Source organism: Paraburkholderia sp. PREW-6R, assembly GCF_039621805.1.
Lineage (GTDB): Bacteria > Pseudomonadota > Gammaproteobacteria > Burkholderiales > Burkholderiaceae > Paraburkholderia.
On record NZ_CP155074.1, the window covers coordinates 173,014 to 229,243 of the forward strand.

Annotated in this window: 51 protein-coding genes (1 of these 51 cut by a window edge); 29 read left to right on the forward strand and 22 right to left on the reverse strand. The window is 62.8% G+C overall.

Annotation, left to right across the window (positions count from 1 at the left end; translation table 11 throughout):
• The 3 genes from AAGS40_RS16080 to AAGS40_RS16090 all read left to right on the forward strand — a co-directional run.
• Positions 1-463, forward strand: the 3' portion of a protein-coding gene (locus tag AAGS40_RS16080; RefSeq protein WP_345815773.1) for an MFS transporter. Its footprint begins 881 nt before the window's first position; 463 of the gene's 1,344 nt are visible here — the last part of the coding sequence; the start codon falls outside the window, past its left edge; the stop codon is at positions 461-463.
• A 104-nt stretch (positions 464-567) separates the two neighbouring features.
• Positions 568-1,308 carry a 3-oxoacyl-[acyl-carrier-protein] reductase gene (gene fabG / locus AAGS40_RS16085; RefSeq protein WP_345815774.1) on the forward strand — a complete coding sequence of 247 codons (741 nt, stop codon included), beginning with the start codon at positions 568-570 and terminating at the stop codon, positions 1,306-1,308.
• Positions 1,309-1,324: 16 nt separating this feature from the next.
• Positions 1,325-2,116, forward strand: coding sequence for an SDR family oxidoreductase (locus tag AAGS40_RS16090; protein ID WP_345815775.1), 792 nt, complete (start codon positions 1,325-1,327; stop codon positions 2,114-2,116).
• 54 nt (positions 2,117-2,170) lie between these two features.
• Here AAGS40_RS16090 and trpS read toward each other — a convergent pair whose 3' ends face one another.
• The 3 genes from trpS to AAGS40_RS16105 form a co-directional block, all read right to left on the reverse strand.
• Positions 2,171-3,184, reverse strand: a complete 1,014-nt coding sequence (gene trpS, locus AAGS40_RS16095; RefSeq protein WP_345815776.1) for a tryptophan--tRNA ligase — start codon at positions 3,182-3,184, stop codon at positions 2,171-2,173.
• 268 nt (positions 3,185-3,452) lie between these two features.
• Positions 3,453-4,133, reverse strand: a complete 681-nt coding sequence (locus AAGS40_RS16100) for an alpha/beta hydrolase (protein WP_345815777.1) — start codon at positions 4,131-4,133, stop codon at positions 3,453-3,455.
• A 28-nt stretch (positions 4,134-4,161) separates the two neighbouring features.
• The gene (locus tag AAGS40_RS16105) at positions 4,162-4,551 is read right to left on the reverse strand and encodes an MAPEG family protein (RefSeq protein WP_345815778.1); all 390 of its coding nucleotides are present in this window, start codon (positions 4,549-4,551) and stop codon (positions 4,162-4,164) included.
• A 452-nt stretch (positions 4,552-5,003) separates the two neighbouring features.
• On the opposite strand from AAGS40_RS16105, the gene AAGS40_RS16110 reads away from it, so the two are divergent.
• The 3 genes from AAGS40_RS16110 to AAGS40_RS16120 all read left to right on the forward strand — a co-directional run bounded on the left by AAGS40_RS16110 (position 5,004) and on the right by AAGS40_RS16120 (position 11,521).
• Positions 5,004-7,187, forward strand: coding sequence for a filamentous hemagglutinin N-terminal domain-containing protein (locus AAGS40_RS16110; protein ID WP_345816581.1), 2,184 nt, complete (start codon positions 5,004-5,006; stop codon positions 7,185-7,187).
• A gap of 196 nt (positions 7,188-7,383) precedes the next feature.
• Positions 7,384-9,732 carry a filamentous hemagglutinin N-terminal domain-containing protein gene (locus AAGS40_RS16115; protein WP_345815779.1) on the forward strand — a complete coding sequence of 783 codons (2,349 nt, stop codon included), beginning with the start codon at positions 7,384-7,386 and terminating at the stop codon, positions 9,730-9,732.
• Between the two features lie 88 nt (positions 9,733-9,820).
• On the forward strand, positions 9,821-11,521 hold the full coding sequence (locus AAGS40_RS16120) for a ShlB/FhaC/HecB family hemolysin secretion/activation protein (RefSeq protein ID WP_345816583.1): 1,701 nt from the start codon (positions 9,821-9,823) through the stop codon (positions 11,519-11,521).
• 9 nt (positions 11,522-11,530) lie between these two features.
• Here the strand turns inward: AAGS40_RS16120 and AAGS40_RS16125 are convergent, their stop codons facing one another.
• Together AAGS40_RS16125 and AAGS40_RS16130 are read right to left on the reverse strand one after the other, a co-directional pair.
• Positions 11,531-11,851: a pyrimidine/purine nucleoside phosphorylase gene (locus tag AAGS40_RS16125; protein WP_345815780.1), complete on the reverse strand. Its 321-nt coding sequence runs from the start codon at positions 11,849-11,851 to the stop codon at positions 11,531-11,533.
• Positions 11,852-11,921: 70 nt separating this feature from the next.
• On the reverse strand, positions 11,922-12,659 hold the full coding sequence (locus tag AAGS40_RS16130) for a hypothetical protein (RefSeq protein WP_345815781.1): 738 nt from the start codon (positions 12,657-12,659) through the stop codon (positions 11,922-11,924).
• Between the two features lie 267 nt (positions 12,660-12,926).
• Between AAGS40_RS16130 and AAGS40_RS16135 the strand changes: the two genes are divergently transcribed.
• The 6 genes from AAGS40_RS16135 to AAGS40_RS16160 all read left to right on the forward strand — a co-directional run bounded on the left by AAGS40_RS16135 (position 12,927) and on the right by AAGS40_RS16160 (position 19,421).
• Entirely contained in the window at positions 12,927-13,748 is an 822-nt protein-coding gene (locus AAGS40_RS16135) for a Sir2 family NAD-dependent protein deacetylase (protein ID WP_345815782.1), read from the forward strand.
• Between the two features lie 141 nt (positions 13,749-13,889).
• Positions 13,890-14,909, forward strand: coding sequence for an ABC transporter substrate-binding protein (locus tag AAGS40_RS16140; protein WP_345815783.1), 1,020 nt, complete (start codon positions 13,890-13,892; stop codon positions 14,907-14,909).
• Between the two features lie 62 nt (positions 14,910-14,971).
• Positions 14,972-15,961, forward strand: coding sequence for a quinone oxidoreductase (locus AAGS40_RS16145; RefSeq protein ID WP_345815784.1), 990 nt, complete (start codon positions 14,972-14,974; stop codon positions 15,959-15,961).
• A gap of 88 nt (positions 15,962-16,049) precedes the next feature.
• On the forward strand, positions 16,050-17,372 hold the full coding sequence (locus AAGS40_RS16150; RefSeq protein ID WP_345815785.1) for an MFS transporter: 1,323 nt from the start codon (positions 16,050-16,052) through the stop codon (positions 17,370-17,372).
• A gap of 20 nt (positions 17,373-17,392) precedes the next feature.
• Positions 17,393-18,070 carry a response regulator transcription factor gene (locus AAGS40_RS16155; RefSeq protein ID WP_345816584.1) on the forward strand — a complete coding sequence of 226 codons (678 nt, stop codon included), beginning with the start codon at positions 17,393-17,395 and terminating at the stop codon, positions 18,068-18,070.
• Positions 18,060-19,421: a sensor histidine kinase gene (locus AAGS40_RS16160; protein ID WP_345815786.1), complete on the forward strand. Its 1,362-nt coding sequence runs from the start codon at positions 18,060-18,062 to the stop codon at positions 19,419-19,421. The genes AAGS40_RS16155 and AAGS40_RS16160 overlap by 11 nt, the downstream gene beginning before the upstream one ends.
• 16 nt (positions 19,422-19,437) lie before the next feature.
• Here the strand turns inward: AAGS40_RS16160 and AAGS40_RS16165 are convergent, their stop codons facing one another.
• The gene (locus AAGS40_RS16165; protein ID WP_345815787.1) at positions 19,438-19,842 is read right to left on the reverse strand and encodes a PPC domain-containing DNA-binding protein; all 405 of its coding nucleotides are present in this window, start codon (positions 19,840-19,842) and stop codon (positions 19,438-19,440) included.
• A gap of 251 nt (positions 19,843-20,093) precedes the next feature.
• Between AAGS40_RS16165 and AAGS40_RS16170 the strand changes: the two genes are divergently transcribed.
• The 3 genes from AAGS40_RS16170 (at position 20,094) to AAGS40_RS16180 (ending at position 24,351) form a co-directional block, all read left to right on the forward strand.
• Complete coding sequence (locus AAGS40_RS16170; protein WP_345815788.1) at positions 20,094-22,025, forward strand: EAL domain-containing protein; 1,932 nt, start codon at positions 20,094-20,096, stop codon at positions 22,023-22,025.
• Between the two features lies 1 nt (position 22,026).
• Complete coding sequence (locus tag AAGS40_RS16175) at positions 22,027-22,452, forward strand: hypothetical protein (protein ID WP_345815789.1); 426 nt, start codon at positions 22,027-22,029, stop codon at positions 22,450-22,452.
• Between the two features lie 210 nt (positions 22,453-22,662).
• On the forward strand, positions 22,663-24,351 hold the full coding sequence (locus AAGS40_RS16180) for a metallophosphoesterase family protein (RefSeq protein WP_345815790.1): 1,689 nt from the start codon (positions 22,663-22,665) through the stop codon (positions 24,349-24,351).
• A gap of 114 nt (positions 24,352-24,465) precedes the next feature.
• Here AAGS40_RS16180 and AAGS40_RS16185 read toward each other — a convergent pair whose 3' ends face one another.
• From AAGS40_RS16185 to AAGS40_RS16215, 7 genes are all read right to left on the reverse strand, one after another.
• The gene (locus tag AAGS40_RS16185) at positions 24,466-25,800 is read right to left on the reverse strand and encodes an MFS transporter (protein ID WP_345815791.1); all 1,335 of its coding nucleotides are present in this window, start codon (positions 25,798-25,800) and stop codon (positions 24,466-24,468) included.
• Between the two features lie 21 nt (positions 25,801-25,821).
• Entirely contained in the window at positions 25,822-26,589 is a 768-nt protein-coding gene (locus AAGS40_RS16190) for an enoyl-CoA hydratase (RefSeq protein ID WP_345815792.1), read from the reverse strand.
• Positions 26,586-27,761 (reverse strand): CoA transferase, encoded by a 1,176-nt coding sequence (locus tag AAGS40_RS16195; protein WP_345815793.1) that lies wholly within the window; start codon positions 27,759-27,761, stop codon positions 26,586-26,588. The genes AAGS40_RS16190 and AAGS40_RS16195 overlap by 4 nt, the downstream gene beginning before the upstream one ends.
• 203 nt (positions 27,762-27,964) lie before the next feature.
• Positions 27,965-28,855, reverse strand: coding sequence for a LysR family transcriptional regulator (locus AAGS40_RS16200; RefSeq protein ID WP_345815794.1), 891 nt, complete (start codon positions 28,853-28,855; stop codon positions 27,965-27,967).
• Between the two features lie 48 nt (positions 28,856-28,903).
• On the reverse strand, positions 28,904-29,755 hold the full coding sequence (locus tag AAGS40_RS16205) for a carbohydrate ABC transporter permease (protein WP_345815795.1): 852 nt from the start codon (positions 29,753-29,755) through the stop codon (positions 28,904-28,906).
• Positions 29,752-30,642, reverse strand: a complete 891-nt coding sequence (locus tag AAGS40_RS16210) for a sugar ABC transporter permease (protein WP_345815796.1) — start codon at positions 30,640-30,642, stop codon at positions 29,752-29,754. Before AAGS40_RS16210 ends, AAGS40_RS16205 begins: the two co-directional genes overlap by 4 nt.
• A 160-nt stretch (positions 30,643-30,802) precedes the next feature.
• Entirely contained in the window at positions 30,803-32,035 is a 1,233-nt protein-coding gene (locus AAGS40_RS16215; RefSeq protein WP_345815797.1) for a sugar ABC transporter substrate-binding protein, read from the reverse strand.
• Between the two features lie 331 nt (positions 32,036-32,366).
• Here AAGS40_RS16215 and AAGS40_RS16220 point away from each other — a divergent pair, with 331 nt between their 5' ends.
• The 3 genes from AAGS40_RS16220 (at position 32,367) to AAGS40_RS16230 (ending at position 35,269) form a co-directional block, all read left to right on the forward strand.
• Positions 32,367-33,140 carry an SDR family oxidoreductase gene (locus AAGS40_RS16220; protein ID WP_345815798.1) on the forward strand — a complete coding sequence of 258 codons (774 nt, stop codon included), beginning with the start codon at positions 32,367-32,369 and terminating at the stop codon, positions 33,138-33,140.
• A gap of 67 nt (positions 33,141-33,207) precedes the next feature.
• Positions 33,208-34,290, forward strand: coding sequence for a sn-glycerol-3-phosphate ABC transporter ATP-binding protein UgpC (gene ugpC / locus AAGS40_RS16225; RefSeq protein WP_345815799.1), 1,083 nt, complete (start codon positions 33,208-33,210; stop codon positions 34,288-34,290).
• A 115-nt stretch (positions 34,291-34,405) separates the two neighbouring features.
• Entirely contained in the window at positions 34,406-35,269 is an 864-nt protein-coding gene (locus tag AAGS40_RS16230) for a MurR/RpiR family transcriptional regulator (protein ID WP_345815800.1), read from the forward strand.
• A gap of 13 nt (positions 35,270-35,282) precedes the next feature.
• Here AAGS40_RS16230 and AAGS40_RS16235 read toward each other — a convergent pair whose 3' ends face one another.
• Positions 35,283-36,185 carry a helix-turn-helix domain-containing protein gene (locus tag AAGS40_RS16235; RefSeq protein ID WP_345815801.1) on the reverse strand — a complete coding sequence of 301 codons (903 nt, stop codon included), beginning with the start codon at positions 36,183-36,185 and terminating at the stop codon, positions 35,283-35,285.
• Positions 36,182-37,081, reverse strand: a complete 900-nt coding sequence (locus tag AAGS40_RS16240; RefSeq protein WP_345815802.1) for an IclR family transcriptional regulator — start codon at positions 37,079-37,081, stop codon at positions 36,182-36,184. The genes AAGS40_RS16235 and AAGS40_RS16240 overlap by 4 nt, the downstream gene beginning before the upstream one ends.
• Before the next feature lie 260 nt (positions 37,082-37,341).
• Between AAGS40_RS16240 and AAGS40_RS16245 the strand changes: the two genes are divergently transcribed.
• The 6 genes from AAGS40_RS16245 (at position 37,342) to AAGS40_RS16270 (ending at position 43,446) form a co-directional block, all read left to right on the forward strand.
• Positions 37,342-38,301, forward strand: a complete 960-nt coding sequence (locus tag AAGS40_RS16245) for an MBL fold metallo-hydrolase (protein ID WP_345815803.1) — start codon at positions 37,342-37,344, stop codon at positions 38,299-38,301.
• A 50-nt stretch (positions 38,302-38,351) separates the two neighbouring features.
• Positions 38,352-40,070: an FAD-dependent oxidoreductase gene (locus AAGS40_RS16250; RefSeq protein WP_345815804.1), complete on the forward strand. Its 1,719-nt coding sequence runs from the start codon at positions 38,352-38,354 to the stop codon at positions 40,068-40,070.
• 64 nt (positions 40,071-40,134) lie between these two features.
• The gene (locus tag AAGS40_RS16255) at positions 40,135-40,374 is read left to right on the forward strand and encodes a DUF2783 domain-containing protein (RefSeq protein ID WP_345815805.1); all 240 of its coding nucleotides are present in this window, start codon (positions 40,135-40,137) and stop codon (positions 40,372-40,374) included.
• 322 nt (positions 40,375-40,696) lie between these two features.
• The gene (locus AAGS40_RS16260) at positions 40,697-41,218 is read left to right on the forward strand and encodes a hypothetical protein (RefSeq protein WP_345815806.1); all 522 of its coding nucleotides are present in this window, start codon (positions 40,697-40,699) and stop codon (positions 41,216-41,218) included.
• A gap of 94 nt (positions 41,219-41,312) precedes the next feature.
• Positions 41,313-42,020: a 4'-phosphopantetheinyl transferase superfamily protein gene (locus AAGS40_RS16265; RefSeq protein ID WP_345815807.1), complete on the forward strand. Its 708-nt coding sequence runs from the start codon at positions 41,313-41,315 to the stop codon at positions 42,018-42,020.
• A 178-nt stretch (positions 42,021-42,198) separates the two neighbouring features.
• Positions 42,199-43,446 carry a YbfB/YjiJ family MFS transporter gene (locus tag AAGS40_RS16270; RefSeq protein ID WP_345815808.1) on the forward strand — a complete coding sequence of 416 codons (1,248 nt, stop codon included), beginning with the start codon at positions 42,199-42,201 and terminating at the stop codon, positions 43,444-43,446.
• A gap of 40 nt (positions 43,447-43,486) precedes the next feature.
• On the opposite strand, the gene AAGS40_RS16275 is transcribed toward AAGS40_RS16270, so the two are convergent.
• The 4 genes from AAGS40_RS16275 to AAGS40_RS16290 form a co-directional block, all read right to left on the reverse strand.
• Positions 43,487-43,960, reverse strand: coding sequence for an Lrp/AsnC family transcriptional regulator (locus AAGS40_RS16275; protein ID WP_345815809.1), 474 nt, complete (start codon positions 43,958-43,960; stop codon positions 43,487-43,489).
• 240 nt (positions 43,961-44,200) lie between these two features.
• Complete coding sequence (locus tag AAGS40_RS16280) at positions 44,201-44,818, reverse strand: flavin reductase family protein (RefSeq protein WP_345815811.1); 618 nt, start codon at positions 44,816-44,818, stop codon at positions 44,201-44,203.
• 594 nt (positions 44,819-45,412) lie between these two features.
• Positions 45,413-45,796 carry a hypothetical protein gene (locus tag AAGS40_RS16285; RefSeq protein WP_345815812.1) on the reverse strand — a complete coding sequence of 128 codons (384 nt, stop codon included), beginning with the start codon at positions 45,794-45,796 and terminating at the stop codon, positions 45,413-45,415.
• Between the two features lie 454 nt (positions 45,797-46,250).
• Positions 46,251-47,306: a LacI family DNA-binding transcriptional regulator gene (locus tag AAGS40_RS16290; RefSeq protein ID WP_345815814.1), complete on the reverse strand. Its 1,056-nt coding sequence runs from the start codon at positions 47,304-47,306 to the stop codon at positions 46,251-46,253.
• Between the two features lie 195 nt (positions 47,307-47,501).
• On the opposite strand from AAGS40_RS16290, the gene AAGS40_RS16295 reads away from it, so the two are divergent.
• From AAGS40_RS16295 to AAGS40_RS16315, 5 genes are all read left to right on the forward strand, one after another.
• On the forward strand, positions 47,502-48,527 hold the full coding sequence (locus AAGS40_RS16295) for a TRAP transporter substrate-binding protein (protein WP_345815815.1): 1,026 nt from the start codon (positions 47,502-47,504) through the stop codon (positions 48,525-48,527).
• A gap of 111 nt (positions 48,528-48,638) precedes the next feature.
• On the forward strand, positions 48,639-50,525 hold the full coding sequence (locus AAGS40_RS16300; protein WP_345816585.1) for a TRAP transporter large permease subunit: 1,887 nt from the start codon (positions 48,639-48,641) through the stop codon (positions 50,523-50,525).
• 104 nt (positions 50,526-50,629) lie between these two features.
• Complete coding sequence (locus AAGS40_RS16305) at positions 50,630-51,169, forward strand: VOC family protein (RefSeq protein ID WP_345815816.1); 540 nt, start codon at positions 50,630-50,632, stop codon at positions 51,167-51,169.
• Positions 51,166-52,464 carry a ribulose-bisphosphate carboxylase large subunit family protein gene (locus AAGS40_RS16310; protein ID WP_345815817.1) on the forward strand — a complete coding sequence of 433 codons (1,299 nt, stop codon included), beginning with the start codon at positions 51,166-51,168 and terminating at the stop codon, positions 52,462-52,464. Before AAGS40_RS16305 ends, AAGS40_RS16310 begins: the two co-directional genes overlap by 4 nt.
• A gap of 20 nt (positions 52,465-52,484) precedes the next feature.
• On the forward strand, positions 52,485-53,882 hold the full coding sequence (locus AAGS40_RS16315; protein WP_345815818.1) for a four-carbon acid sugar kinase family protein: 1,398 nt from the start codon (positions 52,485-52,487) through the stop codon (positions 53,880-53,882).
• A 3-nt stretch (positions 53,883-53,885) separates the two neighbouring features.
• Here AAGS40_RS16315 and AAGS40_RS16320 read toward each other — a convergent pair whose 3' ends face one another.
• From AAGS40_RS16320 to AAGS40_RS16330, 3 genes are all read right to left on the reverse strand, one after another.
• Positions 53,886-54,686: a glucose 1-dehydrogenase gene (locus tag AAGS40_RS16320; protein ID WP_345815819.1), complete on the reverse strand. Its 801-nt coding sequence runs from the start codon at positions 54,684-54,686 to the stop codon at positions 53,886-53,888.
• Positions 54,687-54,836: 150 nt separating this feature from the next.
• A complete protein-coding gene (locus tag AAGS40_RS16325; RefSeq protein WP_345815820.1) occupies positions 54,837-54,992 on the reverse strand; it encodes a DUF3309 family protein in 156 nt (51 codons plus the stop codon).
• 179 nt (positions 54,993-55,171) lie between these two features.
• Positions 55,172-55,756, reverse strand: a complete 585-nt coding sequence (locus AAGS40_RS16330; RefSeq protein WP_345815821.1) for a GntR family transcriptional regulator — start codon at positions 55,754-55,756, stop codon at positions 55,172-55,174.
• Positions 55,757-56,230 lie beyond the last annotated feature (474 nt).

Genomic DNA, 56,230 nt, shown 5'->3' on the forward strand with positions numbered 1-56,230 from the left:
CATTGGCTTTCTGCTGGGCGTGCTGGTGCTGCCACGCATTCATCGGCGGGTCGGCAACGATTGCGTGTATCTCGGCATGCTGACGGCGGGCCTGATCGTGAGCGCGGTCCTGTTCATCTCGTCCGCGTGGCTGCCGGCGCAACTCGCCCTTTTTGTCGCGACGGCCTTTTTCGCAGGCGGCGTACTGCCGCTTTACTGGGCGATTTCGATGAAGCGTCTGCATGGCATCCAGGCCGCCGCCGGCCTTGCGTTCATCAACACCATTGGGCTGATTGGCGGGTTCGTCGGGCCCTATCTGTTCGGACTCGCGGAAAGCGCGTCGGGCAAGAGCGCGTCGGGCTTTTCGGTGGTGGTCGGCGCATCGGTCGTCGGGCTCATCCTCGTGCCGATGCTGGCCAAAGCAATCCAGTCCGAGAGCCGCCCGGCGGAGTCGCACGAAGCGCTGCTCAATATCGAACGATAAGCCTAAGCGCATCGGCGCGCGTTGCTTCGGGTTGGAGTCCATATCGAAGCCATGCGCGTTCGTCCTACCATGAAGGCCCTTTTTCATCAAAACGAGTCGAAACAATGAGGCTGAATAGCAAAGTAAGCATTGTCACGGGAGCGGGACAGGGCATCGGTGCCGCGACGGCGCTCAAGTTTGCGCAAGAAGGCGCGACCGTCGCGGTGTGCGACGTCAATCATGCTGCGGTCAGCGCGGTCGTCGCCGCCTGTCAGGAGGCGGGCGCGCAGGCGGTTGGCTTCACACTCGACGTGACCCGCCGCGAAGCGGTGGACGCCATGGTCGCGAACGTACTGGAGCGCTACGGCAGGATCGACGTGCTCGTGAATAACGCCGGCATTACCCGCGACGCACGCCTTCAGAAAATGACGATCGAACAGTTCGACGACGTGATCGACGTCAATCTGCGTGGCGTCTTCCAGGCCTCGCAAGCGGTGGCGGAAAGCATGGTCAAGCAAGGTGCGGGCGTGATCCTGAACGCAAGTTCGGTGGTCGGCATTTACGGCAACTACGGCCAGACCAACTATGCGGCTTCCAAGTTCGGCGTGATCGGGTTCACCAAGACATGGAGCCGCGAGCTGGGACCGAAAGGCGTGCGCGTCAATGCGGTTGCGCCGGGCTTCATCGACACGACGATCCTCGCGACGATTCCGGACGACGTACTCGCGAAAATGCGCGAACAGGTGCCGCTGCGCAGGCTGGGCAAACCAGAGGAGGTCGCGAATGTCTACGCCTTTCTGGCGAGCGACGAAGCAAGTTATATCAACGGCGCCGTGATCGAGGTATCCGGCGGAATGTCGTTGTAATCAGTCAGGGAGAGCGATGAAAACGGTTGACCTTCTCAAGCCGGCACCAGGCTTGCGCGTATTGATTTCGGGCGCGGCTGCGGGCATTGGCGCCGCCATTGCGCAGGCGTTTCTCGACGTCGACGCGGCAGTCTATGTTTGCGACGTCGATCCGCTGGCGATCGACAAAGTGAAAGCGGCGCACCCGCGGCTTCATGCGGGTGTCGCGGACGTTGCGGATCGCGAGCAGGTGGACCGCGTGATCGACGACGCGCGCAGCAAGCTCGGCGGCCTCGATATTCTCGTGAACAACGCAGGCATTGCCGGCCCGACTGGCGCGGTGGAAGACATCGAACCCGAGCAGTGGGAGCGCACTGTGTCGACCAATCTCAACAGCCAGTATTACTTCCTGCACAAGGCCGTGCCGGTGCTGAAGGCAACGTCGCAGAATCCCTGCATCATTGCCATGGCCTCGGTGGCGGGGCGCCTGGGGTATCCGTATCGCACGCCGTACGCGGCGACCAAGTGGGCGATTGTCGGCCTGGTTAAATCGCTGGCCGGCGAGCTGGGGCCGAGCAACGTACGCGTCAACGCGATCTTGCCCGGCGTGGTGGAAGGCGAGCGCATGGATCGCGTGATTTCGGCCCGAGCCGACGCGCTCGGTATCGGCTTCGAGCAGATGAAAAACGAGTACCTGCAGAAAATTTCGTTGCGACGCATGGTGACGGTGCAGGACGTAGCGGCGTTAGCGCTCTTCCTTGCTTCTCCGGCCGGTCAGAACATATCGGGCCAGGCCATCAGCGTCGATGGAAACGTCGAGTATCTGTGAACTTGGAGCAGCCAAAGGGCGGCAGCGCATGGGCGCCTCCGCCCTCATCCGTGCTCACTCGAAGTAGTTCAAGCCCAATGCGCCCTTGACCTCGGACACGGTTTGTCCCGCGACTTCGCGTGCGCGCATCGTGCCGCGACGGAGAATGGCCAGCACCTCGGCGCGGTCGCTTTCGAACTCGCTGCGACGCGCGCGGATCGGTTCGATCAATGCCTGCAGACGCTCGTTCAATACGCGCTTGACCACGCTGTCGCCCAGGCCGCCGCGACGGTAATGGGCTTTCAGCTCGTCCACTTTCTGCACGTCGGGCTCGAACGCGTCGAGGAACATGAACACCACGTTGCCCTCTACCTGACCCGGATCGCTCACGCGCAGGTGATTCGGGTCGGTGTACATGTTGTTGACTGCTTTCGTGATCTCGTCGGGCGTGGAGCCAAGTGTGATGGCGTTGCCGAGCGACTTGCTCATCTTCGCCTTGCCGTCGATGCCGGGCAGCCGCGTGACCTGCGACAACACCGCCTCGCATTCCACCAGCACTTCCCGCTCGACGGTATTGTTGAAGCGGCGCACGAGTTCGTTGGTTTGCTCGATCATCGGTAACTGGTCGTCGCCCACCGGCACACGCGTTGCCTTGAACGCGGTGATGTCCGCCGCCTGGCTCACCGGATAGGTCAGGAAGCCGGCCGGAATATCGCGTTCGAAACCGCGCAAGCGGATCTCTTCCTTGATGGTCGGATTACGTTCAAGACGCGCGACCGTGACCAGGTTGAGCAGGTACTGCGTCAATTCGGCCAGTTCCGGCACTTGCGACTGAACGAAAATCGTCGACTTGGCCGGATCGATGCCGACTGCCAGGTAGTCGAGCGCGACTTCGATCACGTTCTCCGTCACCTTCTGATGGCGCCCGACGTTATCGGTCAGCGCCTGCGTGTCGGCGAGCAGCAGGAACTGCTGCGCCTCGTGCTGCAACTGGACGCGCGCGCGCAAAGAGCCGATGTAGTGGCCGAGATGTAGCGGGCCGGTGGTCCGGTCGCCGGTGAGAATGGTGGGGCGAGTTGCGAGTGTCATGCTCTGGTATTCCATTTTTGTCGACATCGCCGGCCTTCAGCGTGCAGATACGAAAATGCCGCCTGGGCTGGCGGCATCACGTTTTCGATGTGCAGGAAGAAACGGGCCGCCGGTTTTCAGGCGCGCCACCAACGATGCTGGCTCGGCGAGGTCGGTTGCAGATTCATGCGCCCGAGTATATCGCAGCGTCCGGGTGGGCCGTCAATTTGCGGCCCGACCGCGCGCCGATGCTCGCGCAACCCTGCCGCGCGTACGGCCGGAGAACGGGTCATGCAAGCGCCGCCATGCGCGCGCCGAGCCATCCACGCAAGGCGTCGACCTCTTCACCGCACACGGAGTGCGGCATCGGATATGCATGCCAGGCGACGTCATGACCTTGCGCGAGCGCGAAGTCGCGCGCGGCTTCGCCGAGCTGGATGGGCAGTACATCGTCGAAAGCGCCGTGGGCGGCGAAAATCGGCGTATGGCGGTTTGCCGGCGCAATGCGGCTTTCGATGAAAGCGCGTGACGGCACGTAGCCTGACAGCACGATCAGGCCGCCCAGCGTGTCGCGATGTGTGAGGCCAGCCGTGTAGGTCATCGCCGCGCCTTGTGAAAAGCCCGCGAGGAAAATTTTCGAAGTGGGAATGCCGCGCTGGTTTTGCGCGGCGATCAGCTGCCGCACGCTCGCGCACGACGCATCGAGACCGGCTTCGTCGACCTGTCGTTCGATGGACTGGAACGACAGGATGTCATACCAGGCGCGCATCACGTAGCCGTTGTTAGCGGTGACGGCCATTTCGGGCGCGTTCGGAAACACGAAGCGCACGGCGGGCCCACTGGCGAGACGTAATTCGGGGACGAGCGGCACGAAGTCGTTGGCATCGGCGCCGAGACCATGCAGCACGATTACTGCAAATTCGGGATTCGGCGCGGTGTCGATTTCAATCGGCGGTGGCGTGGGATTCATGGATGGCGGCTCCGAGGCGCGAAAGGTGTCAGATGACAGGGACCAGAATGAGCACGATAGCAAACAGCGACACGACCCATGCCAGTGAGCGCAAATAGGGAATGCCGGCCGCGTAGAGGGGCACGTACACGACACGCGCCAGCAGGTAGAGCCATGCGCCCCACGCCGTCAGTGCACCCTCGCGGCCTGCCACATGCGCGATCAGGATGGCGACCGCGAACACGGGCAGCGTTTCGAACAGATTGCGTTGCGCACGCATGAGCCGGCCCGTAAGCCGGCCGACTGGCGGCCCGGGTTCATCGCGCGGTCCCGCGTTGTATTTCACGCCGGTTTCGCGATTACGGAGCAGCGCGGGCAACAGGACCTGTACCAGTGCGAGAACCAGTGTCCATGCAAGAAGAGTGAGTTCGATGCTCATGCTGTGTTCCCGGGTTGAATCGATCGAGTCTATCGCAACGCATGTGCCGGTCCTGCGTCTGATCCGGCCGGATCAAAACGCATCCATGAATCGACCAGAAACGGAAACGTATGATGAATAGACATGGCTCACGACCGACTGCGACTGCGGAAAGATGTTGAGTCGCGGCGGTCCGCGCCACGCTTATGTGTGGCCCATTACGTGGACCTTTAGGCCGAATTCGTTGATATGCACGCGCTGTCAGGTCCATTACAGTTCGCATTCGTCTGAGATAATCGCCGGGAATTTGCAGCACGGGATCACTCCAGCCTGATGTGAAACCAGGCCGTGAAGTGCCGGCCTCTCAGGGCTATGAATACCGAATGAAATGGGCAGGAGGAGACGTGACGAACCATGTTCCAGCGGTTTTCCATCAGGAGTCCGATGCACGTCGCCGCACTACGCGCGCCCGGATGATTCCAGTCACAGCCGCTGTTCTATGGTGCATTGCGCCATGGCAGGTGCATGCAGCGGGCCTGTTGCCGGCAGGCGGACACATCCTCGTCGGCGGCGGCACGATAACCGGCAACGGCACGACCCTGACGATTAATCAGCCGTCAGGGCGCGGCGTGATCAACTGGGACAGTTTCTCGATCGGCGCCAACAACCATGTTGTTTTTGCCAACGGCAATGGCGCTACGCTGAACCGTGTGACAGGCGGCTCGCCGTCGCTGATCCTCGGCTCGCTCACCGCGAGCGGCAGCGTGTATCTCATCAATCCTCAAGGCGTGCTGGTCGGACCGACTGGCGTGATCTCCACGGGCGGCCGCTTCGTTGCGTCCACGCTCGACGCCGACAATGCGGCCTTCATGAGCGGCGGTCCGCTCACGCTGTCCGGCAGTTCCAGTGCGGGCATCATCAACCTCGGGTCGATCGCGTCGAGCGGTGGTGATGTCTTCCTCATTGCGCGCGAGATCGTCAACGGGGGCACGGTCAGCGCGCCCAACGGGACCGCGGAACTCGCGGCGGCCCAGCAGGTGCTGCTGCAGGATTCGTCATCGGGCAAGCAGGTGTTCGTGCAGGCCGGGACGGGCGGCACGATCCTGAACGATGGCGCGATTCAGGCGGCGCAGGTCAATCTGCAGGCAATGGATGGCAACATCTACGCGCTGGCGGGCAATCACGAGGCCATCCGCGCGACCGGCACGGCGACGCGCGACGGCCACGTGTGGCTCGTCGCGGGACATGGCGCCGTGAGCACCGGCGGCACGATCAGCGCAACCGGCGGCACCGTCGACATGAGCGCGGACACGCTGACGCTCCCCGCCGGCGGCACGACGGTCACCGCGAACCAGTGGAATCTTTCGACCCCCGGCTTCACGGTCGACGCCAATGCCGCCCGCGCGTTGTCGACGAGCCTCGGCAACGGCACGTCGGTCAATGTGCAAACCGCGGGCAGTAGCAGCAATAGCGGCGACATCAACGTGAATTCGGGAATCAGCTGGCAGGGAAGCGGTTCGCTGACGCTCGCCGCCTATCACACGGTGAACGTCGGCCGGGGCGTGACGATCGGCAATCGGGGCAGCGGCAATCTGACGCTTCGCGCCGACGCCGCGAGTCTCGACAACGGCGGCACGGTTGCGAATCAAGGCGTCATCGACTGGTCGCGCAGCACGGGTATCGTGAATGCACTGTACGACATGAGCGCGACGTATAGCGCGGGAACGCTGTTGTCCAATTCCGCGTGGACCGCCGCGCCGGGCAGCGGCCAGGTCACGCAGATCACCGCATACAAGCTGGTGAACAACGTCGCCGATCTGCAGAACGTGTCGCAGGACCTGGCGGGCAATTACGCGCTCGGCAAGGACGTCGACGCAAGCGGCGTCACGCTCACGCCGCTCGGCAACCAGACGACACCCTTTACCGGCCAGTTCGACGGTATGTGGCATAACGTGCTCAACGCAAACATCCAGATCGCCGACTTTGGCAAGGACTTGTCGTCAGGTCTGTTCGGCGTGGTCGGGCAAACGGGCGTGTTGCGCGATGTCGGTGTCGAGAACGGTTCGGTCAGCACGAGTCTGAATGGAAGCGGCATTCTTGCCGGCGTCAACGAGGGCTTGATCACGTACGCGCATACCACGGGTACGGCCGGTGAGTTCCAGCAGGAAGGAACGGCGTTCGGCGGCCTCGTCGGCAGCAACCAGGGCACTGTCGAGCGCTCGTGGAGCAGCGCATCCGTTTCGGGCGACGATGCGAACGGCGGCCTTGTCGGCAACAACAACGGCTTGATCACGCAGTCGTACGCAACCGGTAGTGTCTCGCCTACATTTTCGACCGGGTTCGGCGGCGGTCTGGTCGGGGTCAATAACGGCACGATCAGCGAGTCGTTCGCCACGGGCGCCGTTGCTTCCCGTTTTATGCCGACGCATGGCGTGCTCGGCTTCGGCTCCGGCACAGTGGCGTCGAACGTTTACTGGAACACGGAAACCACAGGGCAGGCAACGGGCGGCGGCTCGCTGCCGGCCTCAAACGGATTGACGACCGCGCAGATGAGCGACCCGGCGAACTTCGCAGGCTACGACTTCAGCGCGAACGGCGTGTGGGTGATGCCGGCCTACGCGAGCCATCCGGTGTTAAGAGAACCGGGCACACAGTAAGCGTTCGCGTGAGGGACGTGACGCTTCCGGTCATCCCTCGCGTGGCGTTCCGTTCCGCGCTTTCACGGAAGGAGGAGGTATGGCCTGCCTGTCGCAACCCCAATCTCTGCCACTTTCCTTGCGCCGCACGACGCACTCCCGTTCGCCGCGCCGTCGTGTCTGGATGCTGCCGGGCGCATTGGTTTGCACCCTGGTCATGACGCCCGCTTCGTTTGCGGCGGGTGTGCTGCCACAAGGCGGCCAATACGTCGGCGGGCAGGGGACGATCGTCGGCAGCGGCAACAGTCTTGTCATCACGCAGCCGAATTCTTCACGCGGTGTGATCGACTGGAACAGTTTTTCAATCGGCGCGCCCAACAAAGTCACGTTTGACAACGGGTCGGGCGCAACACTGAATCGCGTGACGGGCGGCTCGCTGTCGATGATCGCCGGCAAGCTGAGCGCAACGGGCAGCGTCTATCTGATCAACCCTCAGGGTATCGTGGTGGGACCGTCGGGCGTCGTGACGACGGGCGGACGCTTCGTCGCATCCACGCTCGACGTCTGCAACTGTGCGTTCATGAGCGGCGGCCCGCTCACGCTGTCCGGCAGCAACGCGCATGCGGTCGTGGTGAACCTCGGCAAGATCAGTTCGAGCGGCGCCGATGTGTTCCTGATCGCACAAGGAACCGTGCTCAACGCAGGCACCGTCAAGGCGCCGAGCGGTACGGCGGAATTCGCGGCAGGACAAACGGTGCTGCTGCAGGACTCGTCGAGCAGTCAGCAGGTATTCGTGCAGACCGGCAGCAAGGGCAACATTCTCGAAGAGGGCGTCACGCGCGCGGCGCAGATCAACCTGCAGGCCGCCGACGGCAACATCTACGCGCTCGCGGGCAACGGCCAGCGCGTGCGTGCAACCGGTACGGCGACGCGCGACGGGCATATCTGGCTGGTCGCGGACGCCGGCCACGTCACTCAGGCGGGCCCCGGCACAATCACTGCGATGAACGCGGACGGCAGCGGCGGCACAGTAGACACCCAGGCCGCAACGGTCTCGCTCGTCGACCGGGCCGCCGTGCGCGCGGGCCAGTGGAACCTGACGACAGCGGCGTTCACGATCGACCCCGTCGCGGCAAACGCGCTGCAGCGCAGCCTGAACGACGGCACGGCAGTCGCGCTCACCACGACGGGCGCGAACGGCGCGACGGGCGACCTCGACGTCGCGTCGAATCTGAAATGGCAGGGCGCCGCACCGCTCACGCTCGCAGCCTATCACGACGTGTCAGTCGCGCCGGGCGTGACGATCGCCAACAAGGGCGCGGGCAATCTGACGCTGCGCGCGGACGCATCCGGCGTCGACAACGGCGGCAGTGTGACGAACGGCGGCACGATCGACTGGGCGAAAAGCACGGGCGCCGTCAGCCTGCTGTACGACATGACAGGCACATACAAGCCGGGCACGCTTGTTACGAATGCCGCGTGGGTAGCCCCCGCCGAAAGCGGACTCGTGACACAAATCACCGGCTACAAGCTCGTCAATTCGCTCGCGGATTTCCAGAACGTATCGCTCGATCTCGCCGGCACTTACGCGCTGGGCAAAGACATCGGCGTCGGCTTGGGGCAGTACCAATCCAACACCGCAATCGGCAGTGTGGCGACGCCGTTCACCGGCCAGTTCGACGGCATGGGTCACACGATCTCGCAGTTCTACCTCTCCATCAACTACGCGTCCGCGCCCGAGCCTTATGTCGGCGCAGGGCTGTTCGGCGTCATCGGTTCGAGTGGCGTCGTGCGCAATCTCACCGTGAACGGTTCGATCAGCGGAATTGGCACCTACGGCGGCTTTGGTATGCTTGCCGGCATCAACTTCGGCACGATCGCGGGCTCGCGTACCACGGGCAGCATCAATGCCATTGGCGGGTACAGCTACACCATGTCGGCCGGCGGTCTCGTGGGCTGGAACGAAGGCCTCGTCACACGCTCGTCGAGCGGCGCAAGTGTTGATACCGAAGGTACGCCGGGTGGACTCGTCGGAACCAACTTTGCAAGTGGCGTGATCCGGCAGTCGTTTGCAACGGGCGAAGTCTCGGCCGTCGCCCATTCCGGCGGCGGAGGCGGCCTCGTCGGCTATAACGCGGGGCTCATTACGCAGTCGTATGCGACCGGCGGCGTGGTGTTCAACCCGGACTACTGCGGCGGCGTCAGCGCGTGCACGAGCGGTGGCGGCGCGCTGGTTCAGACCAACGTCGGCACGATCGCGCAGTCGTTCGCTACCGGCCAGGTGAGCCAGCAGTCCGGTCCGGGCGTCGGTCCCGCACCGGCAGGCATTGCGAGCGCCAACACCGGCGGTACCATTGGCACGGACGTGTTCTGGGACACACAAACAACGGGCGCGGCAATCGGCGTCAATAGCGGTACGGCCGTGGCCGCCGCACAAGGATTAACCACTGCCCAAATGAGCCTCTCGTCAAATTTCGGTCCAACTTACGACTTCGGCGCAAACGGCGTCTGGGCGATGCCGTCCGGCGCGATCCATCCTGTCCTGCGTTGGCAGCTTGCACACTAGGCGGCGCGTTGCATCCACGCCTGGCCCGGCGCGCACCTCGCGTGCGGTGACCGGTCGCTTTCACGGCACGCTGATCGTGCTAGGTGCGATGGCCTGCATCCAGTCGTCTCCGGCCTGCGCGCAGGCTTACCGTGACGTTGCGCCGCAACCCGCGCCGGCCGCGCCGAGAAGCGCGCCGCACGAGGCGGCGCCTGATACGCAGACGGAATCCGCGCGGATCGCCGTCGCCTCGCTCGCAGGGCTGGTCTTTGAACCCGCAGGCGCTGCCGCGTCGGCAGGTTCGCCGTCGCAGCCGGTCGCGGCAGAAGGCCTGCCTTTACTCGACGCCGATTTTCTCCGCGCGTTCGACGCCGACCTCGGCAAGCCGCTCAGCTTCGGGCGTCTTGCCGAAATTCGCCGGGCGGTGGTCGAGCGTTATCGTGCGGCGGGCAAACCGCTCGTGGACGTGTTCGTGCCCGAGCAGGACGTGACGTCGGGCGTCGTGCGTATCGACGTCGCGGAGTTCCGGCTAGGTCAGGTCCGCACGAGCGGCAACCGCTACTTTTCGGATGCGCTGCTCAAGCGCGAGATGCCGCTGGAACCCGGCGCAGCGATCCTGCAAAGCGCGGTGTCGTCGGGGCTCGCCGTGCTCAACGCCAATCCTTATCGACGGGTGGATGCCGTCTTCGCGCCAGGCGAAGCGGCGAACTCCACCGACGTGGTGTTGCAGACCGAGGACCGTCTGCCACTGCGCGTCAGCGCGGGCTACGACAACGCTGGCGTGCCGGATCTCGGCCGCGACCGTTTCTTCGCCGGCATCGACTACGGCAACCTGTTCGGTCTTGACCAGCAGATCGCCTATCAATTCACCGCGAGCAACGACTTCTTCAGCGGCAATCCGGACATAGAAGGCCGTCCGGACCGCGCGCGCTTCATGGCGCACGCGCTGAACTACGTTGCGCCGCTGCCGTGGGGCGACAGCATCGAACTATTCGGGGTCTACGCGCAGAGCACGCCGCGGCTGCCCGACAGTTACGGACAAACCGGCATTTCCGCGCAGATGAGTTTTCGCTACGACTGGCGCCTGCCGACGCTGACGGATACGGCGCAACTGATCCAGTTCGGCTACGACTTCAAGCGCAGTAATAACGATCTCGAGTTCGGCGGCTTTCAGGTCTTCAACTCGAACACGCACGTGCATCAGTTCCTGCTCACCTATGACATCAGCAAGCCGACCGCAGCCGGACAGGCGCATGCGTCGGCCACGCTCGTGGGGAGTCCAGGCGGACTGGAAGACCCCAATGGCGACGCCGCGTTCAATGCCTCGCGGCAAGGCGCAACGGCGCGTTACACGTACCTGCAACTGAACGGATCGCGCGCCTTTGCGCTTGGCGGCGGTTTTACGCTGAGCGCGCGCGGCACGTTCCAGTGGACGCCGAACACGCTGTTGCCGAGCGAAGAGTTGGGTCTGGGCGGAGAGTCCAGTGTGCGCGGCTACACGCCCTATGTCGTGCTGGGCGATCGCGGCTGGAACGTGCAGACGGAAGCGCGCTCGCCCGCGCTGCCGTTCGGTTCGAGCAGCGCGGTCGCGCAACCGTTCGTTTTCTTCGACGCAGGGCACGTGTGGGACCGGATCGACCAGCCCGCTGAAGTCAGCAACGGATCGCTGATCAGTGTGGGCGCGGGTGTGCGCTTCCAGTGGTCGCGTTTCGTCGATTTTCGCTGCACGTACGGCGTGCCGTTGCGCGCACCGACGCCGAACGGATCGAAGGCGCCGATGGTGCTGCTCTATGTGTCGATCGGCAGCTGAGTGCTGCTGTTACAGATAGCTGCACACGTAGTCGAGTGTTTCGATCACGTCGATATCGAAGCGGCTCTTGCCCGGCACCGAAAACGACTCGCCCGCAGCATACGTCTTCCATTCGTCGCTGCCTTCGAGGCGGATGCGGCATTGGCCGGCCTGCACTTCCATCAGTTCCGGCGCGTCGGTGCCGAAGTTGAGCGCGCCGGGCAGGATGACGCCGAGTGTCTTGCGCGTGCCGTCTGCGAACAGCACGGTGTGCGACACGCATTTGCCGTCGAAGTAGACGTTGGCGCGTTTGATGATGGAAACCTGGTCGAATTGTGTTGCGGCCGTCATGGCGGTCTTCCTCAGTGTCGTGAATGGATGCGTTGCATTGCGCCGCGAGGCTGCGAGCGGCGCAAGGTCGTCATGATACAGGCGGTGATGGGCGGCTCGTCGATGCGTGCGCCCGCAACCACTGACCGGTTTCGGAGCACACTTCGACCCGCTCGCCGTCTAACCGCAACTGCTCTTCGTCCGGTTCGGGCGAGGCCGCCGGGTCGACATCGAACGTCACGCCGAGCGTACTCGCGACGGCAGCGTCTTCGATCGCCAGTTCCCATGTGAGAAAGATCTGGATGCGATCCTCGTGCGCGGCGAAATCGGCGGCACTGAAACCGCTGCTGCCGCGCCGGATCACGCCGTGAGGCTGGCCCGTGTCGAAGACGACGGCCGTGCCGCGTGTCAACGGAATGCGCAGGTCCAGCGCCGGGAAATGCAGGTCCAGCCCCTTATCTTCGCTCATGAAGAGATTGCAGAACGCCGCACTGCCGTATTGCGCGCCGTCGTGGTGATATCGCGCGCCACGGCAGGCCATTAACGCGATGTCGCTCGTTGCCAGCACGTCGGTCAGACCTTGCGCGCGAGTCCAGTCCGCCACGATCCGCACGCAGCGCGAATAGTCCGGCCAGCGCATCAGCGCCCGCGCGAGCGGCATGGGTTCGACGTCGCCGGGATCGAGCAGCACGTGCTTCGACGTTTCCCGCTCCCAATCCGCGAGCAGACGTGCGGGCGGTGCGGGTACGTCGAGCGTCTGCGTCAGAACGATGGGGCTGACGGTGCGGCTGCGAAGGGCGTCGCCGCTCCAGAAATGGGAAGTCAGCATGGGTCGCATTGAGTGCGGCGGAATGTATGGCCAGTTGATGCCGGTCATTGTAACGACTCATCGGCCGCGGCCGCTCCCCGTCCCGCCGCATGGCGCCAGCCCGCACTGTTACCATGAATGTCAACGAACGCCGTAAGCGTCAGCCCTTGCTTGCACAGCCCGTTTTCGGTTCCGAGGCCTTCGCCAGCGTCGGTGTAGTCACCGGCCGGCGGGTTCGTCAGCGGGCAGGGCAGGGCAGGGCGGATGCGAAGTCGCGACGAGGACTCCATGAACGAAGACGAAAAGTTTGAACGGGCAGCATCATGGCTGCGTGACGCCGACGGTCTGCTCGTCGCGGCCGGCGCGGGCATGGGTGTGGATTCGGGGCTGCCGGATTTTCGCGGCGCGCAAGGGTTCTGGCGCGCGTATCCCGCACTGAAAAATCATCAGCTGACTTTCCAGGACATGGCGAACCCGCGCGCACTCGCCCGTTCACCTGCGCTGTGGTGGGGCTTTTACGGCCATCGGCTGCAGCTCTACCGGCGCACCGTTCCGCACGAAGGCTTCCGGCTCCTTCAGCGCTGGGCGCACACCATGCCGCGCGGTGCGGCAGTGTTCACCAGCAATGTCGACGGGCAGTTCCAGAAGGCCGGCTTTCCCGATACGTGTGTCGCGGAGTGCCACGGCTCCATCCACATGATGCAATGCTCGCGAGCATGCACCGACGCAATCTGGCCGGCGGATGGGTTCGAGCCGGTAGTCGACGAGATCAATTGCCAGCTGCTGAACCCACTGCCCACCTGTGCGCGTTGCGGCGCGATTGCGCGGCCCAACATCCTGCTGTTCGGCGACATGGACTGGATCGCGCGGCGCACCGAAGCGCAGGAGGCGCGTCTGCACGGATGGCTGGCGTCGGTCGAACGGCCCGTGGTCGTCGAAATCGGTGCCGGCAAAGCCATCCCCACCGTTCGCCGTTTCAGCGAACGGGTTGGCCCGCGCGTGCTCAGGATCAACCCGACGGATGCCGGCATCGCGCCGCATCGCGGGATCGGCTTCGCAGCCGGCGCGCTGGAAACGCTCGAACGGCTGGACGCCGCGTTCACCCGCTGAAGGGTAAACACCCACGACATTTCGCCGTGGCCGAAAGCAGGCAGAAGGCATCTGTTTTTTATACTTCACGGCAACGAAGCATCAAACGATCCGCAGATATCGTCCGGGCGCTTTGCCTACCTGTGCAGGAGACACACCGAGATGCAACCATTCGCCCGCTGGCTGGCGTGCGCCCTGACTACCTGCGCGATGCTGTGCGGGTCGCCAGGTGCGCAGGCGCAAAAGCTGACGCTGATGACCGGCGGCGTGTCCAAGATCATCTACATGCCGGTCACGCTGGCGTCGCGACTCGGTTACTTCCGGGCCGAGGGACTCGATGTGCAGATCCTTTCCGAACCGGCAGGCGTCGATACGGCGACCGAACTGATTGCGGGCGCGATTCAAGGAGCGGTCGGTTTCTATGACCATACGATCGACCTGCAAAGCCGGGGCATGGATGTTCAGGCGGTCGTCGTGCTCGGGCGCGCAGCCGGACTTGCGGAACTCGCGTCGACCCGCGTGGCGAAGCCGATGCGCACCATCGCGGATATTGCCGGCCGGAAGCTCGGGGTCACCGGTTTCGGCTCGTCCACGTTTTTCCTGAGCCGCTATCTGGCGCAGCAGGCGAGCCCGGCGCCGAATGACTACTCGATCACGGCGCTCGGCCCCGACAACGGTTTTATCGACGCAATGGTGAACGGCACGATCGACGCCGGCATGGTCGAGGAGCCGACCGCGTCGCGGCTGCTGCGCTCGGGCGCCGCTCGGGTGCTGGTAGACATGCGCACGATCGAAGGCACGCGTGCGGCGCTCGGCGGTCCGTATGCAGGCGCGTGTGTCTACGCGCAACGCAAGTGGGTGTCCGCGCATCCTGACGAGACGAAGCGCCTCGTGCGCGCGCTGGTGCGCGCGCTCGCGTACATGTCGACGCATTCGCCAGCCGACATCGTCGCGCAGTTGCCGCCTGAATTCGTAGGGACGGACAAGGCGCTTTACACGGAGGCGCTTGCGGCGACGCTGCCGTCTTTTTCACGCGACGGCAGGATGCCGGAAGGCGCCCCGCAAACGGTGCTGAAGGCACTCGCCGCGGTCGATCCGGCGATCGTGCCACGCCACGTCGACCTGGAGCGGACCTACGCGAACAGTTTTGCCGACGAGGCCAATGCAAGCCTCGTCCATTGACACGGACGCGCCCGCGCCAACGTGGACAACACCATTCGTCGAAACCACACGGAACACGAGACATGAAGGCTATACGCATCGAGCAGTACGGCGGTCCCGAAGTGCTGCAACGCGTCGAGATCGACGTGCCATCGCCGGGTCCGGACGAGGTGTTGATCCGCGTGCATTGCGCGGGCATCAATTTCATGGATATCCATACGCGGCAGGGCAAGTACAAGGCGTCGCGCACGTATCCCGTGCGTCTGCCGTGCACGCTCGGCATGGAAGGCGCGGGCGAAGTCGTCGCAACAGGTCCGGGCGTGAGCACGCTGAAAACGGGCGATCGCGTGGCGTGGTGCATCTCGTGGGGCGCGTATGCCGAGTTTGCGGTGGTGCCGGCGGCGCGTGTCGCTCGCATTCCGGATGCGGTCGCGTTCGACCTGGCGGCAGCGGCGATCTTCCAGGGATCGACAGCGCACTATCTGCTCGAAGATGTCGCGCGTCTCGGCACGGGCAGCACGTGTCTCGTGCATGCGGCCTCGGGCGGCATCGGCCAGTTGCTCGTGCAACTCGCCAGACGGCGCGGCGTCACCGTATTCGCAACGACGAGCAATGAAGCGAAAGCGGAAGTGGCGCGCGGCCACGGCGCCGATCATGTGATGCTGTACGACGAAGGCCGGTTCGCCGACCGCGTGCGCGAAGCCACCGACGGACGCGGCGTGGACGTCGTATTCGACGCAGTGGGACGCACCACGTTGCGCGACAGCTTCCGCGCCACGCGCACGCGCGGCCTCGTCGTGAATTATGGATCGGTCTCCGGCTCGCTGAACGACCTCGATCCGATTGAACTCGGCGAGGCCGGCTCGCTCTTTCTCACCCGGCCGCGTCTTGCCGATCACCTCGCCGACGCCGCCACCGTGCAGCACCGCGCCGACGAAATTTTCGCGGCGTTGCAGGACGGCTCGCTAAAGATCGAGATCAGCGGACGCTTTACGCCGGATCGCGTCGAAGAAGCGCATGAAGCGCTCGAAGCACGCCGCCAGTTGGGCAAGTCCGTGATGATGATCGGCTGACCCTCCCTTTTCATAGTCGACGAAACGAAGCACTGGTGGCTTTCACGGCCGCCGGGCACCCGTTCGTCCCTCACTTTTCGAGGTCTCCATGACAGTTTCAACTTCGGCTCACGAGGCGGCGGTCAACGCGCCCGGCGTATCCAGGGAATCGCGCGTGCGCTCCGTGTTTCGCGTGACGTGCGGCAATTTTCTCGAGATGTATGACTTCACCGTCTACGGGTACTACGCGGCGGCGATTGCCAGCACGTTCTTTCCGACCGGCAACGAATTCGCTTCGCTGATGCTCGCGCTCTCCGTGTTCGGCGCCGGCTTCCTGATGCGGCCGATCGGCGCGCTCGTGCTCGGTGCGTACATCGACCATCACGGCCGCCGCAAGGGGCTGATTCTCTCGCTGGTGCTCATGGCGATAGGTACGGCCTGCGTGGCGTTCGTGCCGGGCTATGCGTCGATCGGTCTGATTGCGCCGGCCATCGTGTTGTTCGGGCGTCTGCTGCAAGGCTTTTCCGCCGGCGTGGAACTGGGCGGCGTATCCGTTTATCTGTCTGAAATCGCGACCAAAGGCAATCGCGGCTTCTACTGCTCATGGCAATCCGCGAGTCAGCAGGTCGCGGTGGTGTTCGCTGCGTCGCTGGGCGTGCTGCTGAACCACCTGATTCCCGCCGCCGACATGAACAGCTGGGGCTGGCGCATTCCCTTCGTGGTCGGCTGCCTGATCGTGCCTTTCCTGCTCTACGTGCGCCGTTCGCTGCGCGAGACCGATGAATTCGCCGCGCGCCGTCATCGTCCGGGTATGGCGGAGATCGCGCGGTCGATGGTGCAGCACTCACGGCTCATCGTCGCCGGCATGGGACTCGTGATCATGACGACCGCATCGTTCTACCTGATCACCGCTTATACGCCGACGTTCGGCAAGGTCGTGCTGAAGCTCTCGTCGCTCGATTCACTGCTCGTCACGGTTTGCGTGGGCATATCGAACTTCATCTGGCTGCCGGTCGCGGGCGCAGTGTCGGACCGGATTGGCCGCCGGCCCGTGCTGCTCGTCTGCACCGTGGTTGCGATTCTCACCGCTTATCCGGCCATGCAGTGGATGGTCGCGCAACCGTCGTTCGGCCGTCTGCTGATCGTCGAACTGTGGTTGTCGCTGCTTTATGCGTGGTACAACGGCGCGATGATCGTCGCGTTGACGGAACTGATGCCGGTAGAAGTGCGCACCACCGGGTTCTCCATGGCGTACAGTCTCGCGACGATGGTGGGCGGCTTCACGCCTGCCATCGCCACCTGGTTGATTCATACTACGGGTGACAAGGCTTCGCCGGGCGCGTGGATGGCATTCGCCGCGCTGTGCGGCGTGGTCGCGACGCTGGTGCTGTACCGTTCGCCTCAATCGCGGGAGCGGTACAAAGCCGCATGAACGCTTTGGGGATGGATGCGATGAGGCTACTGCTCGTCGAAGACAATGATCAGCTTGCGCACTGGCTCGCCAGAATGCTGCGCGACGAAGGCTTCATGCTCGACCATGTGAGCAATGGCGAGTCGGCCGAAAGCGCGTTGCGGGCCACGCCCTACGACGTCGTGCTGCTCGATCTGAATCTTCCGCAACTGTCGGGCAAAAACGTATTGCGCCGCATGCGCGAGCGCGACGACGCGACGCCCGTGATGATTTTGACGGCGACAGGCGCCGTGGACGAGAAAGTAGTGTGCTTCGGCGCGGGCGCGGACGACTACATCGTGAAGCCATTCGACGCGCGTGAACTGGTTGCGCGTGTGAAAGTGCTGGCGCGGCGCCAGGCGCCGTCTCGCTCGAACCGGTTGAAATGCGGCAATCTCACCTACGACATGGACCGCTGCCAGTTCACGATAGGCGGCGAGCCGCTCACGTTGACGCCGCGCGAGCACGCGGTGCTCGAAGCCCTCATCCTGCGCGCGAAGAAAACCGTCGCGAAGACCCTGCTCGCGGATTCTCTGAGCAACGCGGACGCGCCGACCAGCGAAGACGCAATCGAGATCTATGTGTCGCGTCTGCGCAAGAAGCTCGAAAAGAGCACCGCGACGATCATTACGCTGCGCGGTCTCGGCTACCTGCTCGAAAACAGCGCCGATGACGAATAGCCTGCGCCTGCGGCTTTTGTTGTGGCTGCTGCTGCCGATGACTGTCTACGTGATCGCGGCGGGGCTCATCTCGCGCGAGAACGCCGAGCGCACGGCGCGCCTGTTGCAGGACGACGCGCTGCTTTCTTCGGCACGCGTGATGGCGGGCGACCTCGGATGGGAAAACGGTGCACTGCACGCGGAAGTCTCGCCAAGTGCGATCGAAATCCTCAGCTCGCCATACGGCGACATGGTGTATTACAGCATTCGCGAAGTGGGCGGCGCGACGATTGCGGGCACGTCGGATTTTCCCACTCGTGTGCCCGGCGAAGCGCCGCTCTGGTACGACGCAACGGTGAGCGGGCATCCTGTCCGCGCAGTCTCGCTGATCCGCCCGATGTACGACGCCGGCACGACGAGACAGGTGGTCGTCTCGGTAGGCCGCACCCTGCTTCAACGCGACGCCACTGCTGCCGCGCTGTGGCAGCCGCAGATGCTGCATTTCGCGGGCACCGTGGCGATTGCGGTGGTGCTCGTCTGCATTGGACTCACCTTCGAATTGCGCCCGCTGGTGCGCCTCGCGAACGACATGCTCGTGCGCGTGCCGAACGTGTCGCTGCGGGTGCGCGCCGATCCGTTGCGCAACGAGTTGCGTCCCATCGTCACGGCGTTCAATCAGTGCCTCGATATCATCGAAAGAAAGAGTTCGATGCAGCGCCGCTTCATTGCCGACGCGGCGCATCAGTTGCGCACGCCGCTCACGTTGCTGGGCACGCAGTTGCAGGTCGCGCGCCGTCAGGACGATCTGGAGCAGGTGAAGGACACGCTGGCCGCGATGCACCGAAGCAACGGCTCGCTAGTCACGCTGACCAACCAGCTGCTGATGCTCGCACAAGCGGAAGCGGCCGACTATGCGGACTTCAAAGGCGCGCCTGTCGACTTGCGCGCGGTGGCCACTGCCACGCTCGAACAGCTTGCGTTGCTCGCGCAACGGCGGCGCGTCGAACTGTCGGCGCATTTCGACGCCCCAGCGGAAGTGCTGGGCAACGAGCCGCTTCTGAACGTGCTGGTATTCAATCTGCTCGACAACGCGATTCGCTATACGCCGGCCGGCGGCCGCGTTGCGCTCGATATCGTGCTGGAAGAGGAGCGCGTGGTGCTGACCATTGCGGATGAAGGTCCGGGCATCCGCGCCGAGCTACGCGAGGTTGTGTTCGAGCCGTTTTTCCGTGCGTCGACCGAAGAGGGCAGCGGTCTCGGACTGTCGATTGTGCGGGAAATCGCACGCGCGCACCGCGCCCACGTGCTGCTCGCAGACGGCGATAACGGACGAGGTCTGGTTGTTTCGGTTGCGTTTCCTGTCCGCAGATAATTTGCAACTCCCACATTCAGGCGTGCCTGACAGGCGAGATCACCAGCTCCGGGAAGCCCGTTGCGTCGTCATGCTCGCGTGAAAATCGGTATGCCGGCAGCAGTCCCAACAGAATTTCCGCCGTCGTCCGGACGACGCAGCCATGCGCAACGTGTCCGCCGAGTACCTGCCCGCGCGAATCGGCAACGCTCATATGCAGATGAACGCCGTCTGGCGACAACGATCCTGCGAGTGTGAGGATTTCCAGATCGTCGCGTAGTTCCGTTGCGTCCTCTTTCCCGGCGAATCGCAGTTGGGCGACGCTGAGGCTTCCCATGCCCTGAATGACAAAGGCGGCTTGCAAACCGAGTTCACTTAACGCGTGCTGCAGCGCGACGCGCAGGTCGTCGCCGGGAGAGAGGCGCAGCGGGTGAGCTTGCATGGTGACGTTCCAGAGCAGGGGATTGAGTCGAGGAGTAAAGGTCGAAGAGTAAAACGAATTCGGTAGCGTTGGCGAGTCAGCGGCTGACGCAGCCACTCAGCCGCTGCGCAACAAGTCTTCATTAGGGTTGCGGTTCGTGACCAGCAACCTGCGCTAAAAGCCGATCAAACACACCCCAGATCTTTTGTGTTTACGCAATAATTGCGACGCGTACGCGATTCGACCCCCCAACCATTAAAGATGTGTAGATCATGGCTTTCAGCGAACCAAGGTCACCATTTTTTCGATGGGTTGCGTCTTCGGCGCAAGACCTCAGCGCCGAGAATCGGCAAATATTGCTATCCAATCTCTTTACGCAAACCGCGTCGATCGTGTTCGCAGCGGTGTGCGAATTAAGTGTTTGCGCAACCGCCTTCTATTTACATCCACGTGCGCTGTATGCCGTTTGGGGCAGCGCCGTCATCGCGCTCTTCATTGCACGGCTTGCGCTGATCCACATTTGCTGCCGGCGCAGCAGCGTCGCGCAAGCCACCCCCACCTCCGCTTTCCTGCTGGCCAGCCTGTTATGGGCAGCGCTATTCGGCTTCGGTTCGCTGCTCTCCAATATCAGCGGCGACCAGACGCTCTTCCTGCTTGGCAACGTATGCGCGGTTGGCGTGATCGGCGGACTGGCCGGGCGCAATGCCAGCACGCCCCGACTCGCGCTGTTGCAGATTGCGCTCATTCTTGGGCTGCTCGCGTGGGGCGCGGCGCTGTCACCAGGCTCGGGCAAACTCGTGCTGCTGTTCCAGGCGCCATTTTGCGCGGCCGGCTTCTTTACCGTTGCGCTGCGCAGCAACCGCGATACGGTCGCACTGCTGCTGGCGCGTGAAAGGAGTCACCGGCTTGCTCACGAGGACAGCCTCACGGGGTTGCCGAACCGTGCACGCATTAGCGAATTGCTGCTCGAACGCACTGAGCTTGGCGCGCTGCGCGAGGGCTCGTCATTCGCGGTACTGCTGATCGATCTGGACGGCTTCAAGGCAATCAACGACAGCCTCGGTCATGCCGCCGGCGATCAGATCCTGCAGGAAGCCGCCGTCCGTCTGCGCGAAGTTCTCCCCAAAGGCGATCTGGTGGGGCGCCTCGCCGGCGACGAGTTCGTGACGATTTCCGGCATCAGCGGGCAGGTGCGGGACGTGCGGCTGCTGGCGGACAGCATCGTCAAAACGCTAGCCCGTCCGTTCGTATTGAGCGATGCACTGGTGCATATTGGCGCGAGCGTGGGCGTCTCGCTCTTTCCCGACCATGCGAAGACCGGCCCGCAGTTGCTGATCTGTGCCGATCGTGCGCTCTACGCGGTCAAACGCAGCGGCAAGAGCGCGTTCGCCATTTTCGACACGGAGAAGCACGTCTCCGACGAAAGCCTGAGCTTGCTGCGAAGCGATCTTGAAGGGGCGTTGAAGTCGTTCAGCGGCCTGCGGCTCGAATATCAACCCATTGTCGATTTGAGCAGCGGCGCCATTGCCGGACGCGAAGCGCTGATTCGCTGGACGCACCCCGTGCGCGGCGAACTGTCGCCATCGGCATTCATCCCTACTGCGGAGCGCACCGGGCTGATCCTTGCGCTCGGCGAATGGGTGCTCTCGCAGGCTTGCAAGGAAGCCGCCGCGTGGCGCGACAAGGTCGTGGTCGCCGTCAACGTGTCGCCGGTACAGTTGCGGGAGGAACGCTTCGCGTCCACGGTGGCGGTGATTCTCAGGAGGTCCAGGCTTTCGCCGGCGCGTTTGAATATCGAGGTGACCGAAACGGTGCTGCTGAGCGACGACGACGTCACGCGTCGCAATGTCGCGAGATTGCGCGCGTTGGGGATCGGTCTCGCGCTGGACGATTTCGGCACGGGATTCTCGACCATGTCCACGCTCGTGCGCTTTTCGTTCGACAAGCTCAAGATCGACAGTTCGTTCGTGAAGGAATCGGTGCATCGGCGCGAGTCGGCGGCGGTGGTTCGCGGCATCGTGGCATTGGCGCGGGAAATCGGCATTCCCACGACAGCGGAGGGGATCGAAACGCAGGAACAGCTGAACTTCGTGCGCCTGTGCGGCTGCACTTATGCGCAAGGATTTTTGCTCGGCCGACCTGCACGTAGCGAAGATATTGCGCGGGTCGAAGAGCCCGTGATCGCCACCTCAACGGACAAATGAAATGAACGCTGCGCTGCTCTATCAACTGCGCCTTTCCGTGTCGCCTGAATATGCAGACGCGCTGCGGGCCGACCCGTCGGGCGTGAAGCATCCGGAACTCGGTGAGATTCTGCGCAGGCACGACGCAACCCTGATATGCCAGTACGACGCCTTCGCTAACTACGTGAGCGAAGCCGAGCGGCTCGGCACGCAGCACTATCCGCTCTATCAGTGGACACGCGACACCATCGAGAACCCGGAGAAGAAAGCCCGCTACCTCAGATCGTTCACCGTCTATGTGAACGGCGAGCAGGTCTATGCGCAAGAAGTCGCCGATCATATGGAGACCGAACTATTGAAGCTGGTCGGGCAATATGGCGTGACTGGCGTCTCGAAGTTCGACACGAACCCGGCCAACAGTCCGCAGCCGCCGCGCACGGAGCCGTAAAGCTTTCATTTTTAATTCATGTGCTTTCTGGAATGTAAGTGGGACGCGCCTGATCTGGCGCTCGCGTCGATCTGTTTCATCCGGCTGTCATCGCCTCGCGACTACGATCCCCTGTCGCATCCGTTACGCTAACCCTGCACCTGTGCCCGCCGAGGCGGGATATGCTGCGCGTGCGCGTTGGCGTCCTTCCCCCTCCGGTAAAAAACAGACATGTCGAACAGAAAAATCGTTAAGGCTGCGCCGAACGATCAAGGCGCCAGCATCGTCTCCCGTCGTGGATTTCTGAAGTTGGCCGGCGCATCGAGTTTTGCCACGGCGGCGGGAACGCTTTCGTCGGCGGTGCGTGCTGCCGGCAGCACACCCGACGGCACCCCGGAACAGATTCATCTGACCTGGGGTAACGATCCCGCGCGCGAAGTGGTGATCTCGTGGGCATCGCTCGCGCAGGCCGTCAATCCGCACGTGCGCGTCGGCACGCCGGGCGAAGGCAAACACACGGTGCACGGCGTGCAAGGCACGTATACCGATGGCATCAACGGCGAAGTCGTCTTCACTTATCATGCGCGCCTGCATGACCTGAAAGCGGACACGAGTTACGAATACGAAGTGACGGCGGAAAACGACAGCAACGCGGCGCAACCCTTTACCGCGAGTTTTCGAACGGCGCCGCGCGGTCGCGCGCCATTCCGCTGGACGAGTTATGGCGACCTCGCGACGCCGAATACCAACTGGGTGTTGTCGTCGCCGCAAAGCCGGTTCGCGGTGCAGGCCGTGGAGCGTTTTCAGCCGCTTTTTCATTTGCTGAACGGCGACCTGTGCTACGCCAATCTGAACCCGCTTCATCAACCGGAAGTGTGGCGCGATTTCGGCAACAACGCGCAGACGTCCGCCGCGAATCGGCCGTGGATGCCCTGCCCTGGCAATCACGAACTCGAATTCCACAACGGCGAGCAGGGCCTCGCCTCCTATCTGTTGCGCTACACGTTGCCGGACAATCACACGCGGTTTCAGGGGCGCTGGTACAGCTTCCGCGTGAGTTCCGTGCTGTTCGTTTCGCTCGACGCCGACGACGTGGTCTATCAGGACGCCGCGGCGTTCGTTGCGGGTCCCGCGCCGTTAGTGCCGGTGGCGAGCACGGGTAACCCGCCGATCCAGCCGGGCACCTCGCTCTATGTGCGCGGATATAGTGGCGGCGAGCAGACACGCTGGCTCGAAAGAACGCTGCGCAATGCCGCGCAGGATGACGAAGTGGACTGGATCGTCGTGCAGATGCACCAGGACGCGCTGAGTTCGTCGAAGACCGGCAATGGGTCGGATAAGGGGCTGCGCGAGGCGTGGTTGCCGCTCTTCGACCGCTACGGTGTCGATCTGGTGCTGTGCGGCCACGATCACGATTACGAGCGCAGCTACCCGGTACGCGGGTGCAATCACGACAAGGGCACGGACATCGCAACCGGACGGCCTGTGGACACGTTGCAGCCGAAGCCCGTCATGTCGGCGATATCGGCCGGCGCCTCGACGTTCGATACGAGCCACGGCACGATCCACCTGATACTCGGCGGCGGAGGCACGAGCGCGCCGCTGGATGTGTACGGCGAAGATGCGGGCACGGGTCTGCCGCAAGCGCGTATCTTCACGAAGCCTAATCGGCCCATGGCGGGTACGACCGCTGGCACTTTCGTGCGCGCCAATGCCGATGCCGTGGAAGACGCAATCTGGTCCGCGCGCCGCGACACGGGCACGGGTTACGGCATTGCCGTGTTCGACCATGATCCGGGTCACCCCGGTGGCGAAACGACGATCACGATGAACTACTACCACGCGCCCGGCGCGGACCAGACGCCCACGCAGGACTACGAGCTGTTCGAAACGATCGAACTGAAAAAGCGGCGCCGTTGACGCGCTCATGGCGGCATATCGCGAGAGAGAGCGGCAATGATCCGGCCGCTCCCGCTCGCACCTGCTGCAGCGTTCCTGAAGCGCTGACCCGCTACCCGTGCACCGATGAAGCGCTTAGTGCTTGTCGACGAACGAGAGCGCTGAATCCGCTTTCGCCCTCTGATCCACAGAACTTACGGGCGCCGCTGCCGGATGCTTGAGGCGCGGTGCAAAAGGCACGTTCGGCTTCATGATGAATGTCATCAATACGCCGCATGCCATCACGCCGATCGACAGCATGAACGTCACGTTCCAGTTGCCGAGGCGGTCGATCAGGAAACCCGCCACGACCGGGCTCACGATCGCCGCCGTGAAGCCGGTGCCGCTCATGATGCCGCTTGCCGTGCCTGAGCGGTCGTAAGCGACATCCATCGGGATTGCCCACATCGGCCCGATATTCATTTCGTTGAAGAACATCGCGGCGGCGAGGAAGACCAGCGAATACATCGGGTCGTGAATCAGCACGACGGGGATCAGCGAGAGCCCCGTCATCGTCATGCAGAACGCGACCAGATAGCTGCGCGCCAGTTTCAGATTGCCCGTGCGCCGCAGCAGCCGGTCGCTGACGAGGCCGCCCACCAGATCGCCGAACACGCCTGCAACGAATACGCCGGAAGTGAAGATCACCGCCTTCTTGATGTTCAGATGGAAGCTGTGCATGAAGTACAGCGGCATCCAGTCGAGCATCAGCCAGAGAATCCAGTTGTAGCAGAAATAGACTAGCGAGACCGGCAGCAGACGGCGATAAAGTCGCAACCAGGTGCCGGGTTCTTCTTCCACCCGCACTCGCGGAGGCGGCAGGCTCTGCACTTCCTGCGCCGTGATGCGCGGATGATCCGCGGGTTTTTCGGTGTACGTGACGTACCAGAGGACGAGCCACGCGAAGCTCAGCGCGCCAAGCAGATAGAACGCGAAGCGCCAGTCGAACGCGGTCATCAGCGCAAGCACGAGCATGGGTGCAATGGCGTTGCCGAGCCGCGCGGACGAATGCGTGATGCCTTGCGCCATGCCGCGTTTGTCCTTGCGAACCCACGACGCCATCGCGCTCGTGGAAGCGGGGAACGTCGCGCCTTCACCAAGGCCGAGCAGCAGGCGCGCCGCGACCAGCGTCGCAAAGCCGCCGGCAAGACCGGTCAGCGTGGTCGCGACGGCCCAGATGAATGCGCACGCAATCAGCGTGCGCTTCGCGCCGAAGCGGTCGCTGACCCACCCGCCGATGAACTGGAAAATCACGTACGGATACGCGAAGGCCGAGAAAACGAATCCGAGCTGCGTGTTGCTCAATCCAAGTTCGGTTTTGAACTGTCCCGCGGCAGTGCTGATGTTCACCCGGTCGACGTAGGTGATGAAATACATCAGACACAGCATGATCAGGACCATGGTGGTCGCTTTAGGTTGTAATCGTTTCATGTCTCACTCCACTGTATTCGGCTATTGTTTTTTCGACGAGCCCGAGGTGAAAGCGATCACGGCCTTTTTGAAATTGTCGCTGCCGTACACCGTGTCCACCAGATCTTCATCGTCCAGCCGCTGTTCGACGACAATGCGCCGCAAGCTTTCCTTGACCGCCTTCTGCGTAACGGGGGAAAGCGTCATGAGCCGCTGCGCGAGCGTGTGCGCCGCATCCTGCAGCGCGTGCTGCGCGCACACCTGATAGACGAAGCCGCACGCTTCGACCTCCTGTGCGGTGAGGTAGTCGGCGAGCATCAGCATCTTCTTCACGCGCGGCACGCCGAGCGCCGCCTGCAGCCGGGCGATATTGCGCGACGACAGCGTGTTGGACAACGTCTTCGCGATCGGCGCACCGAAGCGCGAGCTCTCGCTGCAAACGCGAAAATCGCACGCAGTGGCGAGCGCGAGGCCGCCGCCTACGGCCCAGCCATCGATGACCGCGATTGTCGGCAGTGCAATGCGCTCGACCCTGTCGATCACACGCTCGACGAATGCCTCGTAGGCGACGCCGTCGCGTCCGTCGCGGAAGTCCTTGAAGTAGGCGATGTCGGTGCCGGCGATGAACGACTTGCCGCCCGCGCCGCGAAACAGAATGGCGCGCACGGCGCCGTTCTGCTCGCATTGGTCGATTAGCGCGAGCAGCGAATCGTACATGTCGAGCGACATCGCGTTATGCCGCTCGGGGCGGTCGATGACGATTTCCGCCGCGCCCGTTGGGTGAACCGTGAGCTGAACGAATTCGCTCATGGCGCGGTCCCGTCGATCGCGTCGATCTCGGCGAAGATCTCGTCGTTGTGCTCGCCGAGCAGCGGGGGATGACGACGCACCGTTTGCGGCGTGCCGAGCATCTTGACGGGAAAGCCGATGTTCTTCACCTTGCCTTCATTCGGGTGATCGATCTCCATGCACATGCGACGGTACGTGGCATGCTCGCTCCCGAACGCTTCCGGATAGGACAGGATCGGGCCCGCCGGAATGCCGGCCGCCAGCATTGCGTCGACCCAGTCGGCGCTATCGCGTTTCGCGAATTCCTGTTCGAGCGCTTCGATCATCACTTCGCGATTTTTCAGCCGAAGCGGCACCGTTGCGTAATCTTCGTGTTCGAACAAATCCGGCCGCGCCAGCAGTTCGCACAGTTTCTTCCACAGCTTCTGGTTGGTCGCGCCGAATACGAAGTAGCCGTCGCGCGCCTTCACCGCCTGATACGGCGCGCTCATCTTGTTGCTCGTGCCGAGCGGCGTCGGCGGCACGCCGGTGCCCCAGTATTCCGACATGTCCCAGATCGAGAATGCCATCACCGAATCGAACAGCGACGCGTCGATGTGCTGACCTTCGCCCGTTTTCTGCGCGCCGATGTAGGCCGAGAGCAGGCCATAAACCGCGAACAGTGCGCAGCCGATATCCGCCACCGGCACGCCGGCTTTGACGGGCTTTCCACCTTTGTAGCCAGTCACGCTCATCACGCCGGACATGGCTTGCGCCATCAGGTCGAAGCCTGGCCGCATGGCCCACGGACCGCTCTGACCAAAGCCCGAAATGCTGACATAGACGATCTTCGGGTTGATCGCCTTGATCGACTCATAGTCGACCCGCAGCCGTTGCACCACACCGGGCCGGTAGTTCTCGACGATCACGTCGGCGGTTTTGGCCAGCTTGTAGAAGCGTTCGCGGCCCTCGTCGCTTTTCAGATCGAGCGTGATCGAACGCTTGTTGCGGTTCATGTTCAGGAAACCCATGCTGTCCGGTCCCTTCATCTTGAAGCCCATCGCGCCGCGCGTCTGGTCGCCTTCGGGCGGTTCCACCTTGATCACGTCCGCGCCCAGATCGGCCAGCAGCATGCAGGCGAACGGGCCTGCCATCACCTGGCTCACGTCGAGTACGCGGATGCCTTGAAGGGGTAAATGTTGGGTTTCGGCCATGCCGAGTCTCCTCCGTGGAAGTCGTGAGTTGATGCGCCAGACCGCGCCGGACGATGCCCGGCAGGGTTGGCGCTCTTTGGTTCTCACTCTCCGCCTCGCGGGAGACGGCCGCAAGGATGCCCAGAGCATGGCTGGTTTCGCGGATGGCGAAACCGGCCGGTTCCGGCGAGGACTTCTCTTTCAGGAGCGGTGTGGCCGAAGGGCTAGGCGGGCGGCGCGAGCAGCTCGGTTACGACGTTGCGCAGCGTGTGCTCCTGCGCGTGTCCTTCGACACACGACAGCACGTAGCTGCGCTGATGCCAGTCGCCCTCGAGTTCCGCCGACGCAATCGCCGCCTCGGGATGGAAGCTGCGCAGCACGTCGGGAGGCATCAGACCAATGCCGAGGCCGTGGCGCACCATCGCGAGCATGGTGTCGAAGCCGCTCGCGGTGAAGTTGTCAGGGAACAGCCGGCCGCGGCTGCGATAAGCGCGCTCGACCGCCGATAGCACCGCCGAGCCTTTGCCGAGACTCACGATCGGCAGATCGAGAATCTCGTCGATGCCGATCGGACCCGTGCCGAACGTGAAGTGCGGGCGGCTGTACACGAGCACGAGCCGGTCTTCTTTATACGGCGACTTGGCGAGGTCCAGAAAGCCGCTCTTCTTCTCGTAGATGCCCACGTCGATCACTTTGTCGCGCAGCAGTTGCTGCACGATCTTGCTGTTCTCTTCGACGATTTTCAGCGAAATGCCGGGATACTTGCGCTGAATGTCGGCAATCTCGCGCGCGAGAAACTGGATGACGACCGCCTTCGGCGCACCGATGATGATGCGCCCGTCGAGACCGTGATTGAGCGCCTTCGCGTCGCCGTCCAGGCGATCGATCAGATTGTCGATCTGCCGTATGTATTGCAGCAGCTTGACGCCGGATTCGGTGACTTCGACACCGTGCGGCACGCGTTTGAACAGTTTCGCGCCCAACTGTTCCTCCAGGTCCGACACGCGCCGCGAGGCGGCGGCGACGGCGAGGCTGAGCTTGTCGGCGGCGCGGGAGATGCTGCCTTCGTCCACGATGGCGAGAACGAGCCGGACGGTGGTCGTGTCGAATTTCACTGGGATAGAAAAGGCTCAGGAGGCGCAATGGTGCGCGAATCCTGAATGCTACTTCACCGCGCCCAGCGCGAGGCCTTTCACCAGATACCGTTGCAACCACGCGAACACGATTGAAACCGGCAGCGTTGCGCAAAGCGTGGCGGCCATGACCAGATGCCATTCGACTACGTATTTGCCCGCGACCATGTCCGTCACCTGCACGGTCAGCGTCTTGTTTTCAGGCGAGCGGATCAGCGTGTAGACCACCGCGAACTCGTTCCACGCATTGATGAACGTGAAGATCGCCGTGACGACGATCGCGGGTACGGCGAGCGGCAGAAACACCTTGAAGACCGCGCGCGTTCTCGAACATCCTTCGAGCCACGCCGATTCTTCGAGATCGCGCGGCACGGTCTGGAAATACGATGACAGCATCCACACCGCGAAAGCGATGTTAAACGCCGCGTACGACACGATCACGCCGATCTTCGAGTCGACGAGATTGCCGTCGCCGTAAGGAATCATCGCGGCAAGCCGGAACAGGCCCACCACGAGCAGGATGGGCGACAACATTTGCGTGACGAGCAGGAACTGTCGATACAGACTCTTGCCGCGAAACGGAAAGCGCGCCAACGCGTAAGCGGCCGGCAGACTCACCGCCAGCGCGAGCGCGGTCGAGAGCAGGCTGATGACCGTGCTGTTGCGCAGCGCGACGCCGAAGTTCGCGGCCACCCACATGTCGGAGAAATTGCGCCACTGCCAGTGAACCGGCAGCCAGCGCGCGGGATACACGAAAATCTCGGAAGCCGGCTTGAGCGCGGTGAACAGCATCACCGCGAACGGAAACAGCACGACGACGATCAGCGGCGAAAGCGCAAGCCAGCACCACAACGTGCGCTTCATTTTTACACTGAGTCTCAAGACGGATCTCCTTCTTTCGCAGGCTGCAGGCGCAGATAGGCGATCGAGAAAACGAACAGCATGACGAGCATGATCAGCGAGACCGCTGCGGCTTCGCCGGGACGGCCGAGCCGGAAGCCGAGTTCGTACAGATAGGTGACGAGAATATGCGTGCTGTTGTCCGGACCGCCTTGCGTCATTACCCAGATAATCGGGAACGAGTTGAACACGTAGATCACGTTCAACAGAATGGTCATGTTGATAAACGGCCGCAGCAGCGGCAGGGTCAGCCTGCGGAATTGCTGCCACGCACTGGCGCCGTCCATGCGGGCGGCTTCGTAGATATCGCCCGGCACCGACGACAATCCGCCGAGCAGAATCGTCACCGTGAACGGCACGGAGACCAGAATGCCGACGGCGATTTCAACCGGAAACGCGAGTTCCGGTGTGGCGAGCCAATGGATCGGACCGCTGATCAAGCCTAGCCGCTGCAGCGTCACGTTGACCATGCCATAGTCGTCGTTAAAGGCCCAGCGCCAGACTACGGCGGTCATCGTAAGCGACACGGACCACGGCAACATGACGATGGTGCGCGCCACGCCGCGCCCATAGAAGTCCTGATTCAGCACCAGCGCGACCGGCACGGAGATGAGCACGGTGCCGCCTACCACGCAGACAGTCCAGACGATCGTGCGCCGCGCGGCGTCGAGAAACGCGGGATCGCTGAAAATCGTAATGAAATTCTGCAGACCGGTGAAATCGCGGATCGCGCCGAAGCGCGACACTTCATGCAGCGATTGCCACACGATGTTGAAAATCGGATAGCTGATGATGAATAGCGCCAGAATCAGACTCGGCGCAATCAGCAACCAAGGCGCTTGCAGGCGCGAAGAAGCGGAACGGCTCATGCGTGCTCGATCGTAAGGCGCGCCCGCTCTCGAACGGGTGCGACGGGATGGGCCGGATAGGTGCTGCCTGGTGCGGGTCATGCATGACAACCGGAACGCGCGCCGGGTTAAACGGGCGCGCGTTCCGTATTCAACGATTCAGCTCACACCCGGTAATGGCTCAATGACCGAGCGACTTGTTCGCCTGCGCGGCTGCGGCGTTCAACGCATCGGCCGGTTTGGCCTTGCCCAAGTAGATCGACTGCATTGCGTCCGTCACGGCTTTGGCGGTGTCTTCCCAGCCCGTCACGGTCGGTGCGAATTTCGCCGTCGGCAACAGCGCGACGAATGCCTTGATGTCCGGATCGTTGAACGCCGGGTCCGTCGCCTCGGCCTTCGTCGTGGGCAGGAAACCTTCGGTGCTGGTGAACTCGACGCGCGGTTCCTTCGTGAACAGGTAGTCGAGGAACTTCCATGCCGACTTCTTCACCTTGGAATTCTTGAACATCACGATCGAGTCCGTCACCGCATAGGTAGCGTGCGTGGTGCCCATCGGAATCGGATCAATGCCGTATTTCAGGTTCGGCGCTTCCTTCTTGATCTGCTTCGAGAGGAACGGCGCCGAAATGACCATTGCGACGCGGCCTTGCTTGAACAGGTTCTGTACGTCTTCGCGGCTATAGCCGGTGACGCCCGGTTGTGTCAGACCCTGATCGATCATCGACTTGTACAGCGTAGCGGCCTTGATGCCGGCCGGCGAGTTGAACGCCGCCTTGTTGTCTTTGCCGACGACTTCGCCGCCGTTGGTCCACAGCGCGTAGTAGTAGTAGACGTCCGTTTCGATTTCCTTGCCCTGCAGACCGAAGCCGGCAATGCCCTGCGCCTTCAGCTTCTTCGACGCGTCGATCACGTCGTTCCAGGTCTTCGGGCCGTCGGGATAGCCGACCTTCGCGAGCAGATCCTTGTTGTAGTAGAGCGCGCGTGCCGACGCGGCGATCGGCAAACCGTAGATCTTGCCGTTGATTTCGCCCGGCGCGAGGAACGGGCCGATAAAGCGGCTCTTGAAGCTCGCATCCATGTAACCGTCGAGCGGTTCGGCGACATCGTCCTTCACGAAGTCGAGCAGCCAGCGCGTGCCGACAATCGCAAGGTCCGCATTCGCGCCGCCGGAGATGTCCGTTTGCAGCTTTTGTTGCAGCGTGTCCCAGTTCACGTCCTCGATCTTGATGGTGGTGCCGGGATTGGCCTTCTCGAAGTTGCGCGCCATTTTCTCGAAGTACGGCGCGGTCGCGTCGCTGTAATGGGCGACGGTGACGCGGACCGTATCGGCGTGAGCCGCGACGGCGATACCTGCAAACGCGAGCGCGACGGCGACTTTGCCTAGCGCGAGGGAAGCACGGGCTTGCAACGACATTTCTCTCTCCTGTGTCGAACGAAGTGGGCGCTCTCGCGCTGACTCCGGTCCCATCCGATGATGGTGGGGTGGTCTGCTGCCGTCGCCGGCCGCTGGGTTAAATTGTTTGAAAAAATCCTACATGACGCAAAATTGCTTGTCACGTAGGGTCTGCGCTATTTTTTCCAGGCTGCTTTTGTGCATAAGATGCCGTATAGCAGGGTGTTCCGCGTGATGGGATGCACGGGAGTCCCAATCTTCGGGACGGCGTAGGGAAAGTGGCAAACCGCGTTTTGTAGGAAATTTACACGCCTGCGTGCAGTTGACGGCGGCTCGGGCAGAGAGGGTGCATATGAATCGGGTAGTACTGGTTACGGGCGCATGCGGCGGCATCGGCAGCGTGCTGTGCAAACGCTTCGTGCAGGAAGGCGACAAGGTGCTGGCGCTCGACATCGATGCGGCGGCGTTGAAAGCGCTTGCCGCGCAACTCGGTGAGACGCAGGTCACGCCGGTGGCGGTCGATCTGGGCGATGCCGCAGCCGTGCAGCAGGCGGTGCAGGCAGCCGCCGGTGTGTCGGGCCCGGTGGACGTGCTCGTCGCCAATGCGGGCGCAGCCGAAGGCCTGACGCTGGCGAGAACGGACGCGGCCAGCTGGCAGCGCGACATTCATCTGAATCTGAACGGCACCTATCACACGGTGGAAGCCATTCGCCCATCGATGATCGAGCGCGAGCAAGGTTCGATCGTGCTGATCGGTTCGGTCAACGGCATGGCGGCGCTTGGGCATCCGGCATATAGCGCGGCGAAGGCCGGGTTGATCAGCTATACGAAATCGCTGGCTATCGAGCTTGGGCGCTACGGCATCCGCGCGAACATCGTGTGTCCGGGCACCGTGAAAACGCAGGCCTGGCAGGCGCGGGTCGACAAGAACCCGCAGGTGTTCGAGGATCTGAAGAAGTGGTACCCGTTGCGCGACTTCGCGACACCCGACGACATCGCCGACGCCGTGCTGTTTCTCGCGTCGGCTATGGCGCGCGTGATTACCGGCGTCGCGTTGCCGGTCGACGGCGGCCTGATGGCCGGCAATCGCCTGATGGCGGAAGAACTCACGCTCGAATCGCTTTGAGCGTATCGGGCGCATAGTCTACCCAGCACGAGCAAACGAAGCACGAGTCAACGACGGCGAGGACAGCATGGCAGCAGTGCAACTAAGCGGCATTTTCAAACGCTATGGCGACACGCAAGTGGTGCACGGCATCGATCTCGACATCGACGACGGCGAATTTGTCGTGCTGGTCGGGCCGTCCGGCTGCGGTAAAAGCACGTTGATGCGCATGGTGGCGGGGCTCGAGGAAATCAGTGGCGGCGATCTGATGATCGGCGGCACGCGCGCCAACACGCTTGCCCCGCAGCAGCGCAATATTTCGATGGTGTTCCAGAGCTACGCGCTGTATCCGCATCTTTCGGTGTACGAAAATATCGCGTTCGGACCGCGCATCCGCAAGGAGTCGTCGGAGCGGTTCAAGCCGCGCATCGAGGCCGCCGCGAAGATGCTCAATCTCGGCAGCTACCTGGACCGTTTGCCGCGTGCGCTGTCGGGCGGTCAGCGGCAGCGTGTCGCAATGGGCCGCGCGGTGGTGCGCGAGCCGTCGCTCTTCCTGTTCGACGAACCGCTGTCCAATCTCGACGCGAAGTTACGCGTGCAGATGCGTACCGAGATCAAGGCGCTGCATCAGCGTCTGAAGAACACGGTGATCTATGTCACGCACGACCAGATCGAAGCGATGACAATGGCTGACCGCATCGTCGTGATGAACGCGGGGCGCATCGAGCAGATTGGTCGGCCGCTCGAACTGTACGATCATCCCGCGAATCTGTTCGTTGCAAGCTTTCTCGGCTCGCCGTCAATGAATTTCGCGGAAGGCGTGCTCGTGAATCGCGCGCAAGGCGCGGGCCTTGCACTGAAACTCATGGACGGTGGCGAGATCGTGATCGAAGGCGCGCCCGCGTCGGCGAAAACAGGCGCAAAGGTTACGCTCGGCGTGCGTCCCGAGCACATTGAAACGATGACGTCGACGCCGGACGCGACGCTGGAAGTCGAAGTGGTCGAGCCAACCGGCGCGGAGACGCATCTGTACGGGAAGATCGGCGGCAGCGCGTGGTGCGTGACAACCCGTCAGCGTTCGAAGATCGTGCCCGGCGAGCGCGTCACGCTGCGTCTGCCGGCCGCGCACATTCACCTGTTCGATACGGAGAGTGGACGCAGACTGGTCTGAACCGCGTGTCGCCGCCTGGGCCGGCGGGTGCTTCGTTCGGTTCGATCGAGGCGGCCACCGGCGCAACCCACGCGGCGCCGCGACGCGGGATCGTTTAACCCACAAGGAACACCGGGTGTCCGCACCGAACTTGATTCCCCACATCCGCAGCGCACTCGCCAACTTGCGGCCCGCCGAGCGCAAGGTGGCCGATATGGTGCTGAGCGACGTCGACTTCGCGATGCGCGCGAGCATCACCGAACTCGCGCAGCGCGCGGAGGTGTCGGAGCCCTCCGTCACGCGCTTTTGCCGCGCGATCGGCGCACATGGATTGCGCGACTTCAAGATGCTGCTTGCACAGAGCGTGGCGGGCGGGATGCCGTATGCGTCCACGGCCGTTTCGCGCGACGACGACGTGCAGACGCTGATGGACAAGGTCGGCGAAGCGGCAATGGACGGGATCGAGCACGCACGCGGCGCACTGGACCCGGCTGTGGTGGAAAGCGCCATTGCGGCGCTATCGAGCGCGCGTCGGGTGTTTTTCTTTGGCGTCGGCTCCGGTTCGGGGCTGGTCGCACAAGACGCGGCGTTGCGCTTTCTGCGGCTCGACATTGCGTCGACTGCTTTCACGGATGGTCATTTGCAGCGTCTGTATGCCGGGCTGATGGAGCCGGGCGACGTCGCGTTCGCCATCTCGCACTCAGGGCGCAGTGTCGAGGTGAACGAGAGCATCCAGATCGCAAAGGAGCGCGGCGCGACCACGATCGCGCTGACGAATGTCGGCTCGCGGCTCGCGTGGCTGGTCGACATTCCGCTGCTGCTGCGCGTGCCGAGCCCGGTCGAACCGAACACGCCGGGCGTATCGCGACTCGTGCACCTGTGCATCATGGACGCGTTGGCGATTGGCGTCGCGCTCAAGGCGGGGCCGGCGACGCTCGAAAAGATGCGGCACGCGAAGGCGCGGCTGGCGTCGCACGAGCCGGAGGCGGCGGGGGACTAGGACGAGGTGGCGACTACCCGGCGCTTTGGCCGGCGTTCTCCGCAGCGCCGGCTATCCAGCCGAACCGCCGCGATAACCGCGCTGTGGCGGCCTGCAATGTTCTCGCCGGCTCACCTGCGAGTGCACTGTCGAAACTGCCGCTCGGCCCCATTAAAGCGAGTACGAGACAGATGCTGCCGGTATGGTCGAGCACTGGCGCGGCCAGTGTGTTGATGCCGGGCACGGGCCGGCTCAATGCGGTATCCACGCCCTCTGCGCGGATACGTGCAAGACGCTGCGCGTAAGCCGGTTTCAAGGCCGCCGCGCCTTGTCCCGCGCTTGTCGAAGTCGCCGCCGCGTCCACCATGACATCCCGAGCGCTGGCGCCCGCCAGTCGCAAATGATCCTGTGCCAGCAGCCCGGCGCGCACATCATCGGCGACGTAAGCCGAAAACACGCGTCCAATCGCGGTATTCACCAGCGACATCACCGTGCCGACCCGCAAGCTCACGTGCAGCGGCCGCGCCGATTCCTCCAGACGCACGACGGTCGGACCAAGCGGCCCGAGCACGGCCATCGCGACGCTCATGCCCGTCGTCACCGCCAGTTCCACCAGTTCCGGCTCTGCCTCCCGCGTTGGGGACAGGCGTTGCAGGCCGATCAGCCCAAGCTCCAGCGCGAGCGGTCCCGCCTCGAAGCAGCCCGACGCGTCGCGGCCGAGTAACCCGATTTTCAGCAAACTCACCAGATGCGGAAACGCCTTGGCGGGCGGCATGCCTGCGGCGGCCGCCAGATCGCGCAACGTCAGCGGGCGCGCCGCCGCGACGAGCGCGGCCAGCAGTTCGCCCGTGCTGTCGAGCGACTGGATGCCGCGCTGCGGTTTGCTGTCAGCTGAGGCCGCGGACGCGTCGCGCGATGTGTCGAAGGAATCGGTCACGATGCGAGCGATGCCAGCGATGCCAGCAAGGAAGGCGTTGCCGCCAGTTGAGCGCCGATGTCCCGCGCAGTGGCGAGCAACGCGCGGGCGATGGGACCGTCGGCGGCGACGTCGATTGCGCCGGTCGGGCCGATCACCGTCAGTGCGAGCGACAGGCGGCCGTCGGCGTCGAGCACCGGCGCGCTCAGGCTGCTGATGCCCGGACTCGGCGCGTCGACACTCCGTGCGAGACGGCGCGCGCGAATATCGTTCAGTGCGGCGGCAAATGCGGCGCTTTCGTCAGGCGGCGAGATCGGGCCGTTCGCGACGCCGGACTGATTCGCCCACATCGCATTGAGCGCGTCATCCGGCAGATAGGCGCAAAACACGCGTCCGGTCGATGTGGCCGGCAAAGACATCACCGTGCCGACGTGCAGATTCACATGCAGCGGGAATCCCGCGTGCTCGTAACGGACGATCGTCGGCCCTTGCGGCCCGGCAATACAGACCGCGACGCTGAAGCCGATCGCCTCCGCCAGCGCGGCGACGCGTGGCACGGCGGCGCGAAACGCCGGCTGGTTTTCCAGATGAAGCAGACCAAGCCGCAACGAAAGCGGCCCCGGTTCATAGCGGCCCGACAGGTCGTCGCGTTTGATCAGACCCAGCCGGGTCAGGCTGACGAGGTATGCGTGCGCCTGTCCCGGCGCGATCTGCGCAGCGCTGGCGAGATCGGATAACGCCAGCGGTGCGCGCGCCTGAGCCAGCGCGAGCAACACGCGGCCGCCGACTTCCACGCTCTGGATGCCGCGTTGCGACCTGCCGCCGTCGGACGGCTCTGCGCCGCCGCTTGGCGTCCGACCTGCCGCCGGCTTTGCTGTTCTGCTCACGCCCGCCCTCGTCCGTAAAAAGGGGTTCATGATAACCGAGCGCATGCGCGTGAGCAGCGAGCGCAGCGGCGTCCCGGAGAACGTTATCTTATGCTTCGTGAGATTTGCGTATAGCGATACATTTCGCTATTGACAAATATTTCGCTGCCGCCATAAGATGTTTTCACCCCGACACACCGGTGCAGTCACAGAGTCAGAACGGGGCGAGACAACCCTTCAATCCAGCGTGTCACCGTGCAAGCGCACGGCCGGCTGTCTCGCCTCAAGCCCACATCTTCGAGGAGACAAGCATGGCAAAGGCATTCGCATCTCAGGCCGATCTGGAAGTCAAGAAAGTCACGTGGACCAGGCTGTCCGACAACGCCTACGCGTACACCACCGAAGGCGATCCGAATTCGGGCGTGATCATCGGCGACGACGGCGTGCTGATCGTCGACACCACCGCCACGCCGGCCATGGCGCAAGACCTTATCGCGAAGATTCGCAGCGTCACGGACAAGCCGATCAAATACGTGGTGCTGTCGCACTACCACGCGGTTCGCGTGCTTGGCGCGTCGGCGTATTTCAAAGAAGGCGCGCAGGAAATCATTGCAAGCCGCGGAACCTATGAAATGATCGTCGAGCGCGGCGAAGCGGACATGAAGTCGGAGATCGAGCGGTTTCCGCGTCTTTTCGCCGGCGTCGAAACGGTGCCCGGTTTGACCTGGCCCACGCTCGTGTTCGAAAAGGAAATGACGCTCTTTCTCGGCAAGCTCGAAGTGCGGATCGCGCATCTCGGCGCGGGGCATACGAAGGGCGATACGGTGGTGTGGCTGCCGTCGCAGAAAGTGCTGTTTTCCGGCGACCTCGTCGAGTACGACGCGGCCTGCTATTGCGGCGACGCGCAACTCGAACAGTGGCCCGCCACGCTCGAAGCGCTGCGCGCGCTGAACGCGGACAAGCTTGTGCCCGGTCGCGGCCCGGCGCTCACCACGCCGGAAGACGTGAACAAGGGTCTCGACTACACGAAAGACTTCGTTACCACGTTGTTGCAGCAGGGCCGCGAGGCGGTCGAACAGAAACTCGACCTGAAGGCCGCCATGGCGCACACGCGCAAAGCGATGGACCCGAAGTTCGGCCACGTGTTCATCTACGAGCACTGCCTGCCGTTCGACGTGTCGCGCGCGTTCGACGAAGCGAGCGGCATAACGCATCCGCGCATCTGGACTGCGCAACGTGACAAGGAGATGTGGGACGCGCTGCAGGCCTGACCAGAAAAAGACGCATCGCGAAGCCGGGCAGAGAAGGACGGAGACACAAGATGAGCATCAACTACCAGACGCTGTCGTTCGATTATCAGCCGTGCCGGGAACAACGTGAGCAAGGTGCGCAACCCGGCGCGGAGCCGCCGGCGCATCCGGTGATCGTAGTCGGCGCGGGGCCGGTCGGTCTGGCAACGGCGATCGACATCGCACAGCAGGGCGTGCCCGTCGTGCTGGTGGACGACGACTGTTCGTTGTCCACAGGATCGCGCGCAATCTGCTTTTCGAAGCGGTCGCTCGATATTTTCGACCGGCTCGGATGCGGTCAGCGCATGGTGGACAAGGGCATTAGCTGGAACGTCGGCAAAGTGTTCCTGCAAGACGAACTCGTGTACACGTTCAATCTGCAACCGGAAGCCGGGCACAATCGGCCTGCGTTCATCAACCTGCAGCAATACTACGTCGAAGGCTTTCTGCTCGAACGCGCGCAGGCAATGTCGAATCTGGAGATACGCTGGAAGAGCAAGGTCGTGGGCATCGAACAGCGCGGCGCGCCCGGTTCGCCAGACGCCACGGTGACGCTGACGGTCGACACGCCGGACGGCCCGTATCCGCTGCGTGGCCGTTATGTGGTGGCCGCGGACGGATCGCGCAGCCCGATTCGCAATCTGATGGGTCTCGACAGCAAGGGCGTGACCTTCAAGGACCGCTTCCTGATTGCCGACGTGAAAATGGAAGCGGACTTCCCCACCGAGCGCTGGTTCTGGTTCGATCCACCGTTTCATCCGAATCAGTCGGTGCTGCTGCATCGTCAGCCGGACAACGTATGGCGGATCGATTTCCAGTTGGGATGGGACGCCGACCCAGTGCTCGAAAGAACGCCCGAGCGTGTCATTCCGCGCGTTCGGGCGCTGCTCGGCGAGGACGCGAAGTTCGAGCTGGAATGGGTCAGTGTCTACACCTTTTCGTGCTTGCGGATGGAGCGCTTCCGGCATGGCAACGTGCTGTTCGCGGGCGACTCCGCGCATGGCGTGTCGCCGTTCGGCGCGCGTGGCGCAAACAGCGGTGTGCAGGACGCGGAGAACCTCGCCTGGAAACTGGCGATGGTGCTCGCAGGTCAGGCACCGGACGCGTTGCTCGACACGTATGCAAGCGAACGCGAATTTGCCGCCGACGAAAACATCCGCCATTCCACGCGCTCGACAGACTTCATCACCCCGAAAAGTCCTGTGAGCCGCGTGTTTCGCGACGCCGTGCTGAAACTGTCGCGCGAGCATCCGTTCGCGCGGCAATTGACGAACAGCGGGCGCCTGTCGGTGCCGGCTGTATTGCGCGACTCTCCGTTGAACACCGCGGACGCCGATCCGTTCAACGGGCCAATGGTGCCGGGCACCGCGTGTGTCGATGCGCCGGTTCAGGTCGGTGCGCAAGCGGGCTGGCTGTTGCAGCAACTGGGGCAGCAGTTTACTGGTGTGCTGTTTTGCGGCGAGCAGCCGCTCGATTCGTCGGCGCGGGCCGCGCTCGACAGTCTGCTGAGCGGCCCGATTCCGCTGAAGCTGGTAGTGGTAATGCGTGGCGACATGCGAGAGATCACGCTGACAGGCGTACGGACGGTATTCGACCAGCAAGGTCTCGCGCATGCGCGCTACGACGCTCAACCTGGGACGTTCTACCTGATCCGCCCGGACCAGCATGTTTGCGCACGCTGGCGCAGGCTCGACGCTGCAGCAGTCGGCCATGCGTTGAAGCGCGCGTTGTGCGTGGAAGGCACGGCATAAGGGTGGCGTCCGGTTCAATCAGCAAAACGCCAGTTGTTCATAAAAGAAATCGTTGGAGACAGACATGCAATTGAATACGCAACCCAACCTCGCTCGCCCCGACGATTTCTACGAGGCGCTCATCGACATGCATCGTGATCTGGATGATGCGCAGAGCCAGTCTGCGAACGCGCAGTTGATCCTGCTGCTCGCCAACCACATTGGCGATCACGCCACGCTGCTCGAAGCCATGCAGCATGCGCGCGATGGCGTGATCGACACCGCTTCGCGGCACGCCGTAGCGCATCACTCGTTGGCGGCGTGAGGCTGGCTCGCTTCATTTCTTGCGCTGACCTCTGGCGCAAAAGCACGGCAGCTCAGGCCGCGCCACTTATCTTTACAGACTTAAGCCACCCAGTTCGACGAGACCGAACCCCTGATGGTCTCGCTCGCAGGTGCGCTTCGTAGTATCGGACTCCTCTTATCAAAAGCCTCGTGCCGCTCGGCCATACTCCACGGCGAATCGAACGAGGAACGATGAGATCGCATGCTGTGTGACGATCGGGCAAGCCAGATTGATTGGGGAGCTGAGTCCTCGTGCACTGCCGGTGGGAACTTTCCCGCGCCCGGCTGAGAAGAGACACGAGATGAAAATTTTTTTGATTAGTGACCTGGTCGTGCAGGAACTGGCGTCGATGCGGGTCGATGGAAAATGGCTGTCGCGCGAGCAGTTCGTGGAATCGGCGCTGTTCTGGATCTCCCGCTACGCGCCTCGCCTCACACTGCCCGAAGCGTTTTTCAACGAGATCGAACGCGATGCACTGCAAATCGCCGCGCAACTTGCGGAAGAACAGCAGGCACGCGGTGAAGACTCGTCGCTGGAGCAGTTATTCGGCGACTACCCGGCCGTCAACTACGCACATCCGCTGAACGCCAGGGCGCTGGCCGCGACGCTTGCAGCATGCCGGGACAAACTGGCCCGCAACAACGGCGCAATATCGCTTGCCGACGCAGTGTGGGCAAGGCAGTTCGCTGTGTGTACGAAAAGCACGCCTCGCCCGCCGTGCTGTCATTCCGCGTCGTGCGCAAGGAACTGCGATATCGCGCAGCGCGTGAATGAAGCTGACACGTCGCGCACCCCGCACACATTGGACGAGCCGACCACTTGACGCGTCGTTGAAGACAGTCTGGCGGTGCAGAGCGGATCGCGTACAGTCGCCACTCAATGTCCGTGATCGCACCCATCCGTTCGATTTTTCGCCGATGAATCCGCTACGTCCTGTCCCGCTGCCGCACGACGCTCCGTCCGACATTGGGCTATGGCGGGTGGACGTCGATTTCGGGGTGTCGCTCGACGCCGTGTCGTTCCATTCGATCAGCGACGACGAACGCAGTCGCGCTCGCCGCTTTCGCCGGCCCGAGGACGCGCTGCGCTTCGCCACCGTGCGCGCCGCATTGCGCGAAACGCTCGCCGCGCATCTGAATGTGACCGCCGCGGGTATCCGGTTCGCACTCGATTCAAACCGCCGCCCGCATCTCGCCGGTCCTGCCCGTGTCGATTTCAATGTGTCGCACGCTGGCACACATGGCTTGATTGCGATCTCGGCGGCGCGGCGCGTAGGGGTCGATATCGAGCAGTGCCGCGAGCCATTCGACTGGCGGTCCATCGCGGCGCTTACGCTCGATCCTGATGAAGCATCCTGCATCGGGCGCCTCGACCCGACGCGGCGCGTCGCCGCGTTCTACGACGCATGGGTGGCAAAGGAAGCGCTGGTCAAGACGACGGGTGTCGGCATCCCGCGCGGTTTGCATCACTTGACAGTATTGCCACGCGAAAGCGAAAGCGTCACCTTGCGCAAACACGTTCCCGACGATATGCGCGATGTCGCCGCGCAATGGATCATGGCGCCGGCGGGGTATGCCGCGTGTGTCGCATGGTCGACCGAAGCGTTCGAACGCGACCCGCATTAGCGCTTCTTTCCGTTTTTCATGCTTTGCTGCGCGGAGCGAGTCCAATGAATGACGCCCGCTCGCTTAAAACGCAACTAACCGTCAACCGCGGCTCGCGCCTCCGGATAAGATGGCGCAGAGGGGCGCAAGCAACGTCGCCCCAGCCTGTCTACAGACACTGTGCTCATTCCGCTAGCTCATGCCAACCCGACCACTCGATGCCGCCACGCCTGCGTCTCCCCCCGCGACAGCCGCACTCGCCGCCCAACGCCTGCCGACCCTGACGCTGGCGATTGCGCTATCGCTCGGCAGCGCCATCGCGCTTGGCCTTGCCCGCTTCGCCTATGCGCTGCTGTTGCCCGCGATGAAACTCGACCTGGGCTGGAGCTTTGCGCAAGCCGGCGCGATGAACACTGCGAATGCACTCGGTTACCTGCTCGGTGCGTTGGCTTTCCCGCGACTCGCACGCCGTTTCCCGGCGGGTGTGCTGTTCAGCGTGGGCTGCGCGGCAACGGCGGCTCTGATGGCCGGCAGCGGCCTGCTGGCCGACACGAACTCGCTCCTGGTACTGCGCGTGGTCACCGGCGTCAGCAGCGCCGCGATTTTCATTAGCGGCGGCGTGCTGGCCGCGCGGCTCGCATCGGCGCGGCCGGGCGATGCGGGGCTCGTGCTCGGGCTGTACTACGGCGGCACGGGATGGGGCATCGTGGCGTCGTCGGTACTGGTGCCGGTGACGCTGGTGAACGGCGCACACGGCTGGCAATTCGCGTGGTTTGCGCTCGCGGCAGCGTGCGCCGCGTTCGCGGCCGTCGCGATCGGCGCGGCGCGAAAAATCGAACGCGTGCAGGCGACCGCCTCGCCGGCTGCCCATGCGCAAGACCCGGTCGACGCGCCGCGCTGGCCGCGCTTTGTCGTTGCGCTGATCGGCTATGGCTTGTTCGGTGTCGGCTATATCGGCTACATGACGTTTATCGTTGCGTTGCTGCGCAACGCCGGTATGAGCGCGGCGGTAGTGACAGGCTTTTATCTGCTGCTCGGCGTGGCCACAGTCGTGTCGGCGCGCTTGTGGTCGACGCTGCTCGATCGGATGCGCGGCGGCCAGGCGCTCGCGGTGCTCAACGGTTTGCTGGCCGTCGCAACGCTGCTGCCCGCGCTGTTGACTCAGCCGTGGGTGGCGTTCGTGTCCGGCGTGCTGTTCGGTGCAACCTTCCTGTCCGCTGTCGCGTCGACTACGGCCTTCGTGCGTCACAACCTGCCGGCGAGCCATTGGGCGAAGGGGATCAGCGTCTTCACGATCGTTTTCGCATTCGGGCAGATCGTCGGGCCGATGGTGATCGGCTGGGTGTCGGACGGCGCAGGACTCGCGCGCGGTCTTGTCTACTCCGCGTTACTCCTTGCTGCCGGCGCGGTGTTCGCCGCGTGTCAGAAGCCTTTGGCCAAGGCCTGATAGGGCGTTTTCACCGACGCCGCAGCGTGCTCACAGCCGATCAAACCTGCACCGACGGAATGCTCTTCATGCATCGCAACGCAAACATCGACCGGCTGTGCCGGATGCCGGCGATGCGATACAGCTTCTCGCGCAGGAAGCGCTCATAGCCGGCCGTGCCTTGAACCGCGACCTTGATCAGATAATCGTATTCGCCTGAAATCAGGTAGGCGTCGATGACTTCGGGAAGCGCGGCGAGTTCCTCGCCGAACCGGACCAGTGTCTCGTCCTCGTGTCTATCCAGCGTCACCTCGATCAGCACCGTGTCCGACAGGCCCAGCCTGACCTGATCGACCAGCGCGACGTAGCCGCGTATCAGGCCGGATTCTTCCAGTTGCCGCGTGCGGTTCCAGCACGCCGTCGTGGACATGCCCACGAGATTGGCCAGGTCCGCATTCTTGATGCGGGCATTTTTTTGCAGCGCCCGAATGATTGCGACGTCGTGTTTGTCCAGCTGGGATTCTGTCAGATTCATGGCGCAGGGAAGGTTATGACGCCGTTCGCTGTCGGTTCGGAACGGTATCCCGCATTCTCTATTCTTTTTTGGATCTCCGCGAGAGCGGATTAACGCTGCTTCGGATCATCCTGCTAGCGGGCGAGCGAGGCGCGCACGAGCGCATGGTTTGGCGTCGCGTGACGTCTCATGCGTGCCCGATCGTTGCGCTGGCATCGAATGTCTGGGCAAGGCCGCGACAGGCTGCTTGCCACTCGCACGTTAAGCGCGAAACGTCTTGCCCAATTCCCGCTCGGCGAGCCGGAAGTAGTGCCGAAAGTTATAGACGAGCGGTGACCACTTCTCGGCATCGATATGATTGCCGTTCGTGACGAACGCTTCACTCGCGTGCACGCGCAGGATTTCGACTTCGGCCGCCACGCCGCCGCCTAGTTGCTGAAGTTTGTCGCCGCCTATCCTGTGAATATGGCGCACGCGTGCTTCCAGATGAACCGGACATTCTGCCGCGCGAAGCGGCTTCACCTGCTCGCTCTCGAGTTGAGTGAAGCCCGCCGCTTCGAACTTGCATTTCTCGAAGTGGAACTGCTTCGCCTTGATGTCCGGCACCGGATTCTTGCCGGTCAATGGCGCGAGCTTTTCGACCTGTTCCCACATGTCCGGCGACGGCACATTGACCACGCACTCCGCGTGACGCTCGAGGTTTTCAGCGGTCTTCGTCTCGTCGAGCAAACCCAGCATTAGCGTCCAGCCAAGCGCCCAGAACGACGACATGGGCGCGAGGTTGGTCGTGCCATCTTCGTTGAGCGAACTGACGAGCGCGACGGGCGTGCCGAAGTAAAGAATCTTTGGCTCGATGGTGTGGAACGTATGGTTAGCCATGCGATGTCCTTGCTGAGTTTCGTCGATGACGGGGCAACAAGCCGGCCTTGCGCCCGCTCACATTCGGCGAACGTTTGCAGCGGTCGGCATGTCGGTCCGAGTCATTCTGGAACTGCGCGTGCGGGATCGTTTCAGGTTGCGCTGAATGATGGGTGGGGGCGTAGTGTGGCGGCGGTGGGCAGCGCCTGGAGCCGCCAATTCGCACGGAGCGTGTGAAGTCGGCGATTCGGTCGTTGCGGACGTAGTCGGAACGACGTTTTTCAAATCGGTTTATAAATAAGACAAAATTTCGCAGTTCCCTGTCTTGGCGTATGTATCAGGAAGCCTGTCCAGCGTGCGCGGCGGTATATTTTTAACGTGCATTCAAGCCCGGGCCAACCGTTCGGATCGCGGGTTCAAGACCTTCGATCTTATGCGGCCACAAGCCGCGGTCGGGTATCTCGTCACTTTTAAATCAAGGTGGCACGCGAGCGGGTTCCAGCGCTACCCATGCTGGAAAACGCAAGCGCCGGGCGTGAACGCATGTTCCCGCAACGCTCATAGCGAGGACTGTAATGATGGCGGCAGTGCGTCGAGAAACAACGCAAGCATCTTTCACGACGACATCGGATTGACTTTCGCGTGCTCTCGCACTGCGCTGAGAATCTGCACATTACGATAGACGTCACGACAAAACTGCATGCCAATGTTGCCGGCGCCGTCGCTTGCGGTCGCGACGCCGATGGTGTGCTCGCGGCGCGGCGGTTCCGGCGGACAGACCTGAGCAGCGTCTACGGCTAGCGGGTCATCGGCGGAAGCCTCCATGATGCCGATGCCTTTGATCGACACCGCCAGATAGGGATCGGGGCCCTGCATGCCGTGGCTCGCTGCCACGTTGAAATTCACGTTGAGTTTCCAGAAACCTTCGCGAATATTTTCGTGAATGATGACTGCCCTCACGATATCCTGGTGAGACAGTGTGTGCTCGCTGTTTGCCATCGGTCCCTCCTGGCGTTGCGCACCGTGGTGCACACGCATGCAGATACGGCATCTACACAGGATATGGCATTTCGGCAGCAGGGGCGGCGATTTTTAACTGATCTTTTGCGCACCGCACATGTGGCGTCGTGGCTGAAGGTTGAAGCGGGATGTAGGCGAACTTTAGAAGAGTCAAACCGCCCGCGAATTGGGTGGACTGAAACGCGGCGGCCGTATGAGGCGGCGCCGCGCTGCGTGGAAATAATCAGGTGAACTGCCGATGCTTCAATGAAAGATCAGATACAGAATGACCAGAACAATCAGCGGAACGCCAAGCAACCAGCCGAGAAGATAAGGCATGATGTGATCTCCTTTCATATCGAAGTTTAAGTACGAAAATGAATGAGCATCCACCGTGCCTGCTCTTGTCATCACGACGCGTGTGAATGTGCAGAAGAAACGCAAAGTCCCGTCATCATGGGAGATTCTCGCGCAGCACGATATTGAATTGGACCGGTTTGACGTCGTTGAGCGCGTCACGCTTGTCGCGCACGTTGCGAAAAATGCGCAGGCAGTTGCCCACCATTGCCTGGGGTGTTTGCGTAATCAGTGCGTCCATTGTTCCGTCTATCAAAAGCGCTCGGGTGTCCGGCGTCAACCCGTGGCCGACGAACAGAATCTTCTGCTCTGAACGGGCTTCGACGATGGCGCGTGCTACGCCGTCCGATCCGCCGCCGCTGTTGTAAATCCCAGCGAGATCCGGGTGCTGTTCAAGCAGCTTGCGCGTTTGCCGATAGTTGCGCTCACTGTCATCGTGTCCTTCGCGCAAGCCGATCACGCGCACTTGTGGAAACGTCGATTCGATCAGATGGAGAAAGCCGATCTCGCGTTCTTCGTGCCCGCGATAGTTCAGACTACCCGCGAGCATCGCAATCTTGCCGGCCGGGCGCGGTCCCATGAAGCGCCCTAAAAGCAGACCCGCGGTGCGCCCCGCCGAACGATTGTCGATGCCTACATAAGCAAGCCTGCGCGCATTCGACAGATCCGAAATCAACGTAATCGCCGGCACGCCCTGGTCCGCAAGCGTATTCACTGCATCACGCACCACGGGATGTTCGAGCGCCATGAACACCACGCCGTCCGCGCGCTGTCCGTATTGCAGCAGACGGTCGGCCAGTTCGTTCGGGTTGAAACTCTCGACATAGTGGACCCGGCACTTCATACCCAATGCGGTCCACTGATCATGTGCGAAGTCGATGTAGTCGCCGAGCATGCGCAGGTAGCGATTAGTGCCGGCGGGTAGCAGGAACGCAATGCGCATGGGCCTGGCCGCGGACATCACGGGCGTTTGCGGCGTGAGCAGATAGCCGAGTTCCGCGGCGGCCTGCAGCACGCGCTGCGCGGTGACGGCACGCACGCCTTCTCGCGCATTCAGCACGCGATCTACCGTCGCGGTGGAGACACCGGCCGCGCGTGCGATATCGGGAATGCGCGCTCGTACCGCCGCGGTGAGGTGGGCAGAGTCGGACATGGTGTCCTTTGCAGAGTGAAATCCATCAAATCACATCAGGTTCGCGGTTTGACAGCACTTGCCGCGCACGCCTAGTCTTGCAGCTATCAGGCAATGCTTCAACACCGGGAACTGGAAATCACGGCGCTGCTGGCGATACTTGATGGATTTTGATGGATCGACAGTCACATCAATTATAAGCAAGGAGACACTCAGATGACCAACCTCGCGAGGCGCACGCTGCTGCGCGCGGCGGCCGCCCTCCCGGTGGCGAGTACGCTAGGCTTTCCCGCCATCGTGCGCGCCGCGTCCGGCCCGGAATTCGTGTTCAAGTACGGCAATAATCTGCCGCTGACCCATCCGTTGAACGTGCGCTCGCAGGAAGCGGCGAATCAGATCAAAGAGGCGTCCAAGGGGCGCATGGAGATCCGGATTTTCCCCAACAACCAGTTGGGCGGCGACACCGATATGCTCGCGCAGGTTCGCAGCGGCGGCATTGAAATGTTCACGCCGTCGGCGTTGGTGGTCTCGACGCTTGCGCCATCGGTCGCAATCAACGCGGTGGGCTTCGCGTTCAGCGACTACAGTCAGGTGTGGAGCGCGATGGACGGCCAACTCGGCGCCTATGTGCGTGCGGCGATGCAGAAGGCCGGCCTCGAGTCGTTCGAAAAAATGTGGGACAACGGCTTTCGTCAGACCACTACGAGCAACGGCGCAATAGCGAGCGCGCAAAACATGCGCGGACTGAAGATTCGCGTGCCGGTGAGCCCGCTCAGTATCGACATGTTCAAGGGACTCGGCGCGTCGCCCACGAGCCTGCAATTCAGCGAAGTCTATTCGTCGCTGCAAACGCATATTGTCGACGCGCAGGAGAACCCTCTGCCGATCGTGCAAGTGGCGAAACTCTACGAAGTTCAGAAGTACTGCTCATTGACCAACCACATGTGGGACGGTTACTGGTTCGTGTTGAATCCGCGTGCGTGGCAGCGTCTGCCGAAGGATCTGCAGGGCATTGCCAGCGACGCGTTTAATCGGGGCGCGCTGAAGCAGCGTGAGGACGTTCGCAAGCTCAATGAAGCAGCGGTGGCCGATTTGCAGAGCAAGGGTCTGGCGATCAATCGTCCCGCTCCGGATTCGTTTCGCGCGGCGCTGCGGCAGGCGGGTTTCTACGCCGGGTGGAAGAGCAGGTTCGGCAATCAGGCGTGGGATCTGCTCGAGCAGTCCGTCGGCAAACTCGCCTGAATGCGTGGTGAGCGCGAGTGTTTCGCGCGCGCGTCATGAGTGCGCCATGAGGCAATCATGAGCGTCAGGCAGCAGACGAACCGCGGTCACGCGCCGCGAGGAGACATCGGTATGGCGAATCACGCATTGCATCCAGCCGACGCCGCGGTGCCGCTGCACGCGGGAAGCGCGCCGCGCCGCTGGCTCAGGATATTCGACCGCGGCCTGATTGCGCTCGTCGAAGTGTGCGCGGCGGCGCTGCTCGCGGTTGAGATCGTCGTCATGCTGGCGGGCGTCGTGTTTCGTTACGCACTGCATCAGCCGCTCGTGTGGTCGGACGAGCTCGCCGGCATTCTGTTCCTGTGGCTCGCGATGCTCGGCGCTGTGCTCGCGCTCAGGCGCGGCGAACATATGCGGATGACGGCGCTCGTCAGCCGCCTGTCGCCGGAGCGGCGAGCGTTCGTCGATACGCTCGCGATCGCAGCGTCGATTGCATTGCTCGCGCTACTCGTTGCACCGGCTTACGAATACGCGTCGGGGGAAGCCGCGATCGTGACGCCCGCGTTGCAGATCAGCAATGCCTGGCGCGCGCTTGCACTGCCGATTGGCGCGGGTCTGATGCTGCTGGTCGGCGTGATCCGGCTCGCCCAGGTGAGCCGCGTGCGCGACGTGCTGATCGTCCTGTTGATCGCCGCGCTGCTCGGCGCGGTGGCCATGTTCGCGGGGCCCTGGTTCCAGACGCTCGGTAAAGCCAATCTCGTGATTTTCTTTGTCGGCGTGGTGGCAATTGGCATTTTCTCGGGTGTGCCGATCGGTTTTTCATTCGCGCTGGCGACGTTCGGATATCTCGGCCTATCGACCTTCACGCCGCTCGAAGTGGTGGTCGGTCGAATGGACGAAGGGATGTCGCATCTCGTGCTACTCGCTGTCCCGCTATTCGTTTTTCTTGGCTTGCTGATTGAAATGACCGGCATGGCGCGCGCGATGATCGAGTTTCTGGCGAGCCTCGTCGGACACGTGCATGGCGGACTTTCGTTCGTGTTGATCGGCGCAATGTATCTCGTGTCCGGCATTTCCGGCTCAAAAGTAGCGGACATGGCGGCTATCGCTCCAGTGCTGTTCCCCGAGATGAAAAAGCGCGGCGCGTCCGAGGGCGATCTGGTCGCGCTGCTTGCAACGACCGGCGCGCAAAGCGAAACCATTCCGCCGAGCATCGTGCTGATTACGATTGGCTCGGTCACCGGTCTTTCGATCTCCGCGTTATTTACTGCGGGGATGCTGCCAGGTGCCGTGCTCGCGCTCATTCTGTGTGTCGTGGTGTGGTGGCGCTACCGCAAAGAAGACCTGACCGGCGCACAACGTTTGAGCAAGGCGCAGATCGCGCGACTCTTTCTCGTGTCGCTCCCGGCATTGGCGCTGCCGTTCGTGATTCGCATGGCAGTGGTGGAGGGCGTGGCGACCGCAACGGAAGTGTCGACCATCGGCATCGCCTATTCGATGCTGATTGGCCTCTTTGTCTACCGGCGCTTCGCATGGCGGCGCCTTGGCCGCATGCTGGTGGACGCCGCCACGCTCTCCGGCGCAATTCTGTTCATTATCGGTTGCGCAACGGCAATGGCGTGGGCGCTCACACAGTCCGGTTTCTCACAGGACCTCGCAGAGTTGATGGGCTCGATGCCGGGCGGCGCGTACGGATTCCTTGCGGTGTCCATCGTGGTGTTCGTGATGCTCGGCAGCGTACTGGAAGGCATACCGGCAATCGTGCTGTTCGGCCCTTTGCTGTTTCCGATCGCGCGACTCGCCGGCGTCAACGAAGTGCACTATGCGATCGTCGTCATTCTTTCGATGGGCGTGGGGCTCTTTTCGCCACCGTTCGGCGTGGGCTACTACTCGGCGTGCGCGATCAGCAAGGTGAATCCCGACGCGGGCATCCGGCCGATTATCGGGTACATGGGCGCGCTGATCGTGGGCCTGATTCTGGTGGCGGCGATTCCCTGGATTTCTATCGGCTTCCTTTAAAGCGTCTTTGAGGTTTCTCTTTTCAGGTTCGGCAATCGGGCGCTGCGTGTCGTCGCGCCGGGGCGTCGCTCGTGCTTAAAAACTGGCAGCATCGGGAGAGTTTCATGAGTCGTTTCTTTGGCGAGATCCGCCAGGCGGGTTACGTGGTGCGCGATATCGAGGCTGCGATGGACTACTGGAGCCGCGTTCTCGGCGTTGGCCCGTGGTTCTACAATGAACGCGTGCCGATTGAACACTACACATATCGCGGGCAATCGTACGACGTGCATAACTCGGTGGCACTCGCGAATTCCGGCCCGCTGCAGGTGGAACTGATCCAGACGCGTAACAATGCACCTTCGATGTACCGCGATTTCCTCGCTGCGGGCAATACCGGTTTGCAGCACAACGCCTACTGGACCACATCGTTCGATGAAGACCTCGCGCGCCTCGAAGAACAGGGCTTCAAGGTCGCGATGAGCGGCGAAGTGGGCCGCAATGGCCGCTTCGTCTATTTCGACACGGAGAATCATCCGGGCACCGTGATCGAATTGTCGGAGGTTGCCGGGCCGAAAGGCAAACTCTTCAACATGATCTATGCGGCCTCGCGCGATTGGGACGGCCGCGAGCCGGTGCGCCGCTTTCCTGATCTGAGCACGCTATGAGCGCCATGGTGCAGTCTCATGTTCCGCGCGACGACACACTCGAAGCCGACTATCTGATCGAAACGCCGCTCGACCCGGCAAAAGTCGCCGACGTGATGGCCGGCGAGCAGTCGAGCGGAACCTTCGTGCGCGTGGCCAACGAAACCGACGCGCTCCGTGCGCGCAGTCGCGCAACGGTGCTGCGCATCGACGAACTCGAACCCGCGCTGCAGCCGAGCTTGCCGAACGCCTGGCTTGCGCGCCAGGGAACCCGAGGGCCCTGGCGGCGCGCGCGTATCACTTTGTCGTTTCCGATTGCCAACATCGACGCCAATCTGCCGACGCTTGCCGCCACCGTGGCGGGCAATCTCTACGATCTGGGCGAAGTCACCGGCATGCGCTTGCTGTCGCTGCGTTTTCCCGCGTCGTACCGTGCGCGCTTCGCATTGCCGCCGCATGGCGTGACAGGCACGCGAAGGCTCACGCAAGTGCCGGGCAGACCGATGATCGGCACCATCATCAAGCCGAATGTCGGGCTGAGCGCGGCAGAAACGGCGGCGCTCGTGCGCGACCTGTGCGAGGCCGGCGTCGACTTTATCAAGGATGACGAAGTAAGCGCCAATCCCGTCCATGCGCCGCTTGCCGAGCGTATCCGGGCAGTGATGCATGAAGTGCGCGGCTATCGGGAGCGCACCGGGCGCCCGGTCATGATCGCGTTCAATATCACCGATGATCTGGATGCCATGCGCCGGCACGCGGAACTCGTCGAGCGCGAAGGCGGAACGTGTGTGATGGCGAGCATCAACTGGTGCGGCTTTTCGGCGATCCAGTCGTTGCGCCGCTCCACGCCGCTGGTGTTGCACGCGCACCGTAACGGCTTTGGCATGATGTCGCGAGATCCGGCGCTCGGCATAGCGTTTCAGGCTTATCAAACGTTGTGGCGTCTGGCTGGCGTCGATCATATGCATGTGCATGGCCTCGCCGGCAAGTTCGCGCAAAGCGATGCCGAAGTGATCGAGTCTGCACGCGATTGCGCAACGCCTCTCGCACCAGCTTGCAACGACACTGTATTGCCGGCGTTCTCGTCCGGCCAATGGGCAGGCACGGTGCAGCCGACATTCGACGCCGTGCAATCCACGGATCTGCTGTTCATGTCCGGCGGAGGGATTCTCGCGCATCCCGATGGTCCCGCCGCGGGCGTGACGAGCGTGCAGCAGGCATGGGCGGCGGTGCAGGAGCGCACGCCGTTGCCAGTGTACGCAGAACATCATCCGGAATTGCGGCGCGCGCTCCAGTTTTTCGGCGGTCGCGCTTGAGCGCGACACAGGAGCCGCCCATGAGCGAGACGACCCGCGACGCCCGCCACGACCGGCCCGCCTACGGCTTTTACGGCGACGACTTCACGGGCGCCACCGACACTCTCGCGCATCTCGCGCGCGCCGGACTGCGCTCGATGCTGTTCTTCGCGCCACCGGATGCTGCGCGTCTCTCCACGCTCGGCCGGCTTGATGCGGTGGGCGTGGCGGGTGCCGCACGCTCGATGCGGGCGGAAGAGCAGCAACGTGAGCTGACGCTTGCCGGCGCTGCGTTGGCGGCGTTGGGCGTTCGCATCATGCATTACAAGGTGTGCTCGACGTTCGACAGCGCGCCTGACACAGGGAGCGTTGGCGTGGCGATCCGCACGTTGCGGCAGTACTGCGCGAGTCCGCTCGTGGCCGTGGTCGGTGGTCAGCCGAATCTGCGCCGCTATTGCGTGTTCGGGGAACTCTTTGCAGCTGCGGGCGCGGACGACGAACAGCAAGCCATTTACCGGATCGACCGTCATCCTACGATGAGCCGGCATCCCGTCACGCCGATGAACGAGGCGGATCTGCGTGTGCATTTCCGGCAGCAAGGCGTGGAAAACGTGCAATCGATCGACTGGCGTTGCTATGCCGACGGCGACGATGCTTTGCACGCCGAAATTCAGCGCCGGCTCGATCGTGGCGCCGACGCCGTGCTGTTCGATGTTCTCGACGATCAGCATCTGAAGTCGATTGGGCGCGAGTTGCGGCGGCGCGCTGCGATGTCCGCACCGCTGCTGGCGGTGGGCGCGAGCAGCGTCGCACAGGCCTATGCGTTAGCGTCGGATGACGAGAGCGGATCGCCTCGCATGCCAGCCAAACGGTTCGCGCCGCTGGCACGCGCTCGTGGTCCCGTGTTCGTGCTGGCGGGAAGTCTTTCACCGCTCACGGCGGTGCAGATTGGCGCGGCGCAATCGTACCTGCGGGTCGAACTCGATCCGCTAGAAATGACCGGCGAGGGCGCTTGCGGGTATCTTGATTCGCTCGTCGCCGCTATTGCCGACGCGTTGCGCGACGGCCGCCACGTGCTCGCGTTCACCACGCGCCGTACAGCGCAGGCACAGGAGGGCAACTGGAATAGCGGCGCGTTGGCGCGCCTCGCGAAGGTGTGCGCAACCTTGTTGCAGCGTGTTCTCGCGGCGGTAAAACTCGAACGTATCGGCATTGCAGGTGGCGACACGTCGAGCTTTGCCGTGCGCGGGCTCGATGCCTGGGGCTTGTCCTATCTGGCGCCGCTCTCCGCAGGCGTGACGGTATGCCGTCTTCATGCGGATCGCGCTGATCTCGACGGCATGGAGATCATGCTCAAGGGTGGTCAGATGGGCGACGCCGAACTGTTCGAGCAACTGCTCGACGGCTATCCCCGCGACAGTGCAGGCGCGAGCGGCTAGCCGCTATCCGTTATCCGCAAAGCCTGGATACAGCGTCATGCCGCCGTCGACGAACAGTGTCGTGCCCACCACATAGTCGCTTTGATCCGACGCGAGCCAGACCGCCGCGTTGCCGATATCTTCCACGTTGCCGACACGGCCGTAGGGAATCAATTCGAGCAGTTTTTTCAGCGCGGCGTCGGAGTCCCACGCCGATTTGTTGATTGGCGTGCGAATCGCACCCGGCGCGATTGAATTGACACGAATACGCTCGGGCGCGACTTCCTGTGCGAGCGACTTCATGAACATTTGAATGCCACCCTTGGATGCCGCATAGTTGACATGACCCGCCCACGGAATGATCTCGTGCACCGAGCTCATGCAGATGATCTTGCCGAGTGCTTTTGACACTGGGCGCGATCCACGTCGGCGGAATTCCTTGACGGCCGCTTGCGCAGTGAGAAATTGTCCCGTCAGATTAGTGGCAATGACGGCTTGCCAGTCATCGAGCGTCATGTCGGCAATAGCGCTGTCTTTCTGCATGCCTGAATTAGCGACGACGATATCGACGGTTCCGAATTCCGCGCGGCAGGCATCGAACATCTGCTCGATCTGACTCGGATCGGACACGTTCGCCTGAACGGCAAGTGCGGCACCGCCTGCGTGCCTGATTTCCTCTGCGAGCTTTTCTGCTGCTTCGGCGTGCGAATGATAATTGAGCACCACGGCTGCACCGGCGGCGGCCAGTGCCTGGGCAACACCATAACCAATGCCCGAACTGGCGCCCGTAATCAGCGCCACCTGGTTCGCGAGTAACTTTTCCATCGCATGCTCCCGGCGTGACGACGTGAAGGCACGAAAGTGTTTCTGGGATTCACATGATAAGGCCGCCGGATGACCGCGCAGTGAATCGCGTCGGTAGCCGGCGGCCTGTCCGGATCAATCGAGGATCCGGATGCCCGAACTCGCGGTCGGCTATATGACGCCCGTCACCAACAGCACGATCACGACGATGACCACGATACCGATGCCGCCGGTCGGGCCGTAGCCCCACGAACGGCTGTGCGGCCACGACGGAAACGCACCGATGAGGAGGAGAATCAGCACGATCAGAAGAATAGTTCCCAACATATTAATGACCTCCGCTTGGTTGACAGGACCTGCCTTTCGACAGCCACGCATGCCCGCTTTGTCGCTTTCCAGACGAGCTTGCGAAAGGCAATATCGATGGTTCGGGGTGAGCAAACGTCGTGCCACGGGTTTCCCATCCGAGCTGGTTCCGCTCGGACCGGCGCTCGTTGCCATCCGCCTCAAACTTCGAGAATGCGAAACCTTTGCAGGGTATCGATCTGAAACTGCTGGCAGCGCGCGCGGTATTCGCGGCACAGGCGCTCTGCGACGGCAGCGTCGCCCGCGCGAATGGCATCGATGATGGCGCGATGTTGTGGCGCGGGCATTCCGGTCAAAGGGGTGAGGCGCAACGTCAGGTCGCGCACGCGCCGGATCTGATCCCAGCATTCGTTCACGATTTGCGTGAGGCGCGGATTGCCGCCGAGTTTGAGCAGATGCCTATAGAAGGCCTCGTCTGCGGCGCTCCAGGCGCTGGCGTCGTTCCGTAAGAGCGCGCGGTCCATCGCGTTGCAGGCCTGCTCGAACGCGGCGAAGTCTTTCATGCGCAGTTTCGCACTCGCGACGACGCTTGCCGCCGTTGCCTCCAGGCTCGTCTGTACCTGATAGATCTCTTCGATGTCCGCAAGCGACACCTGCCGCACGCGAATGCCGTGACGCGGCACGATTTGCAGAAGATTTTCCTTCTGCAAACGGATCAATGCTTCGCGGACTGGCGTTCTGCTGACGCCGAACAGGCTGACCAGATCGCGTTCAAGGAGCTGCATGCCCGGACGAAACTCGTTGCTGAGAATTTTCGCGCGGAGCTGCTGGTACACGGTGTCCGTAGAAGTTTCGCGCGGGCTGGGCATGGGGACGTTCTGGTTCGCCTGAGAGAGTGCGGCAGGGTGGCCGCTGCGGATTCGGGTCGATACAGATTATAGGCGGGTGCAATTGAGCGCCCGTGCAACACGTGCGGGCGACGTTCCGGAGGGCGGTTTGGGTTGCGCTGACGCCGCTGCGTTCGGATAAACGGCGCCGTTAAGCGATGGGTTGGTGGTGTGGTGGCAAACAGCGTCACCAATAAAACACGAGTGGTCAGAACTGCTTTAACAGGCAAAAACCCGGCACACCGATGAGAACATTAGGCGCGAGAGACCGGCGCGTGCGGACCGTCGGCGCTATGCTTCGATTAGCTCAATACTGCGTCAGCAACGAGCGGCACGGAGAGTCAACGAATTGAGCAGTCGCTCTGCAAACGC

What these genes read in the sequence shown, in the direction of transcription:
- fabG (WP_345815774.1), top strand. Translation starts at nt 568, where the DNA reads ATGAGGCTGAATAGCAAAGTAAGCATTGTCACGGGAGCGGGACAGGGC.
- AAGS40_RS16090 (WP_345815775.1), top strand. Translation starts at nt 1,325, where the DNA reads ATGAAAACGGTTGACCTTCTCAAGCCGGCACCAGGCTTGCGCGTATTG.
- trpS (WP_345815776.1), bottom strand. Translation starts at nt 3,184, where the DNA reads ATGACACTCGCAACTCGCCCCACCATTCTCACCGGCGACCGGACCACC.
- AAGS40_RS16100 (WP_345815777.1), bottom strand. Translation starts at nt 4,133, where the DNA reads ATGAATCCCACGCCACCGCCGATTGAAATCGACACCGCGCCGAATCCC.
- AAGS40_RS16105 (WP_345815778.1), bottom strand. Translation starts at nt 4,551, where the DNA reads ATGAGCATCGAACTCACTCTTCTTGCATGGACACTGGTTCTCGCACTG.
- AAGS40_RS16110 (WP_345816581.1), top strand. Translation starts at nt 5,004, where the DNA reads ATGATTCCAGTCACAGCCGCTGTTCTATGGTGCATTGCGCCATGGCAG.
- AAGS40_RS16115 (WP_345815779.1), top strand. Translation starts at nt 7,384, where the DNA reads ATGACGCCCGCTTCGTTTGCGGCGGGTGTGCTGCCACAAGGCGGCCAA.
- AAGS40_RS16120 (WP_345816583.1), top strand. Translation starts at nt 9,821, where the DNA reads ATGGCCTGCATCCAGTCGTCTCCGGCCTGCGCGCAGGCTTACCGTGAC.
- AAGS40_RS16125 (WP_345815780.1), bottom strand. Translation starts at nt 11,851, where the DNA reads ATGACGGCCGCAACACAATTCGACCAGGTTTCCATCATCAAACGCGCC.
- AAGS40_RS16130 (WP_345815781.1), bottom strand. Translation starts at nt 12,659, where the DNA reads ATGCTGACTTCCCATTTCTGGAGCGGCGACGCCCTTCGCAGCCGCACC.
- AAGS40_RS16135 (WP_345815782.1), top strand. Translation starts at nt 12,927, where the DNA reads ATGAACGAAGACGAAAAGTTTGAACGGGCAGCATCATGGCTGCGTGAC.
- AAGS40_RS16140 (WP_345815783.1), top strand. Translation starts at nt 13,890, where the DNA reads ATGCAACCATTCGCCCGCTGGCTGGCGTGCGCCCTGACTACCTGCGCG.
- AAGS40_RS16145 (WP_345815784.1), top strand. Translation starts at nt 14,972, where the DNA reads ATGAAGGCTATACGCATCGAGCAGTACGGCGGTCCCGAAGTGCTGCAA.
- AAGS40_RS16150 (WP_345815785.1), top strand. Translation starts at nt 16,050, where the DNA reads ATGACAGTTTCAACTTCGGCTCACGAGGCGGCGGTCAACGCGCCCGGC.
- AAGS40_RS16155 (WP_345816584.1), top strand. Translation starts at nt 17,393, where the DNA reads ATGAGGCTACTGCTCGTCGAAGACAATGATCAGCTTGCGCACTGGCTC.
- AAGS40_RS16160 (WP_345815786.1), top strand. Translation starts at nt 18,060, where the DNA reads ATGACGAATAGCCTGCGCCTGCGGCTTTTGTTGTGGCTGCTGCTGCCG.
- AAGS40_RS16165 (WP_345815787.1), bottom strand. Translation starts at nt 19,842, where the DNA reads ATGCAAGCTCACCCGCTGCGCCTCTCTCCCGGCGACGACCTGCGCGTC.
- AAGS40_RS16170 (WP_345815788.1), top strand. Translation starts at nt 20,094, where the DNA reads ATGGCTTTCAGCGAACCAAGGTCACCATTTTTTCGATGGGTTGCGTCT.
- AAGS40_RS16175 (WP_345815789.1), top strand. Translation starts at nt 22,027, where the DNA reads ATGAACGCTGCGCTGCTCTATCAACTGCGCCTTTCCGTGTCGCCTGAA.
- AAGS40_RS16180 (WP_345815790.1), top strand. Translation starts at nt 22,663, where the DNA reads ATGTCGAACAGAAAAATCGTTAAGGCTGCGCCGAACGATCAAGGCGCC.
- AAGS40_RS16185 (WP_345815791.1), bottom strand. Translation starts at nt 25,800, where the DNA reads ATGAAACGATTACAACCTAAAGCGACCACCATGGTCCTGATCATGCTG.
- AAGS40_RS16190 (WP_345815792.1), bottom strand. Translation starts at nt 26,589, where the DNA reads ATGAGCGAATTCGTTCAGCTCACGGTTCACCCAACGGGCGCGGCGGAA.
- AAGS40_RS16195 (WP_345815793.1), bottom strand. Translation starts at nt 27,761, where the DNA reads ATGGCCGAAACCCAACATTTACCCCTTCAAGGCATCCGCGTACTCGAC.
- AAGS40_RS16210 (WP_345815796.1), bottom strand. Translation starts at nt 30,642, where the DNA reads ATGAGCCGTTCCGCTTCTTCGCGCCTGCAAGCGCCTTGGTTGCTGATT.
- AAGS40_RS16215 (WP_345815797.1), bottom strand. Translation starts at nt 32,035, where the DNA reads ATGTCGTTGCAAGCCCGTGCTTCCCTCGCGCTAGGCAAAGTCGCCGTC.
- AAGS40_RS16220 (WP_345815798.1), top strand. Translation starts at nt 32,367, where the DNA reads ATGAATCGGGTAGTACTGGTTACGGGCGCATGCGGCGGCATCGGCAGC.
- ugpC (WP_345815799.1), top strand. Translation starts at nt 33,208, where the DNA reads ATGGCAGCAGTGCAACTAAGCGGCATTTTCAAACGCTATGGCGACACG.
- AAGS40_RS16240 (WP_345815802.1), bottom strand. Translation starts at nt 37,081, where the DNA reads ATGAACCCCTTTTTACGGACGAGGGCGGGCGTGAGCAGAACAGCAAAG.
- AAGS40_RS16245 (WP_345815803.1), top strand. Translation starts at nt 37,342, where the DNA reads ATGGCAAAGGCATTCGCATCTCAGGCCGATCTGGAAGTCAAGAAAGTC.
- AAGS40_RS16250 (WP_345815804.1), top strand. Translation starts at nt 38,352, where the DNA reads ATGAGCATCAACTACCAGACGCTGTCGTTCGATTATCAGCCGTGCCGG.
- AAGS40_RS16255 (WP_345815805.1), top strand. Translation starts at nt 40,135, where the DNA reads ATGCAATTGAATACGCAACCCAACCTCGCTCGCCCCGACGATTTCTAC.
- AAGS40_RS16260 (WP_345815806.1), top strand. Translation starts at nt 40,697, where the DNA reads ATGAAAATTTTTTTGATTAGTGACCTGGTCGTGCAGGAACTGGCGTCG.
- AAGS40_RS16265 (WP_345815807.1), top strand. Translation starts at nt 41,313, where the DNA reads ATGAATCCGCTACGTCCTGTCCCGCTGCCGCACGACGCTCCGTCCGAC.
- AAGS40_RS16270 (WP_345815808.1), top strand. Translation starts at nt 42,199, where the DNA reads ATGCCAACCCGACCACTCGATGCCGCCACGCCTGCGTCTCCCCCCGCG.
- AAGS40_RS16275 (WP_345815809.1), bottom strand. Translation starts at nt 43,960, where the DNA reads ATGAATCTGACAGAATCCCAGCTGGACAAACACGACGTCGCAATCATT.
- AAGS40_RS16280 (WP_345815811.1), bottom strand. Translation starts at nt 44,818, where the DNA reads ATGGCTAACCATACGTTCCACACCATCGAGCCAAAGATTCTTTACTTC.
- AAGS40_RS16285 (WP_345815812.1), bottom strand. Translation starts at nt 45,796, where the DNA reads ATGGCAAACAGCGAGCACACACTGTCTCACCAGGATATCGTGAGGGCA.
- AAGS40_RS16290 (WP_345815814.1), bottom strand. Translation starts at nt 47,306, where the DNA reads ATGTCCGACTCTGCCCACCTCACCGCGGCGGTACGAGCGCGCATTCCC.
- AAGS40_RS16295 (WP_345815815.1), top strand. Translation starts at nt 47,502, where the DNA reads ATGACCAACCTCGCGAGGCGCACGCTGCTGCGCGCGGCGGCCGCCCTC.
- AAGS40_RS16300 (WP_345816585.1), top strand. Translation starts at nt 48,639, where the DNA reads ATGGCGAATCACGCATTGCATCCAGCCGACGCCGCGGTGCCGCTGCAC.
- AAGS40_RS16305 (WP_345815816.1), top strand. Translation starts at nt 50,630, where the DNA reads ATGAGTCGTTTCTTTGGCGAGATCCGCCAGGCGGGTTACGTGGTGCGC.
- AAGS40_RS16310 (WP_345815817.1), top strand. Translation starts at nt 51,166, where the DNA reads ATGAGCGCCATGGTGCAGTCTCATGTTCCGCGCGACGACACACTCGAA.
- AAGS40_RS16315 (WP_345815818.1), top strand. Translation starts at nt 52,485, where the DNA reads ATGAGCGAGACGACCCGCGACGCCCGCCACGACCGGCCCGCCTACGGC.
- AAGS40_RS16320 (WP_345815819.1), bottom strand. Translation starts at nt 54,686, where the DNA reads ATGGAAAAGTTACTCGCGAACCAGGTGGCGCTGATTACGGGCGCCAGT.
- AAGS40_RS16325 (WP_345815820.1), bottom strand. Translation starts at nt 54,992, where the DNA reads ATGTTGGGAACTATTCTTCTGATCGTGCTGATTCTCCTCCTCATCGGT.
- AAGS40_RS16330 (WP_345815821.1), bottom strand. Translation starts at nt 55,756, where the DNA reads ATGCAGCTCCTTGAACGCGATCTGGTCAGCCTGTTCGGCGTCAGCAGA.